The following is a 57671-nucleotide window of genomic DNA, read 5'->3' as shown; positions in this document are numbered from 1 at the left end:
GCAGGGTGACCGCCGCCGCGATGCAGGCCAGAGGGACCGCCGGCAGAACATAGCGGTAGTCGAACTCCGCCGTCGCGGCGGGCGCGAGCAGCAGGCCGAACGCGCCGAGCCAGGGCAGGATCACCGGGCCGCCGAACTTGCGCCAGCGGACCACCGTGCCGTACAGGCCGATCAGCATCACGCCGCCCAGCACGATGCCGGGCAGGTAGACCACCTGCTGGTAGCCGCTCATGATCTGCGCCCATGGCGCGACGATCCTCGTCTCCGGCGGGCCCTGCTCGTATGTGTAGGCGTCGGTGTCGGTCCTGCCCTGGAAGGAGGGCCACTGGGGCAGGCGCTTGGGATTGCCGCTGTCATCGAGCTCGTAGAACGGGATGAAGCGATACATGTTGTACGTCTTCTCATCAGGGAAGCGCGGCCTGCCCCAGTTGAAGGCGCGGAAGAAGTCGCGCGCGACCACCTTCAGATAGTCGCCGGGCTGCGAGACGATCGCCCGTGTGGCGAACGCGCTGGCGGCCTCGTTGGTGATGTCGGTGAACTTCTTGCCCGCGCCCCAGCGGTGCAGCACCTCGCCGGTGCCCTGGCCGTCACCGTTGCCCTGGCCCCACAGGTACCACTGCGCGTAGTCCTTGCGCTGATTGACCGGATCGTTGATGCACAGCAGGAGCATCTGGAGCTCCCGGTATTTGTCGATGTGCATCTTGTTGCAGTCGGCGAAGATCGCCGTGCGCATGTAGAGGATGAGCCCGTCGCTGTTGGTCATCGCGAATTTGCCGAAGTTTGTGGAGAACCAACCCATGTAGGCCAGGACCGGAACCGCGCAGGCCATGATCACGGACACGATCGCCTTCCACCCGGTCCGCTTGATCAGCAGGTAGGCGACGACCAGGACGAGGATCGGCAGGCCGATCGAGCGGGTCAGCGCGGTCAGCGCGAGCAGCAGCCCGACGACCACGCCCAGCTTCCACGACATCCGCCGGTTCCACAGGACCATCGTGACCACGCCCACGACCAGCAGTGTGAACAGCGTGTCGGACATGACGAGCTGTTCGAGCTGGATCTGGTAGGCGTCGAACAGCACCGGGACGGCCGCGAGCGTCGCCCCCCATTTCGGCAGGCCGAATTTCCGGCGCAGCAACGCGTAGATGAGCGCGCCCGTGGCCAGGCCCATCAGGTGCTGGGACAGGGTCACCAAGGAGAAGCTGTGGAACGGCTTGAGCAGCAGCAGCCAGAACCCGTAACCGTCGGGCCGGATGGGGTGTGGCCTGGGGTGCAGCGCGACGGAGACGTACTCGTAGGAGTCGTTGAACCACATCGCCGGGCCGTACCCGAGCATGGTGACGAGCCGCAGCACCCCGCCCAAGGCGAATGCGGCGGCGAACACCCGATGACGGCCCAGGAACGCCAGCGCGCGCGCCGGCCGGCCAGGAGCGGAGGGGTCCACAGGGGTAATCTCCGCAGCGCTCACCATGCTGTAAAGAATGCCAGTCGTTTTTAGGACTTGACCCGACCACCCTGGGGCACAGGGCATGATGGTGGGCTGGAAGAGCCTTAACTGAAGGGTTGAGACGTGGAACTGACGGTGGTCATGCCCTGCCTCAACGAGGCGGAGACCGTGGAAGTCTGTGTACGCAAGGCACTGGCGTGCATGGAAGAGCACGGCATCGAGGGCGAAGTCCTGATCGCCGACAACGGCAGCACGGACGGCTCGCAGCAGCTCGCCCGTGACGCCGGTGCTCGCGTCGTCCACGTCGATGAGAAGGGTTACGGCAACGCGCTCATGGGCGGCATCCGTGCCGCACGTGGCAAATACGTCATCATGGGCGATGCCGACGACTCCTACGACTTCACCTCGTTGCTCCCGTTCGTCGAGCAACTGCGCGACGGTGCCGATCTCGTGATGGGCAACCGGTTCAAGGGGGGCATCGCGCCTGGCGCCATGCCGCCGCTCCACCGCTACCTGGGCAACCCGGTGCTGTCGTTCATCGGCCGGCTGTTCTTCCCGTCGGCCATCGGCGACTTCCACTGCGGCCTGCGCGGCTTCCGGCGCGACTCGATCCTGCGGCTCCAGCTGCAGACGGGCGGCATGGAGTTCGCCTCCGAGATGGTGGTCCGCTCCACGCTGTCGGGCCTCGACGTGCGCGAGGTGCCCACGACGCTGTCACCCGACGGCCGCTCCCGGCCGCCGCACCTGCGCTCCTGGCGTGACGGCTGGCGCCACCTGCGCTTCCTCATGCTGTACAGCCCCAAGTGGCTGTTCTTCTACCCCGGCCTGCTGCTGATGGTGCTCGGGCTGGTCGCGGGCACGGCGCTGACGTTCGGCCCCGTCGAGATCGGCGAGCTGGCCTTCGACGTCGACACCCTGGTCGGGGCGTCGGCGGCGGTGGTGATCGGCTTCCAGGCCGCGCTGTTCGCGCTGTTCACCAAGGTCTACGCGGCCGAGGAGGGCTTCCTGCCCGAGTCGCAACGCGTGCGCAAGCTCATCGACATCGTCACGCTGGAGAAGGGCCTGGTGGTCGGCGGGTTGCTGGCCCTGGCCGGTCTCGTCGGCCTGGTGATGTCGCTGGTGCACTGGCAGGTCCGCAGCTTCGGCTCGCTCGACCCGCGTGAGTCGCTGCGCATCGTCGTGCCGTCGGCCACGGCGCTCATCATGAGTTTCCAGACCATTTTCGCGGCGCTGTTCATCAGCATCCTGGGCATCCGCCGCACCCGCGAGAGCTCGATAGACGTCGCCGCCAAGGTGGCCGAGGAGGCGGCCGAGGCCGTGTCCCGCGAGGAGTCCACGACGCGTTGATCATTCGCCTCGTGCCGGGATTCGGTACGAGGCGACCGCGGTCGCACCGTAGGCTTGGCCTATGTCCCAGCACATCTTGACCGCCGTAGCGTGGCCGTACGCTAACGGCCCTCGCCACATCGGGCACGTATCCGGATTCGGCGTGCCGTCCGACGTCTTCAGCCGCTACCAGCGGATGGCGGGCAACAAGGTGCTGATGGTGTCCGGCACCGACGAGCACGGCACGCCCATCCAGGTGCAGGCCGACAAGGAGGGCGTGACCGCCCGCGAGCTCGCCGACCGCTACAACCGGGTGATCGCCGAAGACCTGACCGGCCTGGGGCTGTCCTACGACCTGTTCACCCGCACGACGACGAAGAACCACTACGCCGTCGCGCAGGCGATCTTCAAGGGCCTCTACGACAACGGCTACATCTTCCCCAAGACCACGATGGGCGCGATCTCCCCGTCCACCGGACGCACCCTGCCCGACCGTTACGTCGAGGGCACCTGCCCCATCTGCGGCTACGACGGTGCCCGCGGCGACCAGTGCGACAACTGCGGCAACCAGCTCGACCCGATCCAGCTCATCAACCCCAAGAGCCGCATCAACGGCGAGACGCCGATCTTCGTCGAGACCGAGCACTTCATGCTCGACCTGCCCGCCTTCGCCGAGGTGCTCGGCTCCTACCTGCAGTCCAAGCAGGGCGAGTGGCGGCCCAACGTGCTCAAGTTCGCCCTCAACCTGCTCGGCGACCTGCAGCCGCGGGCGATCAGCCGCGACCTCGACTGGGGCGTGCCGATCCCGCTCGACGGCTGGCGCGACCAGCCCAACAAGCGGCTCTACGTCTGGTTCGACGCCGTCATCGGCTACCTGTCCGCCTCCATCGAGTGGGCCAAGCGCTCCGGCGACCCCGACGCGTGGCGCCAGTGGTGGCAGAACCCCGACGCCCGTGGCTACTACTTCATGGGCAAGGACAACATCGTCTTCCACGCCGAGATCTGGCCCGCGATGCTGTTCGGCTACAACGGTCAGGGCGCCAGGGGCGGCTCCCCGGGGTCGCTGGGCGCGCTCAACGTGCCGTCCGAGGTGGTCTCCAGCGAGTTTTTGACCATGGAGGGCAAGAAGTTCTCCTCCTCCCGGCAGGTCGTCATCTACGTCCGCGACTTCCTGGCCCGCTACGACGCCGACGCGCTGCGCTACTACATCTCCGTGGCCGGTCCGGAAAACCAGGACACCGACTTCACCTGGCAGGAGTTCGTCAACCGCAACAACGGCGAGCTCGTCGCGGCCTGGGGCAACCTGGTCAACCGGTCGATCTCCATGGCGGCCAAGAACTTCGGCGCGATTCCCGAGGCCGGTGAGCTGACCGACGCCGACCGGGCGCTGCTTGAGCGCTCGCGCAACGCCTTCGGACCGGTGGGCGCCGAGCTCAACCGTTCACGGTTCAAGAACGCCATCACCGAGGCGTTCGACGTGGTCCGCGACGCCAACCGCTACCTGGCCGAGCAGGAGCCGTGGAAGCTCAAGGACGACGCGGAGCGGCAGAAGTCGATCCTGCACGTCGCCCTCCAGGTGGTCGACGACGCCAAGACGATGCTCACGCCGTTCCTGCCCGGCTCGTCCAACAAGGTCCACGCGATGCTCGGCGGCGAGGGCGTCTGGTCCGGCATGCCGGAGATGCACGACGTCGACGAGGACGGTGGCACCCCCTACCCGGTGATCACCGGCGACTACCAGGGCGCGGCCCAGTGGGAGCACCGGCAGATCAAGCCCGGCACCCCGCTCGCGCCGCCGGTGCCGCTGTTCAAGAAGCTCGACCCGAAGGTCGTGGACGAGGAGCTGGCCCGGCTGGCCGACTGATCTCGTAGTCCTTGAGCCTGATGGCGGCGGCCGTCTTCCGCGCGGACCGCGCCATCAGGCCCTTCCACGGCAGGTACGGCATCAGCTTGTAGTTCTGGTTCATGAACCAGAGCATGAACCTGTTCTCCGGCACCATGAACTTACTGACGCCCTCGCCCATCTTCTGGCAGGCGAGCACGTAGTCGCGCATGGCCGCCTCGTACCCGGCGAAGGCGGTCCGGTGGTCGCCGGTTGCCGCCAGCTCGCCCGCCAGCACGTACGCGCCCACCATGGCGAGCCCGGTGCCCATGCCCGACAGCGGCGAGGGGCACCAGGCGGCGTCGCCGAGCAGCACGACCCGGCCGCGTGACCAGCGGTCCATCCGCACCTGGGCGATGGCGTCGAAGTAGAAGTCGCCGGCCCGCCGCATGTCGCGCAGCAGCCGGGGAGCCTCCCAGCCGACGCCCGCCATCGCCTGCTCCAGCAGGTCCTGCTGCCGGCGGGTGTCGCGGCGGTCATAGGTCAGCTCCGGCGAGCCGAACCAGAACATGGCCTTGGCCTCGGTGTTCTGCCTGGCGCTGTAGAGGGCGACCATCCTGCCCGGTGTGCCGTAGGCCTGGCCGCTGTAGTCGAGGCCGAGGTAGTTCTCCGTCGTGAAGATCGCGCAGTACAGGCCCAGGTACGACAGGAACTGCCGTTCGGGACCGAAGGCCAGCTCACGCACTTTCGAGTGCAGGCCGTCGGCGCCGACCACCAGGTCGAAGCGCCTGCTCGGCCCCCGCTCGAACGTGACCGTGACCCCGTCGGTGTCCTCGTCGAGCGCGGCGACGGAGTCGTCGAAGATGTACTCGGTGCGGTCCTTGGTGAGGTCGTAGAGGATCTCGGCGAGGTCGCCGCGCAGGATCTCGACGTCGCCGGCGAACAGGTCGGCCGGCAGGGCGCTCAGCTTCTTGCCTGCCTCGTTGACGTTCCACATGGCACCCATGTGGGTCTGCCGTCGCTGAATTTCCTGGAATATGCCCATCTTGCGGAGCACAGTGAGGTGGACGTCGCCGCGGAAGTCGACCGAGTAGCCGCCGTCACGCAGGGCGGGCGCCCGTTCGACGATCGTGGTGGAGTGTCCGGAGCGGTTGAGCCAGTAGGCCAGGGCGGGACCGGCGACGCTGGCGCCGGAGAGCAGAATGTCCATGCGGCCGAGCATCGCGGGGCGCGCTCACCGCGGTCTCACCCCGAGCTCACCGGGCAGGGTGGCGATCAGGCGCAGTGGTGAGGAGTCGATCGCCGCATCGGACACACCCGCCAGGAGGGCCGCCTGGAAGTGGGTGAGTGCCGCGCCTTCGGTCCAGGCCCGCTCGTACGCCTCGTCGCCCAGGACGGCCCGCACCCGGGCGGAGACGTCCGCGCTTACCGGCGTGTCGAGCCGGATCCCGCTGAGCACCGCGGTGGCGGCCCCCAGCAACTTGGCGGCCGGCCGAGCACCGCCGTCTTCGAGGAGCGCGAGCCGGGCGAGTGACGCGAACGCCCGGGCGCTCTCCGGCATCGCGCCCGTCGCGAGCGCGGCCTCGATCGCCCGCCGGTGCCAGGCCCCGGCCGCGTGCGGGTCTCCGTCAGCCTCCGCGAGGCGTCCCAGACCGACCAGGAGCCGGATCCTGCTGCCCGCACTCCTGAGCCACCGGGGATCCGACCGCCGCAGCGCCTCCTCGTACAGCTCCCGCGCCCTGACCAGGTCGCCCTCCTCCAGGGCCACGTCGCCGAGCCCGCGCAGCGCCGACGCCACGTTCGTCGGCACGCCCACGCGCCGGGCCAGTTCGGCGGCGCGCTCGTAGTCGGCCCTGGCGGCGGCGGGGTCGGCGTGCAGGTGGTGATCGCCCCGGTTGCACAGCAGATCGGCCAGGTCCTCGGTCGCGTCCAGCTCCTCGGCCAGCACGATCGCCTCGTCAGTGCGGGCCAGCGCGGTGTCCCGGTCGCCGTGGATGCCCGCCAGCCAGGCCAGTGCGTCGAGCGAGATCATCGACCCCCACCGGTCGCCGAGCGCGCGCAGGGCGTCGAGCGCCGAGATCAGGTCGGCCTGTGCCTGGGCGTACTCGCCGCGAGCCATCAGCGAATAGGCCCACATCATCCGGGCCATGGCGCGCTCCCACGGGTCGGGACTCGTCGTGGCCCTGGCCAGCACCGCGAGAGTCGGCTCGGGGGCGTGCATGGCCGCCGTGATCATCGGCCACAGGAACGTGAGAACCGGGTAGTCCCGCGTCCCCTCTCCAGCCGACACGATCGCGTCGGCCACGGCGGAGTGGCGGGCCCACAGCTCCCCGGCCCCCTCGCCGCCGGCCACGGTCAGCAGGCAGAGCACGTACGCGTCGCCGAGCTCCGGATCCGGCGCCGGCCCGGCCGCCTCCAGCAGGGCGACGGCCGAGGCTCTGGCGGTGCCGCGCATCCCGCGCATCCACAGGTAGGCGGACTGCGCCGCCAGCAGCCGCATGCCGAGCCGCACCTCGCCCGCCTCGGCCGCCCAGCGCAGGGCCGTACGAAGGTTGTCGTGCTCGGCGGACAGCGACTCCAGCCAGTCGAGCTGCTCGGCCGCGCGCAGGTGCGGGTCGGCCCGCTGCGCCAGGCCGAAGAAGTACGTCGCATGCGCCCGCTGTACGGATGCCTTGTCGGCGAGCTGCTCGGCGCAGAAGGCGCGGATGGTCTCCAGCATGCGGTAGCGGCCGGCGGCCACGTTCACCAGCGACTTGTCGGCCAGCGAGTCGAGCAGTTCCTCGGCGTCGGGCAGGCCGCACACCTCGGCGGCGGCCGTCGCGGTGGCGCCGCCGGAGAAGACCGTGAGGCGGGCCGCCATCGCGCGTTCGGGCTCGGTCAGCAGCTCCCAGCTCCACGCGACGACCGCGCGGAGCGTCTGATGTCGCGCGTCGGCGGTACGGCTGCCGCGTGACAGCAGCCGGAAGCGGTCGGTGCCGGCGAGGCGTTCGGCCAGCTCGGGGGCCTCGTGCGTACGCATGCGGGCAGCGGCCAGCTCGATCGCCAGCGGCAGGCCGTCCAGTGCGGAACAGATCCGCTCGACCGTCTCGTCCGGCGTGAACCCCGGGCGGACCGCCGCCGCCCGGTCGGTGAAGAGGCGGACGGCGTCGGCGGGGGCGAGCGGGCGTACCGGCCAGAGGTGCTCGGCCGTGATGCCGAGCGGCTCGCGGCTGGTCGCCAGGATGCGCAACTGAGGGCAGGCGGCCAGTAACCGCTCCGCGAAGGCGGCGACGTCCTCGATCAGGTGCTCGCAGTTGTCGAGCACGAGCAGCAGCGGGCGCTCGGCGAGGGCGGCGATCAACCGCGACAGGGCCGCGGACTCAGCCGTGCCCGCGCCAGCGCCAGCGCCAGCGCCCGTGCCAGCGCCCGCGCCCGTGCCTGCGGGCCGACCGGGCAAGGGCTCGGCCGAGCCGCTCAGCAGGCCGCCCTCACGCACGCCCAGCGCGTCGAGCACCGCCTGTGGCAGGCCGGTGCCCTCTGTCAGGGAGGCCAGCTCGGCGAGGCAGGCGTCGGGACGCCGCCCGGCGACCTCGACCGCCAGCCGCGTCTTGCCCGCGCCGCCCGGTCCCAGCAGCGTCACCAGCCGGGCCGAGTCGATGAGCGCGCCGACCGCGGCCAGATCGTAAGCCCGGCCAACCAGGCTAGTGAGCCGAGTCGGCATCCGCGACCGCCCGGAATCACCGGATGCGACCACGATCTGTCCGGTCGGTCCGGCGGTGGCCGGGGCGGGGGTGGGCTGTGGTGTCAGGCGAGCCAGTTCGCCGCGTAGCAGGTTCTGGTGCAGGACGGTCAGTTCGGGTGAGGGGTCGGCGCCCAGCTCGTCGGCCAGTAGCCGCCTTACCTGCTCGTAGACGACCAGCGCCTCGGCCTGGCGGCCGTCCGCGCTCAGGGCCCGCATGAGCTGGCCGCGCAGCCGCTCGCGCAGCGGGTGACGTTCGATCAGCTCGCCGAGCTCCGGGATCGCCGCCCGGTACGCTCCTCGCCGCAGGTCGGCCTCGATCCGGTCCTCCTGGGCGGCCACACGCCGCTCTTCGAGGGGCACGGCATGCGCCGGGTCGAGATCGGCGAGCGCGGTGCCGCGCCACAGGGACAGCGCCTCGCCCAGCAACGCGGCGGCCCGGTCCGGGTCGGCGTCGAGAGCCTGCCGCCCGGCCTCGGCCAGCCGCAGGAACCGGTGCGCGTCGACGTCGCCGGGATCGACGGCCAGCCGGTAACCCGTGGCCGCCCGCTCGACCATGATGCCGTCGCCGCGCAGCCTCGACACCTGGGAGTGCAGGGCGTGCTGGGCGTTCTTGGGCGGCTGCTCGCCGTACAGGACATCGATGAGCCGGTCGTAGGTGACGACCTCGCCGGGCCGGATGAGCAGGAGCGCCAGCAGGGCCCGCCGGGCCCGGCCGCCGAGTGGCACCTCGCCGCCGTCCGCGCGCCAGGCACGGGTGCTGCCGAGGATGCCGAAGCGCATGGAGGTTACTTTAGAGGGCGTGAGCAAGATTCCCAGCCCGCCGGAGCCGCTGTCCGCGCCGGTGTTCGACAGCCATTGCCATCTGGACATCATGGTCGGAAACCGGCAGGCGTCCTCGGGCGATCCGGTGGCGCAGGCGGCACAGGCGGCGTCGGCGAGCGTACGGAGCATCCTCGACGACTCGCGCGCCGTTGGTGTGACCCGGCTTGTCACGATCGGCTACGACCTGCCGTCCTCCCGGTGGAACGCTGAGGCGGCGGCGGAGCACGAGGGGATCTACGCTGGCGTCGCGATCCATCCCAACGAGGCTCACGCGGCCACGCCCGAGACGCTGGCCGAGATCGAGGCGCTGGCCGGGCGCGACGAGGTGCGGGCGGTGGGGGAGACGGGGCTGGACTACTACCGTGACTGGGCGGCCAAGGACGACCAGCACGCGAGCTTCCGGGCGCACATCGAGATCGCCAAGCGCACCGGCAAGGCGCTGGTCATCCACGACCGCGACGCGCACGACGACGTGCTGAAGGTGCTGGCCGCCGAGGGCGCGCCGCCGGTGGTGGTGTTCCACAGCTTCTCGGGCGATGCTGAAATGGCGAAAAAGTGCACCGAAGCCGGATATTTCATGTCTTTTTCTGGGCCGGTGACCTACAAGAACGCCTCCTACCTCCGGGAGGCGGCCCAGGTCGCGCCGATGGAGCTCATGCTGGTCGAGACCGACGCTCCTTACCTGCCGCCCGTGCCGTACCGGGGCAAGCCCAACGCGCCCTACCTCATCCCGCTCACCCTGCGCTGCCTGGCGGAGGTCAAGGGAGTCCATCCGGATGAGCTGTGCGAGGCCATCAGCGTCAACGGAGTCACGGTCTTCGGAGAGTGGTGACCATCTTTCCGTGAACCGGTGGAGGCGACGGCGCGGGCGCCACTAACGTCGAGCCGCCCGAAGCCGCTACCGGAGGTCGACCGTGCGAGGAAAGAGGCGCGCCCCACGCCCTCGGATTGCCTGGCGCTCGCCGTGGACACCGGTGTTCTGCCTGCTCGCGGTCGTGGCCGTGGGCGGGATCGTGACCGTCGCGACCCTGGTCAAGAGCGTGGTTCTGGTCGTCGACGGCGAACAGATCGCGCTGCGCAGCTTCGCCGGCTCGGTGCGGGAGGTCCTCGGCGAGGCCGGGGTGCCGGTGGGCTCCGGCGACTCCGTACGACCGGCCGGGCAGGAGAAGCTCGTCGACGGCACGTGGATCGAGGTGCGCCACGCCCGTCCCATCACCCTGACCGTCGACGGGCGCACCACCCAGCACCTGGTGACCGCCACGAACGTCGGCGACGCGCTGGCCGAGCTCGACATCAGCCCCGCCGGCGGCAGACTGTCGGTCCCGCCGGGCCGGAACGTGCCGCTGTCCGGCCTCTCGCTCTCGATGTACACGCGGCGTGAGGTGTACGTCGAGACGGGCGGCGTCCGGACGGCGACCACGACCACCGGCCGTACCGTCCGCGAGGTGCTCAGGCAGCGCCACGTCCCGCTGCACCGCGGCTACCGGGTACGGCCGCCGCTCGACAGCTTCCCGGCGCAGGGGACCGTCATCAGGGTCAGCCCGCCCCCGCCGCCGCACACCGTGATCGTGCCGGCGACCGTGGCGGGGCTCGACTGGGCGGCGCTGGCCCAGTGCATGTCGAACGGCGACCCGCTGGCGGTCAACCCCGCCGGGCCCTATTACGGGATGTACGGATTCAGCCTGCCCATGTGGGCGGCCGTCGGCGGCACCGGGCTGCCGCATACCTGGCCGGCGGAGGAGCAGACCTATCGGGCACAGCTCCTCTACCAGCTGGTCGGCGGCCGGTGGCAGGGCCAGTGGCGGGAGTGTGGATCACGGCTTTTCGGCTAGCCGCTTGCCAGCCTGCAACAGGCTCACAACAAGGTGTCGGCCCCTCACGCCTGATGCCCCAACAGCCTCATGAGACGGAATAAGCTCATCCGAGAGGACGGGCTGGCGCCGAGGTAAGGGGAACGGGTGAGCGAGTCTTTCGTGCATCTGCACGTGCACACCGAGTACAGCATGCTTGACGGAGCGGCCAAGATGAAGCCGCTGTTCAAGGAAGCCGAGCGGCTCCAGATGCCCGCCATCGCGATGTCCGACCACGGCAACATGTTCGGTGCGTACGAGTTCCAGAAGGTGGCGAAGGGCAGCCCGGTCAAGCCGATCGTCGGCATCGAGGCCTATGTGGCCCCCGAGAACCGGTTCGTGAAGAAGCCGGTCTTCTGGGGGCAGCGCGCCGAGACCGGCGTGGCCGACGGTGAGGGCGGCAAGGACGTCTCCGGCGGCGGCCGGTTCACCCATATGACCATGTGGGCCAAGAACGCGGACGGGTTGCGCAACCTGTTCCGGCTGTCCTCCTTGGCGTCGTTCGAGGGCTACTACTCCAAGCCCCGCATGGACCAGGACCTGATCTCCAAGCACGCGAACGGGATCATCGCCACCACCGGCTGCCCGTCCGGCGCGGTGCAGACCCGGATCCGGCTCGGCCAGTACGACGAGGCGGTCAGAGTCGCCGGCGAATACCAAGAGATCTTCGGCAAGGACAGCTACTTCCTGGAGCTGATGGACCACGGCATCAGCATCGAGCGGGAGGTCCGCGCCGACCTGCTCCGCCTGGCCAAGCAGCTCAACATCCCGCTCCTGGTCACCAACGACTCCCACTACGTGACGGAGGACCAGGCCGACGCGCACGACAGCCTCCTGTGCGTCGGCGTGGGCAAGAACAAGGACGACCCCAACCGTTTCCGGTTCAACGGGTCGGGCTACTACCTCAAGTCCGCCGACGAGATGCGCAAGCTGTTCGCCGAAATGCCGGAAGCGTGTGACAACACGCTGCTCGTGGCCGAGATGGTGGGCGACTACGGCGACGTGTTCCAGCACGTCGACCGGATGCCGCAGTTCCCCGACGTGCCCGAGGGGGAGACGCAGGAATCCTGGCTGCGCCAGGAAGTGGAGCGCGGCCTGGAGCTGCGCTACGGCACACCCATCCCCGCCGAGGTGATGGAGCGGTATGAGACCGAGATGAAGGTCATCGGTCCCATGGGGTTCTCCTCCTACTTCCTCGTGGTCGCCGACATCTGCAAGTACGCCCGCGACAACGGCATCGCCGTGGGTCCGGGCCGAGGCAGCGCCACCGGCTCGATCGTCGCCTACGCCACCCGCATCACCGAGCTCGACCCGCTGGAGCACGGTCTGCTGTTCGAGCGCTTCCTGAACCCCGAGCGCATCAACCCGCCGGACGTCGACCTCGACTTCGACGACCGCCAGCGGGACCGGATGGTCCAGTATGTGACGCAGAAGTACGGCAGCGAAGCGACCGCCCAGGTCAACACGTTCGGCACGATCAAGGCCAAGGCCGCCGTCAAGGACGCGAGCCGGATTCTCGGCTACCCGTTCGCCATGGGCGACAAGATCACCAAGGCGATGCCGCCGGACGTCATGGGCAAGGGCGTCCCGCTCGCCGACATCTTCAACGAGGACCACCCCCGCTACAACGAGGGCGGTGAGCTCCGCGCCCTGTACGAGAACGACTCGGACGTACGCAAGGTCATCGACACCGGCCGCGGCATCGAGGGCCTGATCCGCGGCACCGGCGTGCACGCGGCCGCGGTCATCCTGTCCTCGGAGCCCCTGCTGGACCTGATCCCCATGCACATGCGGGACAAGGACGGCGTGATCATCACCGGGTTCGACTACCCGTCCTGTGAAGACATGGGCCTGGTCAAGATGGACTTCCTGGGGCTACGAAACCTGGGCATCATCGACCACGCCATCAAGATCATCGAGCAGAACCGGGGCGTCAAACTCGACACCCTGACCCTTCCCCTCGACGACGTGCCCACGTACAAGCTGCTGGCCCGCGGCGACACCCTGGGCGTGTTCCAGCTTGACGGCGGCCCGATGCGGCAGCTCCTGAAGCTGATGGAACCGAGCCGATTCGAGGACATCGCCGCCGTGCTCGCTCTATACCGGCCGGGCCCGATGGCGGCCAACGCGCACACCAACTACGCGCACCGCAAGAACGGCCGTCAGGACATCGACCCCATCCACCCCGAGCTGAAGGAAGCGCTCGAACCGATCCTCGGGCCGACCTTCCACCTGCTCGTCTACCAAGAGCAGATCATGGCCGTCGCCCGCGAGCTGGCCGGCTACACCCTGGGCGGCGCCGACCTGCTGCGTCGCGCCATGGGCAAGAAGAAGAAAGAGATCCTGGACGCCGAGTTCGCCAACTTCCAGGCCGGCATGCACGGCAACGGCTACACCGCCGAGGCCACCCAGGCGCTGTGGGACGTCATGCTGCCGTTCTCCGGATACGCCTTCAACAAGTCCCACACCGCCGGCTACGGCCTCGTCGCCTACTGGACCGCCTACCTCAAGGCCAACTACCCCGCCGAGTACATGGCCGCCCTGCTGACCTCCGTGGGGGACGACAAGGACAAGGCCGCCGTTTATCTGGCCGAGTGCCGCAAGATGGGCATCCAGGTGCTCGCCCCGGACGTGAACGACTCCCAGCTCGACTTCGTCGCGGTCGGCGACGACAAGGTCAGGTTCGGCCTGGGCGCGGTCCGCAACGTCGGTGAGAACGTCGTCGAAGGCATCGTGAAGGCCCGCGCCGAGAAGGGCAGTTACGAGAACTTCAACGACTTCCTCGGCAAGGTGCCGTTGACGGTCTGCAACAAGCGGGTCATCGAATCGCTGATCAAGGCGGGCGCGTTCGACTCGCTCGACCACCAGCGCAAGGCGCTGCTCATGGTGCACGAGCCGGCGGTCGATTCGGTCATCGACATCAAGAAGAACGAGGCCCACGGCCAGGACTCGCTGTTCGGCGGCCCGAGCGACGACGCGGGCACGGCGGCGTTCTCCGTACAGATTCCCGACATGGAGTGGGACAAGAAGACGCGACTGGACTTCGAGCGGGAGATGCTCGGCCTGTACGTGTCGGATCACCCCTTGGCGGGCACGGAGCGGCTCCTGGCCCGCCACCGGGACACCACGATCGCCGAACTGCTCGAAAGCGGCCGTGACGACCGCGGGGACGTCCGGGTGTGCGGCCTGATCACCAAGGTCGACAAGCGGGTCAACAAGGCCGGCAACGTGTGGGCGATCGTCACCGTCGAGGACATGGACGCGGCCATCGAGTGCCTGTTCTTCCCCAGGAGCTACGAGCTGTACGCGCCGGAGCTGCGCGGAGATGCCGTGGTGTCGGTCGGCGGCAAGGTCAACAACCGTGACGGCGCCATCAGCATCTTCGCGGAAGACCTCACCCCACTCGACGTGTCCGGCATCACCAGCGATTCCGGGCATCCCATCACCATCCAGGTGCGCGAGGAACGCCTCACGCAGGAAGCCGTGGAAGAACTCCGTAACGTGCTGAAGCTGCACCAGGGCAACGTGCCGCTGCGGATCAATGTGCAGCGGCTGACCGGGAAGATCATGGTGTGTGCTCTGCCGGAGTTCTCCGTCAATGCCGAACCCAGCTTCGCCGCGGACGTCAAGCAGCTGTTCGGCCCGGAGGCGATCATGATGTAAGTCCGCGGCCGGCTGGGTCAACCGGCGATCGAGCTACCGAAGTCGGCGCCGGCGGGTGGTTGGAGCGGCCGCAGCTCATCGGAGTTGCGGGCCAGCACCAGGACCTTGCCGGCCGGCACGGCGTCGGGCTGGCCGATGTAGAGCTTGTTGCCGCTGTAGGTCAGCGACCACCCGAACAGGCCGTCCGACGCCGGGAGCCTCTTGTCCTCGGCCGCGTTCTTGAACGACAGCACCCGTACGCCTCCCTCATAGGGCGCGCCGACGGCCACCTTGCCGTCGGCCGAGGCGGCCATCGAGAACCCGAACCCCGCCCCCTGCCCCACCCGCCTCGTCGGGCGCATGGCCGGGTCGTAGAGCTGGACATAGCCGTGGCCCGGCGCGGTCACCGCGAACCCGGCCCCCTCGGCGTACGCCACCGCGTAGCCGTACCTGTCTCCGGCGGCCTTGGTGGGCGAGTCGAGCTTGACCCCCGCGAGCGTCGGCGCCAGCACGTTGTCGATGCGGACCGCGGCCCCCGAGTCGGACTTGCCCGCGTCGACCTGGCGGCCGGCGCCGTCGTCGTTCTCGTACGGGACGCCGACGAGCAGGCTGTTGCCCGGCCCGACGGCCAGTGACCAGCCGAACTGGTCGCCGACCTCGCCGTTGCCCGGCACCTCCGCCGAGTCCTGATTTATCCTGATCAGCCGACCGGTGCCCTCGCGCACGTAGACGGAGCCCGCGTCGGCGATCTGGGCCTGGTCCTCGTACGGCGCGCCGATCGCCACCAGGCTGCCCCGGGACGCCAGGGACCAGCCGAAGTGGGCATCGCGCTGCGGCTCGGGCGCCACCAGTTGTTGCGGTGCCGGGCTGCCCCCGCCGTACACGACATAGACCGCACCCGCGTCCTTGACGCCGTCGACGTCCGTGTACGGCGCCCCCACCACCAGGTCGGCGCAGGGGTTGCCGGGATCGACCTTGGCCAGCGTCACCGACCAGCCGAGCGCGTCACCCTGCTGGAGGCCGGGCACCGAAATCGGGATCACCTTGTCCCCGGAGAGGATGTGCACGGCGCCCTTGCCGCCGTCGGCGAACGGGTCGCCGACCGCCACGTCCTCCAGGCCGTCGCCGTCGAAGTCACTCGTACCCGAGCAGGCGGCCTGCTTGGTGGTGCTCGTGGCGGCTGTCGCGGGGGTGCCGGTGGCGAGCGTGCCGCCCACGGCGAGCGCGAGCGCCAGGAGCGCCGCACCGATCGTCTTCACAGCCGGACCTCGATCTGGTTGCCGTTCTTGAGTCTGGTGGCGGACAGCTCTACGGGTTTGCGGTAAAGCGGCATGTCGAACACGAACGCGTTGTCGATCCGGCTGCCCGCGGTGATCACCGCCGGGAACGTGGCCTCCACCGGGTCGTGGCGCCCGCCTCTGTCGTCGAGCAGCGAGACGATCGGGTCGCCGATCTCCTGGCGTTCGCCTCCGGGGTTCAGCATCGTCCAGCGAACCACGCACAGCTGGCCCTGGGTCTGCGTCTTGCCCTCGAACTCCTTCAGGCCGCACTGCGGGGCCGCGACGACGATGAGCTGCGGGTCGTCGAAGGACTTGCCGAGCGCGAACCGGTGACCGACGTCGTTGGGCCGCGCCGAGGAGGTCGCCGACTGGGTCTGCGTCCGGGCGGGCGGGGTGATGTTGCGGCTGGAGGTGACGATGAGGACGCCGACGGTGACGGCGATGGCCGCCACGGCCGCGGCGGCCGCGATGAGCCAGCGGGTGCTGAGGGAGCGGCCGGGGAGGGGGGTCTGGGTGTCGTCCGTGGACAGTTCCTCGGCCTGGCGTCCCGGGTCCGTGTTTCGGGCCTGCACGCTCAGCTCGTCGTCGGGCTGAGGGGCCTGCTCGGCTAAGCGCTCCTTTTTGGGCTTCTTGGGCTTCTTCGGAGTCGGCTGCTCGGGGGCCGGAACCTCCCAACGCGCCAGCTCCTCGCGGGCCGCCTGCTCCTCCCGGCGGGCCAGCTCCTGCAGATCGGCCTGCTTCGACTCCTGTGGGGGTACGTCGGTGGCCACGGCCGGCCCCTTGGCCGTCGTGTCACTGGGCGGCGGCGTGGCGAACGTGGCCGTGATGTCAGGTTCGTTCACCACGTTCTGCGGCGGCTCCCAGTCGTTGAGCAGCCCGGGCGCCACCAGGGTCGGCGGATTGTCCACCGTCGCCGCCGCAGGCTTGGGCGCGCTGCCGCCGACCAGGGCGATCAGCAGGTCCTGGGCCGTGGGCCGCTGGGCGGGCTCCATGTCGGTCGCCCGCCGTACCAACTCGTCGAGAGGCGCGGGCAGCGCGCCCAGGTCGGGCGGCGTGTTCAGGACGCGCGTCGCGAGCGTGATGGGGTCGCCGCGTCCGAACGGGTGGCGCCCATTACCGGCGTACGCGATCAGGCAGCCCCAGGCGAAGATGTCGGCGGCGGGAGTGACCGTCTCCCCCCGCACCTGCTCGGGCGCCCACCAGCCCGGACTGCCCAGCAGCTCACCGGACATCGTGAACCCGGTCTCCCTGTCGAGCGCCCTGGCGATGCCGAAGTCGATCACTCGCGGCCCGGACAGCGACAAGATGACATTGGCCGGCTTGAGATCCCGGTGCACCAGCCCGGCGACGTGGATCGCCGCCAGCGCCGCCGCGACTCCCAGCGCGACGCCGTGCAGCGGCCCCGGGTCCAGCGCGCCGTACTTGGCGATCTGGTCCGACAGCGGGGTGCCGCCGATGTACTCGGTCACCATGTACGGCCGGCCGTCGCCGGTGTTGCCGTTGTCGAGCACCTGTGCCGTGCAGAACGACGCCACCCGCCGCGCGTTCTCCACCTCGGAGTGAAAGCGGTCGGCGAACCCCTGCTGGTTGGCGAACTCCGCCTTCACCACTTTGACCGCGACGAACCGCCCCGTCGGTGCCCTGGCCAGGAACACCGTACCCATTCCACCCTCGCCGAGCCGGCCGAGCAGTCGGTATGGCCCGATTTCTCGCAGATCCGTCGGGCGGAGCGGCGCGGCGCCCGTTGGCTCCATCAAGGACGTCCCTTCCTGTTCCACGGCCATCCTCCCCTGTGGTGCCCCCATCCGCCATCGCAGGTTCTTCGATGCGGGAGACTGGTTGGATGATGAGCCTGTTGGGCCCTACAGAAATACGTATTTTGGCGGATAAGCTAAATCTTCGTCCGACGAAAAAGCTAGGCCAAAACTTCGTGATCGACGCGGGAACCGTGCGGCGCATCGTCAGAGTCGCCGCACTCGCCCCAGAAGACGTGGTCATAGAGGTCGGGCCCGGCCTCGGCTCGCTCACCCTCGCGCTGCTCCCCGCGGCCCAGCACGTGGTGGCCGTCGAGATCGACCCCGTACTGGCCGCCCAGCTCCCGGTAACCGTCGCGGACCGCGGCCTCGGCGACAAGCTCACGGTCGTGGAGGCCGACGCCATGCGCATCACCTCCGCCGACCTGCTGGGCCACACCCCCACCGCCCTGGTCGCGAACCTCCCCTACAACGTCGCGGTCCCGGTGGTCCTGCACCTGCTGCAGGCGCTGCCGTCACTGCACAAGGGCCTCGTGATGGTCCAGTCGGAGGTGGCCGACCGCCTCGCGGCGGGGCCCGGCTCCAAGGTGTACGGGGTGCCGTCGGTGAAGGCCGCCTGGTACGCGGACGTACGACGGGCCGGGCCGGTGGGACGGACGGTGTTCTGGCCCGCCCCTAACGTGGACTCCGGCCTCGTCTCCATGGTCCGGCGGGACCCGCCTGAGACGTCCGCGTCGCGGGAGGAGGTGTTCGCGGTGATCGACGCCGCGTTCGCGCAGCGGCGTAAGACGTTGCGGGCCGCGCTGGCCTCGTGGGCCGGAAGCCCCGCCCAGGCCGAGGCCGCGCTGCGGGCCGCCGGGGTGGACCCCTCGGAGAGGGGAGAGCAGTTGGACGTGACGGCTTTCGCCCGGATCGCCGAAGTCAAACCCTAGATCGCCCCGCTATCCACTGAAACCTGCCTTACCTGGCCCCCACGACCTCCAAAGAGCCGCTTCGCCCGGCGCGCCCGCTATCCACCGAGTCCTGCGCTGTCTGGCACCCCTGGATATCCACAGAGACCTGCGTTGTCCGGCGCGCCCGCTATCCACCGAGTCCTGCGTTGTCCGGCACCCCTGGATATCCACAGAGCCTGCCCCCGTATCCCCGGCTATCCACAGAACCCCGTTCGGCTCCCCGCCGCCCTGACCAATCGCAAGATCCTGGGGCCTCCATTCCGCACGTCGCAGGAGGCCCACCATGACCCCCCGCCCCGCCCTGACCCCTCACCCCGACCCGACTCCCAGCCCCGCTCTGGACACCCGCTCCTACCTGACCCCCAGTCCTGCTCTGGACACCCGCCCTGTCCCGGACACAGCCCCCGTCCCGGACACAGCCCCCGTCCCGGACACAGCCCCCGTCCCGGACACAGCCCCCGTCCTGGACATCCATCCCGCCCCGGCCACTCGCTCTGCCCTGACCACTCGCTCTGCCCTGACCACTTGCTCTGCTCTTACCTGGCTCGCGATCGGCGGCGGCACCCTCGCGGCCCTCATCGCATCCCCCAGCGCGGTGGCCGCCGCGACCACCACCTCACCCGAACCGCCGACCACCCCGTGCTTCCGCCTGATCGCCCTCCCCACCAACCCACCCGCAGCCAACGACCGCGAGACGAAGCACCCTCAGGACATCCCCGTTCCACCAGAGCCGTTCTTCGCCCTACCTCCTGATGCGCTGGCACACAACAACCAGCCCATCTACGTCCTCATCCCCCTGCCCCCAGAGTCCTGCCCCGCCCCCAACCCCCCGGCCCAGGCCCCCCGAAATACTCCTACCAAGCCGAGACCCACCAAGCCCCTGACCAAGGGCGACATAGCAACAGCAGCCGCCATCGACCAGCTGGGCACCCCATTCTCATGGGGCGGCGGCGCACCATCCGGCGCCACCACAGGCATAGGCAGAGGAGCCCACACCAAGGGCTTCGACTGCAGCGGTCTCACCCTCTACGCCTGGTCCAAAGCTGGCATAAGGCTCGGCCACTACACAGGCACCCAGTTCCGCCAGGGCCGCAGAGTCACGCTCGACGACCTACGCAAGGGCGACCTGGTCTTCTTCGGCGGCGGCACCGGTGACCCCACCCACGTCGGCCTCAACCTGGGCGGAGGCGTAATGATCCACGCCCCCAAAACCGGCGACGTAGTCAGAAGAACCCCGTTCCTGACCTCCACCTACTATCGCCCCCTCTACCGAGGCGCCGTACGCCCAGGCTGACCCACAGCCCGTAGCAGGGCTCCGCACACTCGGACCGCACCCGATCCCCCATTTCGCCGGGTGCGGTCCGGCTACTCAAGTACGGGCGCAAATTCTGACCAGCCTGTCGACCAGCGGCGCAAGCAGCTCCTGATCCTCCTGCCTGGCCGGCTCATACTCCACGATCCCCAGCCCGGCCACCTCAAACCGCTCCGCCAGCGCACCGACCAACTCAAGCAGCTGATCAGGACGCAACCCACCCGGCGCCGGCGTCCCGACGCTCCCGAACATCTCCGGATCCAACACATCAAGATCGATATGAAGGTAAACGACCTTCTCCTCGATCCCGCCCCCCTGCCTACGGCTGGACTTCTCCACCCCAATCGCCGATCCACGACTGGACTCTTCAGCCCCAAGCCCCAACCCACGACTGGACTCTTCAGTCCGAAGCCCCGACCCACGACTGGACCCTTCAGTCCGAAGCCCCGACCCACGACCGGAGTCATCAGTCCCAAGCCCCGACCCACGACCGGAGTCATCAGTCCCAAGCCCCAGCCCATGGTCCGGGTTCTCCGAGCGACCACCCTGTCCCCGATCGAGGCCAGCCGAAGCAACAGCGTCGACCAGCGCCACGGAGTCCGTCACACCCAGATGGCGCACCCCGCTCGCCTCAACGAACGCGACCTCGGCCTGATCGAGATCCCGCACCCCGGCAAGCACGATCTGCCACGGACGGATCGGCTCCTCAGGCACCAACCCCTCCGGCCCTTCACCGGTGAGAGCCCGCAGCACCATGCCGTGAAACGCCCCAGAAGGTGAACTGGCCTGCGTGTTGAGATCCCCATGAGCATCGAACCAGAGGACCACCAGCCGATCCCCGTACTTCCGCCGAGCCGTCGCCACCGGCTCCAACTCAACTCCGCAATCACCCCCGGCAGTGACCACGAGCCCATCGCCCAACTGCGACATCACCGCCCGCACCCGAGAAGCCGTGACGATCAGATCATCATCATCCACATCAACCCGCAGCCGCCGCTCCGCAGGCACCATCTCGGCCACCAGCCGAGCCCCCTCCCGCAGCCGCTCCGCCGTCCTGGACCCCGACCCCCGCCACTGCGGCACCTCAACAACCGTCACTTCCAACAAAACACTCTCTTCCTCTCAAAAGCCCATATTTCCCCTACTGCAGCGACCTACCCACGTCCAGCCACCAGCCACCAGCCACCAGGCTCTGGGCACTCCGGCACTCCGGGCAGTACCGTCCGCCCCGCAGCCCCGCAGCCCCGCAGCCCCGCAGCCCCGCAGCCCCGCAGCCCCGCAGCCCCGCAGCCCCGCAGGGTTCGTGGCCCTCAGTGCTCTGGGGCCGCAGCGCCGGTGGATCAGGGACCCGCAGTTCCAGTGAGTGAGACGATTCGGTTGTACCGGCCGTCCGGTCGTTTGGTCCGTCAAGCGCCTTAACCTCTGTGTATGTCACCGGCCTCCAGGGGTACGCGCGTTGGCTCGGGTCCCATACAGGGCTTCACCACTTCTGCCGAGAATCACGTGACCAGGAAGCGAGCCACTATAAGCTCATGAGTCCTCGACCCCGCCAAGCGACGAAAGTGACAGAAGATCGATGAGTTCGGTTACCGTACGGGTGCCCGCGAAGGTCAACGTGCAGCTATCCGTCGGACCGCTCCGCGAAGACGGCTATCACGACCTGGTCAACGTTTTCCACGCGGTATCGATCTTCGACGAAGTGGTCGCCAAGGAGTCCGAGTCGATCACCGTCACGGTGGGGGGAAACTGGGCGGACCGTGTCCCGCTCGATGACGAGAACCTCGCGATTCAGGCCGCGAGAGCCCTGGCCAAGCACGCGGGCCGCACTTATGGTGTGGCGCTGATCATCAATAAGGCCATTCCCGTGGCCGGTGGCATGGCCGGGGGGAGCGCCGACGCGGCGGGGGCCCTGGTGGCGTGCAACGAGCTGTGGGGGCTTGGCCTGCCGTTCGAAGATCTCATGGAGATCGCCGGTGATCTAGGTAGTGACGTGCCCTTCTCGATGCTCGGGGGCACGGCAGTGGGGATCGGCCGGGGCGAACAGCTCAGCGAGTTGCCGACCGGTGGCCAGTTTCACTGGGTGTTCGCGGTGGCGGAGGGTGGGCTGTCCACCGCCGCTGTCTACGCCGAATGCGATCGGCTCCGCGCCGCGACCAGTGCCGAAATCCCCTGGCCGCAGTTGAGCGACCCCCTGCTGGAGGCGCTCGGCGCCGGAGACGCCCGCAAACTGGGCGCGTACCTGACGAACGACCTCCAGCCCGCCGCCCTGACACTCCGTCCTCAACTGGCCCGCACCCTCGAAGCCGGCCGTGAGTACGGCGCACTCGGCGCGATCGTCTCCGGTTCCGGTCCCACCTGCGCCTTCCTCGCGACCGACGCCGCCCACGCCGACCAACTGGCCACCGCCCTCTCCACCACCAACATCACCCGCACCGCCATCCCCGCCCACGGCCCTGTCCCGGGCGCGATAGTGGTCTAAGGCCGTCAGCGCCGTACGCCCCCTCTGCCGTACGCCCCCTCTGCCGTACGCCCCCTCTGTCGTACGCCCCCTCTAGGGTGCGATGCGACTGTTCAGAGGAGGATGGAAGCGCTGCCAGACGGGGGGAGCGGGCAGCGCGGGGCCGCTTGGATGGCCCCCCGCCCGTTCGCCTGTTCGGCCGCTTGTCACGTCTCTTTCCCCGTTCGTCTGTCCGGCCGCTTGTCACGTCCTCCTTCCCCGTCCGCCTGTTTGTCCATCTGGCCGCTCGCCCGCCCGGTTGCTCGCCCGCTCGCCGATTGGGGGACACCCCCGGTGCGGTGGCGGCTTGGCGTCGTCACCACAGCGTCGCGCGGGCCGATACCCTGGTAAGGCCATGAATCTGGTAAATCTCGAGTCTGTTTCCCATGCCTACGGGCCCAAGCCGCTGCTCAGCGACGTCTCCCTCGGCGTCGAGGTCGGAGAGCGCATAGGTGTCGTCGGACGTAACGGCGGCGGTAAGACCACACTTCTGTCGGTGATCGCGGCGGATGTCCGGCCGGACAGCGGCCGGGTTACCCATACCCGGGGGCTGCGGGTGGGCATGCTGACGCAGCATGACGCGCTCGACCCGGCGATGCCCATCCGGGAGATCGTGCTGGGTGAGAAGGCCGAGCACGAATGGGCGGGGGATCAGGGCGTCCGCGAGATTCTCAGTAATCTCATCGGCGATCTCGATCTTGAGGCCAAGGCGGGGGATCTGTCTGGTGGTGAGCGGCGGCGCACCGCGCTGGCCCAGTTGCTCATCGAAGAGCACGACCTGATCATGCTCGACGAGCCCACGAACCATCTCGACATTGAAGCCATCGCCTGGCTCGCCGGTCATCTGGCCGGACGTAAGAGCGCGTTGGTGGTCGTGACACACGACCGGTGGTTCCTCGACGCGGTCTCCACCAGGACGTGGGAGGTCGTGGACGGGCGAGTCGAGCGGTATGAGGGCGGTTACGCCGCGTACGTGCTCGCGAAGGCGGAGCGGGCGCGCATCGCCCAGGCCGCCGAAGAACGCCGCCAGAACCTCATGCGCAAGGAGATCGCCTGGCTGCGGCGCGGCCCGCCCGCGCGTACGTCGAAGCCCAAGTTCCGGGTGGAGGCCGCCCAGGCGCTGATCGCCGACGAGCCGCCGGCTCGCGAGAGCGTGGAACTACTGCGGTTCGCGGCGGTCCGGCTCGGCAAGACCGTGTACGACCTCGAAGACGTCACCCTGCACGCCGGTGGCCCGGGCAGCGGCCCGCTGGTGCTCGACGACTGCACCTGGCAGTTCGGGCCGGGCGACCGCGTCGGGCTGATCGGCGTCAACGGTTCCGGCAAGTCGTCCGTGCTCCGGTTGCTCGCCGACACGGTCCAGCCCGACTCGGGCCGGATGGCCAGGGGCAAGACGGTACGGCTGGCGCACCTGTCCCAGGAACTGGCCGAACTCGACCCCACCCGCCGGGTGCTGGAGACGGTCGAGGAGATCCGCAAGTACATCCAGGTCGGCAAGAAGGAGTGGTCCGCATCCCAGCTGCTCGAACGCCTGGGCTTCAAGGGCGAGGCGCAGTGGAAGGTCGTCGGTGACCTGTCGGGTGGTGAGCGGCGGCGGCTGCAACTGCTCAGGCTGCTCATGGACGACCCCAACGTGCTGCTGCTCGACGAGCCGACCAACGATCTCGACATCGAGACGCTGAACGAGCTCGAAGACCTCCTCGACGGCTGGCCCGGCACGCTCATCCTGGTGAGCCACGACCGCTACTTCCTGGAGCGCGTCACAGACAAGTGCGTAGCCCTCCTGGGCAACGGCAAGCTCTCGTTCCTTCCGGGGGGCGTGGACGAATACCTGGCCCGCCGAGCCCAGGGCACCGCCCTGACAGCGCGAACGACCTCACCCCAGCCCATTCCCGCCCAGACCCAGCCCGCAGCCCTCCAAGAGGGCATGTCGGCCAAGGAGGAACGAGAGCTCCGCAAGGAGCTGAACCGCCTCGAACGCCAACTCGACCGACTGGGCGACCAGGAGGCCAAGCTCCACGCCGCGATGGCGGACGCGGCCAGCGACTACGCCAAACTAGGCTCCCTGGATGCCCAGCTCAGAGACATCCTCGACCAGAAGGACACAGTCGAAGCCGAGTGGCTCGAACTCGCCGACCGACTGAGCGACTGACTCGGAAGCAGGGGCCCAAGTACGCGCCGTAGCGGTAAGCGGTTGGCATGCATGCGGGCGTCTGGCTTCTGAAGCAGACGCCCGACGAACGAGCGGTGACGGGCTTCCGAAGAAGGCGGCCAAGAACGAGTCGTTACGGCGAGCACCCCGTGAGCCTTCACGACCGGCGCCTGACGGTCGCGCGCCAACGACGGCGGCGCGGGCAACCCATGCGAAGCCGTACAGAAAACAAGCGTCTCAAATCTTGAGACCGACCGTGGAATTGCGCCGTTCGCCGTCTGCGGAACGCGAGCGGCTAGGAGTCGAACGGCGCGAGCATGGTGCGGAGCAGAGCGGACAGGGTGCGTTGGTCGTTGGGGGCCAGGGCGGCGAGTAGGGCGTGTTCGCGTCGCAGCAGGTCCGCGAACGCGGCATCCACCCGCGCCACCCCGCTCTCGGTAAGCGACACCAGCACCCCCCGCCGATCCTCCGGATCCGGCCGTCGCCGGACCAGGGACGCCTGGGCGAGGCGGTCGATGCGGTTCGTCATCGTGCCCGACGTGACCAACGTGGCCCGGATCAGCGCCCCCGGGCTCAGCTCGTAGGGCTTGCCCGCCCGCCGCAGCGCCGTCAGCACATCGAACTCCCACGGCTCGAGATCGTGCTCGGCGAACGCGGCCCGCCTGGCCCGGTCGAGATGCTTGGCCAGGCGCGAAACCCGCGACAGCACCTGAAGCGGCTCGACGTCGAGGTCCGGGCGCTCCGTCCGCCAGGCCGCCACCAGCCGGTCGACCTCGTCCTGCGGCTCCTCGTTCACGACACCGCCTTGCTATGAGATCGCCAGATCGGGAAGAGCGCGTCCTGCGGCTCCTCGTTCGCGACACCAGATCGCCAGATCGGGGGGAGCGCGTCCTGTGTCATGGTCAGATTGTACTGTCTTGACATCGAGATACATATCTCGATATCAATAATCTCTATGTCGAGAGATATCTGGGATCCCACAACGTACGCCAGGTACACCGACGAGCGAGCACGCCCGTTCTTCGAGCTGACCGCCAGAATCGGCGCCGACAGCCCCGATTATGTCGTGGACGCCGGCTGTGGCACCGGCGAACTCACCGTCGAACTCGCCCGCCGCTGGCCCCAGGCTACCGTGGACGGCTTCGACGCCTCCCCAGCCATGATCACCGAGGCCCGCCGGCACCAGCAGATCAGGTCCACGGTCGCCGATGTCACCACGTGGCGCCCCGACCGGCCGGTGGACGTGCTGGTCTCCAACGCCGTCCTGCAATGGGTGCCCTCGCACCGCGACGTGCTGGAGCACTGGATCGACTCGCTGAGCCCGGACGGCTGGCTGGCCTTCCAGGTGCCGGGCAACTTCGACGCCCCCAGCCACGTGGCGATCCGCGAGCTCTGCGCCACGCCCGCGTGGTCCGATCGGCTCGGCGACTTCGACCGGGGCAGCCCGGTCGACGACGCCGCCGGCTACGTCGACTTCCTGAGCGGCTGCCGGGTCGACGCCTGGGAGACGACGTACGTCCACCTACTGGAGGGCGACAACGCGGTGCTGAACTGGATCTCCGGCACCGCCCTGCGCCCGATCTTCGACCGGCTGGAGGCCGACGAGCAGAAGAAGTTCACGGCCGAGCTGGCGCAGCGGCTCGACGAGGTCTATCCGGCCAAGCCGTACGGCACGCCGTTCCCGTTCCGGCGCATCTTCGTGGTGGCGCAGAAACGTCAGCAGCAGTGATCAAGGGCCTGCACCATGTCCAGCTCGCCGCGCCCGCGGGGAGCGAGCCGATGCTGAGGGAGTTCTACGGAGGAGTCCTCGGGCTCCAGGAGGTCCCCAAACCGCCTGATCTGGCCAAACGCGGTGGCGTCTGGTTCCGTGGCGAGGGCGTCGAGGTGCATCTCGGCATCGAGGACGACTTCCGGCCCGCCAGCAAGGCGCACCCGGCGTTCCTGGTGGACGACCTCAACGCGTTCAGCACCGAACCCCCCGACGACCTGCTCCCGGGCTACCGCCGGATCTACCTCACGGACCCGGTGGGGAACAGAATCGAGCTATTGCAAGAAGTGTGAAGTTCATCCAGTGGTGGCATGATTGTCCAAATCGGCCAAGGCTGTGAGGTGCTGTGGGCATCGAAATCGAGGACAAGTTCGACGTTCCCCCCGACTACGCGGTACCCGACCTGAGCAAGCTTGGGGAGATCTCGGGCCCGAAGAGCTATCAGCTCGTGGCGCTCTACTACGACACGCCCGATCTGCGGCTGGCGACCCGGGGCATCACCCTCCGCCGAAGACGCGGCGGTGACGACGCGGGCTGGCATCTGAAGCTGCCCAAGGCCAAGGGCGTCCGTCAGGAGATCACCCACCCGCTCACCCGGAGCACCAAGGTCGTGCCCCCCGAACTGGCCGAACTCGTCCGCGCCTACACCCGCGGCGCCGAACTCCAGGTGGTGGCCGAGCTCGACACCCGCAGGACCGTCTCACTGCTGCACGACGGCCCGACCCCGCTGGTCGAGATCGCCGACGACCGGGTCAAGGGCACGGTCTACACCAAGAAGCCAGACGAGCCGGTCGCGTCAGAAAAAACGGACGTCGTGCGGTGGCGCGAGGTCGAGGCGGAGCTGCTCGAAGGTGACCAGGCCCTGCTCGCCAAGATCGGCAAGCGGCTCATGAAGGCCGGCGCCACCCCGGCAGTGGCGGCCAGCAAGCTCGCCAGACTCCTCGAACCCCCACCCCCCGCCCAGGCCCTGACAAAAGACGGCACGGCAGGCCAAGTCATCGTGAACTACCTGGCAAGCCAGGTAACAGCCCTCCTCTCACAAGATCCCCGAGTACGCAGAGCGGAAGAGGACGCCGTCCACCAGATGCGCGTCGCCGCCCGCAGGCTGCGGAGCGCGCTCAAGGCGTTCGACACCGTCATCACCGGCACGAAGCGAGTCCAGGACGAGCTGCGCTGGCTGGGCGCCGTGCTCGGCGAGGCCCGGGACCTGGAGGTGATCAGAGCCAGGTTCGCCCGCGAGCTGGCGGTGCTGGCCCCCGAACTGGTCACCGGCCCCATCGTGGCCAGGCTCGGCGAGGACCTGCTCGCGCGCGAGCACGAGGCGTACGAGCGCATCAAGGAGACCCTCAGCGGCGAGCGCTACTACGCGCTGCTCGACGCCCTCGACACGATGACGGCCACGCCGAGGCTGACCAAGGCCGCGGCGAAACCGGCACAGGACAAGCTCAGTGACGTGGCCGCCGGCAACTGGGACCGGGTGACCAAGGCCTACGACACCGCCCAGGCGATCTCCGACCTCGAGCGCCGCGAGATCGCCATGCACGACGTACGCAAGGCGGCCAAACGCGCCCGCTACACCGCCGAGGCCCTCCAGCCCACGCTCGGCAAGAGCATGGCCAAGCTGGCCAAGCACGCCGCGGCCGTGCAGGAGGTGCTCGGAGCGCACCAGGACGGTGTGGTGGCGCAGGAGACGCTGGCCAAGGAGGCGGAGACCGCGCGGCAGGCAGGCGAGGACACCTTCACCTACGGCCTGCTCATCGGCCTCGAACGCGGCACGGCGGAGCGAGCACACGCGGACTTCCCCAGAGTCTGGGCCGAAACAGTGCAAGCCATCGGGAAACTACTATGAGTGACTTACCAGTCATACCTTTCGACCGACATGACGCGCTCGAGGTCCCCGCGGCCTATCGGGAGCTGCGGGCCGAGAAGGGCATCACCCGGGTACGGACCCGGGTGGGCGGTGAGGTCTGGCTCGTCAGCGGCTACGAGGACGCCCGCAAGCTGTTCGCCGACTCCCGGCTCGGGCGCTCGCACCCCGAACCGGAGAAGGCCGCCCGCGTCTCCGGCTCCGCGCTGCTCGGCGGCCCCCAGGGCGAGAGCGCGACCGAGAAGGCCGACAACGAGCGGATGCGCAAGCTGTTCATGCCCTCGTTCTCCGCCCGCCGGATGAAGGCGCTCGGCGACCACGTGGGCGCCCTGGTCGACGAGCGGCTGGAGCACCTGGCCGGCCTGACGCCGCCCGCCGACCTGCACGCCGAGCTGTCCTTCCCGCTCCCCGTACTGGTCATCTGCCAGCTGCTCGGCGTCCCCTTCGAGGACCGGGACTACTTCAGCGGCGTCTCCGCCCGCATGGGTGACGTCACGGACGAGGCCAAGGGCATAGCGGCGCGCGAGGAGCTGAGCGCGTACATGGCCGGGCTCATCGAGCGCAAGCGGCACGATCCCGGCGAGGACGTCCTGTCCGACCTGGCCGACGTGCTGGACGACGACGGCAGGATCGCCCAGCTGGCCGGCGGGCTGCTGTTCGCCGGACATGAGACCACGGTGAACCGCATCGACTACGGCGTGCTGTTCCTAGAGGCCAATCCCGACCAGCTCGCGCTGCTCAAGGCCGACCCCGGGCGGGCGCCCGCCGCCGTCGAGGAGATCCTCCGCATGGCCTCGCCCAGCCTGCACGGCCTGCCCCGCTACGCCCACGACGACATCGAGATCGGCGGCGTCACGATCCACAGGGGCGAGGCCGTGCTGATCATGCCCGGCGCGGCCAACAGGGACGAGCGGATCTACCCCGACCCCGACACCTTCGACGTGGGCAGGACGTCCAGTGACCCGCACCTGAGCTTCGGGTACGGCCCGCGCTACTGCATCGGCGCCAGCCTGGCCAGGGTCGAGCTGGAGGCGGTGTTCAGCCGGCTCTACCGGCGCTTCCCCGACCTGCGGGTGGCCGTGCCGTTCGACGAGCTGCGGCGCAACGAGGGCCGGATCACCGAAGGGGTCGCCGAACTGCCCGTCACCTGGTGACCGGTCACGTCGGGTAGCGCTCCACGCTGACGACCCGCTCGCCCAGCCGGTGCAGGACGGCGAACGCCCCCTTGCGCAGGTTCACGTCCTTGCCGCTGAGCGACTGGATCAGGTCGGGCAGCACCTTGCCGTGGCTGCACACGGCCGCCGCCGTCCTGAGCTCCTCGACCAGCGCGGTCGTCTTGTCCGGGTCGTGGTGCTCCTCGCTGAGCAGCGGCTCGGTCCTGATGTCCGCGCTGTACGGCTGGAGCGTCTGAACGCACCTGAGGCTGGGCGAGCTCACCAGGACCTCGGGACGGTAGGCGGGCAGCACTCGGGCGATGGTCTCGGCCTGCGCCCTGCCGTCCGTGTCGAGGGGGCGCAGCGCGTCATCGCCCTTCCACGCCTGCCTGGAGCCCGCGGAGCCATGACGTATCAGGACGAGCGGGACGGTCTCCAGCGGCGCCGCCTCCAGCGAGTGGAGCAGGCCCGCGTCCCACTCCCAGGTCAGGAGCTCGCGGGCGCGGTCGAGCGACAGCCAGCGCAACTCGTCCACCTCGTCGCCGGGGGTGAACGCCACGCTCTCGGGCGTGGCCTGGGCCGCCCAGTAGTCGACCCGCTTGAGCCGGTCCGTGATCAGGTAATGGACCGGCGGCAGGGCGCGGCCGAGCGCCGTGACCAGGCCCGTCTCCTCGCGTACCTCGCGCAGCGCGGCGGTGATCACGTGCTCGCCGTGTTTCAGCTTGCCCTTGGGGAAGGTCCAGTCGTCGTAGGCCGGGCGGTGGATGACGGCCACCTCGGGGCGGCGCTCGTCACCACGCCACACCACGGCTCCGGCGGCACGGAGCGGGTCAGTCATCAACGGTCCTCCAGCGGCGGGTGCCGATCAGATGGCTCTGCAGGTCCTCGCCCGGATGTCGCACCCAGGTTCCGTCGGAGTTCAGCTGCCACGCGCTCGTCGTGTCAGCGGTGGCGAAGTCCATCAGCTCGATGAGGTACGCCCTGTGCTGCTGGCTGGTCACCTTGACCAGGGACTCGACCCGGCGTTCGAGGTTGCGGCGCATCAGGTCGGCGCTGCCGATCCACACCTCGGGCCGCCGGCCCAGGCCGAACTCGTAGATCCGGGAGTGCTCCAGGAAACGGCCGAGTATCGACCGTACGCGGATGTTCTCCGACAGATCCGGAATGCCTGGGCGGAGGGTGCAGATGCCCCGCACCCACAGGTCCACCTGCACGCCAGCCCGCGACGCCCGGTAGAGGGCGTCGATGAGCGGCTCGTCCACCAGAGAGTTCGTCTTGATCCTGATGCGCGCGGGACGGCCCGCCTCCTGGTGGGCGATCTCCCGCTCGATCCTGGCCATCAGGCCGCCGCGCAGCGAGTGCGGGGCGACGAGCAGCCTGCGGTAGGCCGAGTGGTTGGAGTAGCCGGTCAGGTGGATGAACAGGTCCGTGACGTCCTCGCCGACCAGCGGGTCCGCGGTGAGCAGGCCGAGATCCTCGTACTGCCTGGCCGTCTTGGGGTTGTAGTTGCCCGTTCCGATGTGGCAGTAGCGGCGCAGCTCGCCGGACGGCTCCTGCCGTACGACCAGGGCCAGCTTGCAGTGCGTCTTCAGCCCGACCACGCCGTAGACCACGTGGCAGCCGGCCTTCTCCAGCTTGCGCGCCCATTCGATGTTGGCGTGCTCGTCGAAGCGGGCCTTGATCTCCACCACCACGACGACCTGCTTGCCCGACTCGGCCGCCTCGATCAGCGCGTCGACGATGGGGGACTCGCCGCTGGTCCGGTAGAGGGTCTGCTTGATCGCCAGGACGTTCGGGTCCTCGGCCGCCGCCTCGATGAAGCGCTGCACGCTGGTGGCGAACGAGTCGTAGGGGTGGTGCAGGAGCACGTCCCGCTCGCGCAGCGCCGCGAAGATGTCGTCATCCGCCAGCACGGCCTCCCTTGGGACGAACGGCCGGTAGCTCAGCTCGGCCCGGTCCAGATCGGCGAGGGCGTGCAGCCCGGTCAGGTCGAGCGGACCGGCCAGCCGGTAGATCTCGTGCGGCGCGACTTCGAGCTCCTCGACCAGCAGATCGAGCACCTCGGGCGTGATGGTGTCCTCGACCTCCAGCCGTACGGCCGGGCCGAAGCGGCGGTTCTTCAGCTCCCGCTCCAACGCCTGCATGAGGTTCTCGGTGATGTCCTCGTCCACGTCGAGGTCCTCGTTGCGGGTCACCCTGAAGGCGTGGTGCTGGACGATCTCCATGCCCTTGAAGAGCTGCCCCAGATGTGCCGCGATGACGTCCTCCATCGGCACGAACCTGTCCTTGGACGCGGTGACGAACCTGGGCAGCTGCGAAGGAACCTTGACCCGCGCGAACACGGTGTGATCGTTCGCCGGATTCCTCACCAGGACCGCCAGATTCAGGCTGAGTCCCGAAATATACGGAAATGGGTGTGCGGGGTCGACGGCCAGCGGCGTCAGCACCGGCCGGATCCGCTCCCTGAACAGTTTGCGCAGCTCCGTACGCTCCTCGCGGCCCAGGTCGTCCCACCTGACGATCTCGATGCCCTCGGCGGCCAGCTGCGGGCAGACCTGCTGGTGGAAGACCGCCGCGTGCCGCTTGGCCAGCTCGTCGGAGATCGCCGAGATCCGGGCCAGCTCCTCGCGCGGTTTCAGCCCACTCTTCGTCCTGAGCAGCAGCCCGGTGGCCATCCGCCGCTTCAGCCCGGCCACCCGTACCCGGAAGAACTCATCCAGGTTGCTGGCGAAGATCGCCAGGAAGCGGACGCGTTCAAGTAGGGGCAGGGCCGAGTCTTCAGCCAGTTCCAGCACCCGCTCGTTGAACTGCAGCCAGCTCTCCTCGCGGTTGAGGAACCTCTCTTGTGGCAGGGGGAGATCGCTCTCAGGACGAAGTGGTTCCGCGGACATATGAGAAATATGCCCCATTTGGTTGAACAGAACGTGAACGACCCGGCAACGGCTTATTCTGCCTGGTCAATCTGCTCCAGCCTGGCGGCGCGTTCGGCCAGGCGAGCCTCCCGCTGGCGCAGCTTCTCCTCGCGCTCGCGGGCCTTCTCGGCGTCCTTCAGCAGCTTCTCGCGCTCCTTCAGCTCGCGGACCCGGATCTTCTCGGCCTCCTTGAGCTCCCGCTGGCGGGCCTTCTCGGCCTCCTTGAGCTCCTTGTCGCGGGCCTTCTCCAGCTCGCGCAGCTCCTTCTCGCTGGTGCGCGGCACGGCGACGGGCGGGTGGGCGCGCCCGGTCGCGGTGATGGCCGGCTGCGGGTTCAGCCCGGTCAGGCCGTTCCAGGCCAGGTTGACCACATGGGCGGCGACCTCCTCGCGGCCCGGCTTGCGCACGTCGAGCCACCACTGGCCGGTCAGCGCCACCATGCCGACGAGCATCTGCGCGTACATCGGCGCCAGCTTGGGGTCGTAGTTGCGAGAGACGAACTCGTCGGCCAGAACGTCCTCGACCTGGCTGGCGATCTCGCTGATCAGGCTCGCGAACGTGCCCGTGCCCGAGGCGGCGTGCGAGTCGCGCACCAGGATGCGGAAACCCTCGCTGCTCTCCTCTATGTAGTGGAGCAGGGCCAGGGCGGCCCGCTCCAGCTTGATCAGCGAGTGGGAGGCGGACAGCGCCTCGGTGATCATGCTGAGCAGCTTCTGCATCTCCCGGTCGACCACGACCGCGTAGACGCCTTCCTTGCCGCCGAAGTGTTCGTACACCACCGGCTTCGAGACCTGGGCCGTTGCCGCTATCTCCTCGATGGAGGTCCCGTCGAACCCCTTCTCGGCGAAGAGCGTACGGCTGATCTGGATCAGCTGCTCTCTTCGTTCCCTGCCAGTCATGCGCCTGCGAGATCGGGGTTCGGTCACGGTTTCCATAATGGCGGTGCTCGATGATTGACCGGTCATCAAAGGGCCGGTCATCAAGGAGCCGGGGTCATCCAATGCGCTTCGCCGCCAGGCGTTCGGGGGTCGGCCAACGTACGTCGTACACCCAGCCGAGCCGTTCGAAGATCCGGATGACTTCGGCGCTGAGGTCGATCTGGCCCTTCAACGCGCCGTGCCTGGCGCAGGTGGGGTCGGAGTGGTGCAGGTTGTGCCACGACTCGCCGAACGAGGGGATGGCCAGCCACCACACGTTGCGCGACTTGTCGCGGACCTGGAAGTCCTCCTCGCCGAACACGTGGCAGATCGAGTTGATCGACCAGGTCACGTGGTGCAGCAGGCCGATGCGGATCAGCGAGCCCCAGAACAGCGCGGTCAGCGCGCCCTGCCAGGACCAGGTGAGCAGGCCGCCGAGGATGCCGGGCAGCAACAGTGAGGTGAGGGCCAGCGGGCCGAACCACTTGTGCAGCTTGACGACGTCGTCGTCCTTGACCAGGTCGGGGGCGTACTTCTCGCGGTTGGTCCGGTCGGCGTCGAACATCCAGCCCATGTGCGCGTACAGCAGACCCTTGGACAGCGACTTGAAGCCGGGGCCGAAGCGCCACGGCGAGTGCGGGTCGCCCTCCTTGTCGGAGAACTTGTGGTGCTTGCGGTGGGTGGCCACCCAGTCGAGCACGGACATCTCCAGCGAGAGGCTGCCCGCGATGCCCAGCGCGATCTTCAGGGGGCGCTTGGCCTTGAACGAGCCGTGCGTGAAGTATCGGTGCAGACCGACGGTGACGCCGAGGCCGGTCACGACATAGAAGACGAAGGCGATGACGATGTCGGTCCAGCCGAGCCCCCAACCCCACGCGAACGGCACCGCGGCCACGATCGCGATGAGGGGGAGCCCCACGACGAGGGCGAAGGTGACGAGCTCGGCTTTGGTCCGGGGTTCGGGTTCGACGTCGGGCTTCGGTCCGGGGGACGTGCGCTCGGCGATAACGGTCATGGGCTACCTCTCACGACATATATGAGAACGAATGTCCTGGCTACGCCACCGTAACCTACGCCATCGTAAGTTAGTAAGACCTAAGCCGCGAGTGTGGCGAAGGCGACTCTCTGCCCGGAAGAGGAGTAGGTTCTTTACCTTGCGGCTTTTCGGGTGGTCTGTTATGTGGCGCGCGCGTGGGCCAAGGATCGGTATCGTAGGAGTGCGTCGGGCACTGCGGTGCCCGATTTAGTCCCGGATCGTCTAATCGGCAGGACAAGTGGTTTTGGTCCACTTTGTAGGGGTTCGAGTCCTCTTCCGGGAGCTTGGAGGCTCTCCCGCCGAGTAAGCGTGAGTGTCCGTTGGGTATCCTCACGGTGTCGGGAGGGTGGCGGTGCGAGAGCCGCGACCCTGAACCGCCCAGCCACAGGGAGCCCCAGTCCGTGAGTGTGCCGCGCCCGGCCGCAGTCATCGTCCTCGCCGCAGGCGAGGGCACCCGGATGAAGAGCCGAACCCCCAAAGTCCTGCATGAGATGTGCGGCCGTGCCTTGGTCGATCACATGCTCACCGCCGCTCGCGACCTAGGTCCCGAACGGCTCATCGTCGTCATCGGCCACGCCTCCGAACGGGTCGGCGCGCACCTGGCCGAGTCGAGCCCCGACGCGCGCGCCGTCGTCCAGCGGGAGCAGCGCGGCACCGGCCACGCCGTCCGCACCGTGCTCGAAGAGCTCGGCACGATCGCCGGCACCGTCCTCGTCACCTACGGAGACGTGCCGCTGCTCCGTACGCAGACCCTCGCCGGGCTGCTCGAACGCCATACTGGTGACGGCAACGCGGTCACCGTGCTGACGGCCGAGGTGCCCGACCCGACCGGATACGGGCGCATCATCCGCGACCCCGGCGGCGCCGTGCTGGAGATCGTCGAGGAGAAGGACGCCACGCCCGAGCAGCGCGTCATCAAAGAGATGAACTCCGGCATCTACGCCTTCGACGGGCTGCTGCTCGCCGATGCGGTCAAACGGGTCTCCACCGACAACGCCCAGGGCGAGGAATACCTCACCGACGTGCTGTCCATCCTGCGGGAGGAGGGCCACCGGGTCGGCGCGCACATCGCCGCCGACTTCGTCGAGGTCGAGGGTGTCAACGACCGCGTACAACTCGCCTCCGCCCGCAAGGTGCTCAACCAGCGGCTGCTCGACGGCCACATGCGGGCCGGAGTCACGATCATCGACCCGGCCAGCACCTGGATCGACGTCGGCGTCGAGATCGAGCCCGACGTGGTCGTCCACCCCGGCACGCAGCTGCACGGTCACACCGTCATCGAAGCCGGAGCGGAGGTCGGGCCGGCCACCACGCTGACCGACACCAAGGTCGGCGCGGGCGCGGTCGTACGCAACGCGGTCTGCGACCACGCCGAGATCGGCCCGGAGGCGAGCGTCGGTCCCTATGCCTACCTGCGCCCCGGCACTGTGCTCGGCCACAAGTCCAAGGCGGGCACGTTCGTCGAGATGAAGAACACGCAGGTCGGCGAGCGGTCGAAGGTGCCACACCTGTCGTACGCGGGCGACGCCACGATCGGCGACGACGTCAACATCGGCGCAGCCGTGATCTTCGTCAACTACGACGGCGTCAACAAACACCGCAGCACGGTGCGCGACGGCGCGTTCGTCGGCTGCGACTCCATGCTCGTCGCCCCCGTGACCGTGGGCGACGGCGCTTACACCGCGGCCGGTTCGGTCATCGACGGCGACGTCCCCCCGGGGGCGATCGGCGTGGCCAGGGCGCGACAGCGCAACATCGAGAAATGGGTCTTGCGCCGGCGCGCGGGTACGAAATCGGCGGCGGCGGCGGAAAAGGCGCTGGCCAAGCAAGAACAGCAGGAGAGTGGCAAATGACCGAGCTTGTCGAGGTCATCAGTAACAACCGCACCGTGGTCATGGGACCGACGAAGGAGATCTCATGACCAGCATCAAGCAGCCCGGCGAGAAGAACCTCATGCTCTTCTCCGGCCGCGCCTACCCCGAGCTCGCCGAGGAGGTCGCCGAGCACGTCGGCGTCTCACTCACGCCCACCAAGCTGATCGACTTCGCCAACGGCGAGATCTACGCCCGCTACCTCGAATCCGTCCGCGGCTGCGATGCCTTCGTGATCCAGAGCCACACCTGGCCCATCAACCAGTGGATCATGGAGCAGCTCATCATGGTCGACGCGCTGAAGCGGGCCTCCGCCAAGCGCATCACCGTGGTCATGCCGTTCTTCGGCTACGCCAGACAGGACAAGAAGAGCCGCGGCCGCGAGCCGATCACGGCCAGGCTGATGGCCGACATGTTCAAGACCGCGGGCGCCGACCGGCTCATGTCGATAGACCTGCACACCTCGCAGATCCAGGGCTTCTTCGACGGCCCGGTCGACCACCTGTTCGCCATGCCGGTGCTCGAGAGCTACCTGAAGAACCGGCTCGACCTGGCGACCACCACGATCGTCTCGCCCGACACCGGCCGGGTCCGGCTGTCGGAGCGCTGGGCCGACACGCTCGGCACGCCGCTGGCCTTCATCCACAAGCGCCGCGACCTCGACGTGGCCAACTCGGTGAAGGTCAGCGAGGTCGTCGGCAAGGTACGCGGACGCACCTGCGTGCTGATCGACGACATGATCGACACCGCGGGCACCATCTGCAAGGCCGCCGACGCCCTCTACGAGCAGGGCGCCACCAACGTGATCACCGCCGCCACCCACGCGGTGTTCTCCGATCCCGCGGTCGACCGGCTGAAGAACTCCCGGATCTCCGAGGTCATCGTCACCAACACCCTGCCGTTGTCGCAGGCCAACAGGTTCGACAAGCTCACCGTCCTGTCGATAGCGCCGCTGATCGCCCGCGCGATCACCGAGGTGTTCACCGACGGCTCGGTGACCAGCTTGTTCGAGGGTGACACCTGAGCCGGTAGACTTGGAGGGTTGCGTTCGTAACGCCTTCCGCTAGGGCGGGTGAGGGGGAGCGCAAAATCCTGAACTGCATCCCTAGGAGATGTCGTGTCTGAAGTACGTATCGCCGCCGAGCCGCGCACCGTGTTCGGCAAGGGCGCCGCTCGCAAGATCCGCCGTGACAACAAGGTGCCGGCCGTCCTCTACGGCCACGGCACCGACACCAAGCACCTGACGCTGCCCGGCCACGAGGTGCTGCTCGCGCTCCGCACCGCCAACGTGCTGATCCACCTCAAGGGCGACGGCGTCGACGAGCTCGCGCTGCCCAAGGGCGTTCAGCGCGACCCGATCAAGGGCTTCGTCGAGCACGTCGACCTGCTCCTGGTCCGGCGGGGCGAGAAGGTCACGGTCGACATCCCGGTCACCACGGTCGGCGACGTCAACTCCGAGGGCCTGCTCGACCAGCAGCTCGTCTCCGTCTCGGTCGAGGCCGAGGCCACCCACATCCCGACCGGCGTCGAGGTCGACGTCGAGGGCCTGACGATCGGCACGGTGATCACCGCCGCCGACCTCAAGCTGGCCAAGGGCACCACGCTGATCGCCGAGCCCGAGACCGTCATCCTCCAGGTCATCTCCAAGCCGGTCGAGGAGCCCACCGCGGCCGAGGCCGAGGAGGCCGCCGCGGCCGCCACGCTCAGCGACGAAGCCGCCGAGTAACACGCCGCTGTTCGGCGACGGGGCAGCCGATGGCTGCCCCGTTTCGCGTGAGGGAGACACATGGACCGCTGGTTGATCGTCGGGCTGGGCAATCCAGGTTCCGAGTACGCCGGCAACAGGCACAACGCGGGCTTCATGGTGCTCGACGAGCTGGCCGCCAGGGCCGGCGGGCGGTTCAAGGCGCACCGGAGCCGGTCCGAGGTGCTGGAGTCCAGCCGCGCGGTGCTGGCCAAGCCGCTGACGTACATGAACCTTTCGGGCGGGCCGGTCAAAGCACTGTCCGACTTCTACAAGCTCGCCCCCGACCGGCTGATCGTGGTCCACGACGAGCTCGACGTCCCGTACGGCGCGCTGCGCGCCAAGCTCGGCGGCGGCGACAACGGCCACAACGGGCTGAAGTCGATCACCAAGGTGCTCGGCACCCGCGACTACCTGCGAGTACGCTTCGGCATCGGGCGCCCGCCCGGCCGGATGGATCCCGCAGCCTACGTTCTGAAGGACTTCGCCACGGCTGAGCGCAAGGACCTGGCCTTCCTGGTCGACCGGGCGGCCGACGTGGTGGAGTCGCTGATGGAGCGCGGCCTCGAAGTCACGCAGAACGAGTTCCACCGCGCTGATCTGCACATTTCCGGCCCTCCTCGCTGACCATCGCATTGGGTCGTTCGTAGGTTCCCATGCCTCCACCGACGCTACGATCTGGTGACTGTCTGTAGATCACCGGTCACGTGGAGGATTCGTGCGCGACGGCGAGGGGCTGATGACCCTAGTCCGGTCCGGCCACGCCAGGTCCAGGAGGGTCAGCCCCTACCTGCCTACCTGGATACGCGCCTATCGCATCCGTGCCATGTTCAGCGACTTCCTGTGCGCGGGCATGGCGTCCGGCTCCGCGTTCTACGTCAGGTTCGGCGGCTTCACCGCCTACTCCGCGCCATACTTCGCGGTCAGCGTGGCGCTGCCGCTGCTGTGGATCTGCACGGTCGCGTTCAACCGGGCCTACGAGCCGCGCATGATCGGCATCGGCTCCGAGGAGTTCCGCCGCGTCGTGCAGTGCGGCGTCGCGCTGACCGCCGCGACGGCCATCGGCTCCTACGTGACCAAGACGGACATCGCCCGCGGCTACGTGGTCCTCGCCCTGCCGCTCGTCACACTCTTCACCCTTTTCTGCAGGTATGGCCTGCGCCGCTCGCTGCACCGGCGCCGGGCGGCGGGCGCGTGCATGCGCAAGGTGGTGGCCGTCGGGCACGCCTCGGCGATCGCCGAGCTGGTCCAGCTGTTCCGCAGGGAGCCCTACCACGGCATGGAGGTCGTGGCCGCCTGCCTGCCCGACGACGCGCCCGAAGAGCGGATCGCGGACGTGCCCGTCGCGGGCGGTTTCAGCGACGTGTCGATCGTGGTCGACCAGTCCGGCGCCGACACCGTGGCCGTGCTGGCCTGCCCCGAGATGGACGGCCAGGCGCTGCGCCGGCTGGCCTGGCGGCTGGAGCGCACCCGGACCGACCTGGTGGTCGCCCCGGCGCTGATGGACGTGGCCGGGCCGCGCACGATGATCCGGCCGGCCGCCGGACTGCCGCTGCTGCACGTCGAGCACCCCGAGCTGGCGGGGGCCAGGCAACTGGTCAAGAACGGCTTCGACCGGGTGGTGGCCGCCCTGCTGCTGGTGTGCCTGGCGCCGCTGCTGGGCGGGCTGGCGCTGGCCGTACGCGTGACCAGTCCCGGGGCGGCGCTGTTCCGGCAGATCCGGGTCGGCAAGGACGGCAAGCTGTTCATGATTGTGAAGTTCCGCACGATGCGGCGCGGCGCCGAGCAGCAGAAGATCACTCTCGTCAGCGATGGCGACGGCGTGCTGTTCAAGGTCCGCAACGATCCCCGGGTGACGCCGCTCGGCACGCTGATGCGGCGCCACTCGCTCGACGAGCTGCCGCAGCTCATCAACGTGGTGCTCGGGCACATGTCGCTGGTCGGACCGCGCCCGCCGCTGCCGGAAGAGGTCGCCCGCTATGGCGACGACGTGCGCAGAAGACTGCTGGTCCGGCCCGGACTGACCGGGCTGTGGCAGGTTAGTGGGCGATCCGACCTATCGTGGGAGGAATCCGTCCGTCTCGACCTGCGTTACGTGGAGAACTGGTCTCTCATGTTGGATCTTCAGATCCTCTGGAAGACCTGGTCGGCCGTCGCCCGCGGGCAAGGAGCTTATTGATGACGATTCGGGACGACCATGCCCTCGCCGCCGATCTGGCGACGGAGGCGGGCGAGCGGTTGCTGGAGACTCGGCGACGCACCGGCTTCGGTGACGCGGCCGCGCTGCGGGCCGAGGGCGACCGCAGCGCGCACGTCTTCCTGATGGAGTCGCTGGCCCGGCTGCGGCCGAGCGACTGCGTGCTCTCCGAGGAGGCCACCCGCGAGGAACGGCTGGACCCGCGCAGGCAGAGCGCCTCACGGGTGTGGATCGTCGACCCCCTCGACGGCACCCGCGAGTTCTCCGAGGAGGGCCGGGCCGACTGGGCCGTCCACGTGGCCCTCTGGGACCGGGGCGCGCTGGCCGCCGGCGCGGTGGCGCTGCCCGCGCAGGGCCGCACGCTCACCACCGCCGAGCCGCCCACGCTGCCCGCCTTCGACCCCGCCGCCAACAATGGCCGGTTTCGCATCGCGGTGAGCCGCACGAGGCCGCCTGAGTTCGTGCAGAAGCTGGCCTACCTGGTCGGCGCCGACCTCGTGCCGATCGGGTCGGCCGGGGCGAAGATCTCCGCCGTGCTCACCGGCGAGGTCGAGGCGTACGTGCACGCCGGAGGCCAGTTCGAGTGGGACTCAGCCGCGCCCGTCGCCGTCGCGCAGGCGGCCGGGGCCCACGCCAGTCGCATCGACGGCTCGCCGCTGACCTACAACCAGGTTGACCCCTCACTACCGGATATCCTTGTTTCCCTACCTGACTTGGCGTCTGCTCTGCTCGCCGGGATTCGGGATCTGCACCGCTGAAGGCCGGAGGAAGTCCCCATGCTCCAGCGCGACTATACGACGTCGCAGCTCGACGTACTCGAAGCCGAGGCCATTCACATCATGCGTGAAGTGGCGGCGGAGTTCGAGCGTCCCTGTCTGCTCTTCTCGGGCGGCAAGGACTCCATCGTCATGCTGCGGATCGCCGAGAAGGCGTTCTGGCCGGCCCCGATCCCCTTTCCGCTGATGCATGTCGACACGGGCCACAACTTCGAGGAGGTCATCGAGTTCCGTGACCGCCGTTCCGAGGAACTGGCCGCCCGCCTGATCGTGGCCAGCGTGCAGGACTCGATCGACGCCGGGCGCGTGGTCGAGGAGACGGGGCGGCGCGCCTCGCGCAACCGCCTGCAGACCACCACGCTGCTCGACGCGATCGAGGAGCAGGAGTTCGACGCCGTCTTCGGCGGTGCCCGCCGCGATGAGGAGAAGGCCCGCGCCAAGGAGCGGGTGTTCTCCTTCCGCGACGACTTCGGCCAGTGGGACCCGAAGAACCAGCGCCCCGAGCTGTGGAACCTCTACAACGCGCGGATCCGCAAGGGCGAGCACATCCGGGTGTTCCCGCTGTCCAACTGGACCGAGCTCGACGTCTGGGACTACATCCGGCGCGAGGGCATCGAGATCCCGTCCATCTACTTCTCCCACACCCGCAAGGTCTTCGAGCGCGACGGCATGCTGCTGCCCGACTCCGAGGTCGTCAAGCGGGGCGACGATGAGCCGCTGTTCGAGGCGGTGGTGCGCTATCGCACGGTGGGTGACATGACCTGCACCGGGGCCGTGCAGTCCACGGCCGCCACGGTGGAGGAGATCATCGAGGAGATCGCGGTCACCCGGATCACCGAGCGCGGGGCCACCAGGGCCGACGACCGCGCCTCGGAGGCCGCCATGGAGGATCGCAAGCGGGAAGGCTACTTCTAAACCTATGGACATCCTGCGTTTCGCCACGGCCGGAAGCGTCGATGACGGCAAGTCCACCCTGATCGGCCGCCTGCTCTTCGACTCCAAGGCGATCTTCGAAGACCAGCTGGAGGCGGTCGAGCGCACCTCGCGCGACCGCGGCACCGAATACACCGACCTGTCGCTGCTCACCGACGGCCTGCGGGCCGAGCGGGAGCAGGGCATCACGATCGACGTGGCCTACCGCTACTTCGCGACGCCGCGCCGCAAGTTCATCATCGCCGACACGCCCGGGCACATCCAATACACCCGCAACATGGTCACCGGCGCCTCCACCGCCGACCTGGCGATCATCCTCATCGACGCGCGCAAGGGCGTCCTGGAGCAGTCGAGGCGGCACGCCTTCCTGACCACGCTCCTGCGGGTGCCCCACCTGGTCCTGGCCGTGAACAAGATGGACCTGGTCGACTACTCCGAGGAGCGCTTCGAGGAGATCCGCGAGGAGTTCACCGCCTTCGCCTCGAAGCTGAACGTGGCCGACCTGACGTTCATCCCCATCTCGGCGCTCAACGGCGACAACGTGGTCTCCAGGTCCGAGAACATGCCCTGGTACCACGGCTCGTCGCTGCTGCACCACCTGGAGAACGTCCACATCGCCTCCGACCGCAACCTGGTCGACGTGCGCTTCCCCGTCCAATACGTGATCCGCCCGCAGCGGGCCACCGACCACGCCTTCCACGACTACCGCGGCTACGCGGGCCAGGTGGCGGGCGGCGTGCTCAAGCCCGGCGACGAGGTCGTCCACCTTCCCTCGGGCCTGGTCACCCGGATCGCCTCGATCGACACCTTCGACGGGCCGGTGGAGGAGGCGTTCCCGCCGATGTCGGTGACGCTCCGCTTCGAGGACGACATCGACATCTCGCGCGGTGACCTGATCGCCCGGCCCAACAACCAGCCGCAGGTGGCGCAGGAGATCGAGGCCATGGTCTGCTGGATGGCCGACACCACCAAACTGGCGCCGCGCTCCAAGCTCATGATCAAGCACACGACGCGCACTGCCCGGGCGCTCGTCCGCGACCTGCACTATCGGCTCGACGTCAACACACTGCACCGGGACGAGACGGCGACCTCGCTGTCGCTCAACGAGATCGGGCGGGTGTCGTTGCGGATCACCCAGCCGTTGTTCGTGGACGACTACTCGCGTAACCGGCTGACCGGTGGGTTCATCCTGGTGGACGAGGCCACGAACGGGACGGTGGGGGCCGGCATGATCATGGACGTGCGGTAGTCACGTCGTTCGAGGCGGGCGTCCGGTGGGCCGGGCGCCCGCTTTTGCGTGTTCTGTGTGGCTTGGCGGCAGGTGGCGCTGACCAGGGATCGCGGTGGGACTTAGGTAGATCCTTTACCGTTTCACGGATGGAATGATTACTCTCCGCGCTAGCCTCTCCACGTTCCGTATTCTTCGCGCGAAAGCCGTTCCCCCGTGACTCACCGTTCGACCGCTTCCAGAGTGATCTACCTGGGCGGCCTCGGCCGTAGCGGCACCACGCTGCTCGAAAGACTGCTCGGCGAGATCCCGGGCGTTACGCCCCTGGGCGAGGTCGTCCACCTCTGGGCCAGAGGTGTGCTGGCCGGCGAGCCGTGCGGATGTGGCGCCCCCTTCCCGGCCTGCCCGTTCTGGCGCGAAGTCGGCGAGACCGCGTTCGGCGGATGGACACCGGCTCTGGCCGAACGCGTCCTCGCCCTGCGGCACCGCGTCGACCGCACGCGCAGGATCCCGCACATCACCCACCCGGATCTGGCGGAGTACGCCGCCACCTACCAGCGCCTCTACGACGCCGCGGCCGTCACCGCCGGCGCGACGGCCGTCGTCGACTCCGGCAAACACGCCTCCCTGGCCTTCTGCCTGGCGGCGGCCGGGGTGGACGTGCACGTGGTCCACGTGGTCAGAGACCCGCGGGCCGTCGCCCACTCCTGGCGCAAGACCGTCGAACGCCCCGAGGACGGCCGCCCGATGACCCGCTGGGGCCCCGCCCGCACAGCGGCCCACTGGACGGCCCAGAACCTCGCCCTGGACCTCCTCTCCGCTCGCGGTGTCCAGGTGACGAGGCTCCGCTACGAGGACCTCCTGGCCGACCCAGCGGCCGCCCTGGCGACATTGGCCGACACCCTGGGCCTGACCACGGCGCTGCCGTTCCTCACCGGCACGACCGCCCGGTTGACCACCGCCCACACCGCCTCGGGCAACCCCATGCGCTTCACCGTCGGCCCGGTCCACCTTCGACGGGACGACTCATGGAGATCCGGCCTGTCGCGCCACCACCGGCGGCTGGTCGCCGCCCTCACCTGGCCGCTCCGGCTGAGGTACGGCTACGGGGAGGCGATGGCATGAACGCGCCTCGGACCTGCGATACCGGACCGCGAGCCGTACCTCATGGACCGGCTGCCGATACCGGGGCGCGAGTCGTGCCTCGTGGGTCGGTTGCCGACGCCGGGGTGCGAGCTGTGCCTTGTGGATCGGTTGCCGACGTCGTGGCGTGGGCCGTACCTCTCGAAGTGGGGGCCGCATGAGCCCGTCCGTCGGTGTGGTGATCCCGACCCGGGGAGACCGGCCCGAACAACTGCGGACGGCCACCCGAGCCGTCCTGACGCAGGACTACCCCGGGCGGATCTCGCTGGCCATCGTCGTCGACGGTGGTGATCCCGCCGCCGTCGCCGAGCAGGTGGCCGACGTGGCCGCGCAGCGGAACGGCACGGGCGTCCACCATCGTGTGCTCGTCCTGCCCAACGTCCTCAGCGCCGGTCTGCCGGGCGCGCGCAACACCGGGATCGCCGCCTGCCACACCGAGCTGATCGCGTTCTGCGACGACGACGACGTATGGCTGCCGGGCAAGCTCGCCGCGCAGGCGCGGGCCATCGAGGGCGGCGCCGAGTTCGTGAGCTGCGGCATCGAGGTCGAGTACGGCCGGCGCCGGGTGCCGAGGCTCGCGGGCACCGACACGGTCACGGTGGCCGACCTGGTGCGTTCGCGCATGGTGATGGTGCACTCGTCGACGTTCCTGTTCAGGCGTGGCGCCGTGTGGGTGGACGAGAGCGCTCCGGCCGGGCAGAACGAGGACTGGGATCTGGCCCTGCGCGCCGCCAAGCGGCATCCGATCGCGAACGTCGATCGCCCACTTGTACGTATCCGTTGGGGCAATTCCCACTATGTCGCCGGCTGGGCCGACCGCATCGCCGGGCTGGAATGGATGCTCGCCCGTCACCCCGAACTGGCCGTGGATCCGCGAGGCGCAGCGCGGGTCTACGGCCAACTCGCCTTCCACCACGCCGCGTTGGGCCGGCGCCGTGAGGCCGGACGCTGGGCCCTCCGTACATTCGCCTCCCGCATCGGCGAACCTCGCGCGCCGATCGCCCTCGCCGTCGCCGCCGGCCTCATCTCGGCACGGGCAGTGCTCGCCCTGCTCCACGATCGGGGGCACGGCATTTGACCTACCCCAGACCTCCTTCCCACGGCCATACCGAGCAGCCGGAGCCAGCGGTGTCGCCCCCTCGTGGCCCGGCCGAGCGCCCCGACCCGGCCGTGTCGCCGTCCCGCCGTCAGAGCGAGCAGGCGGGAAGGGCAATGCCGTGGTCTCGCGTCCGGCCTGAGCGGGCGGATCGAGGTATGGCGCTCTTCCGTACTCCGGCGGGACCGTCACATCCTGCCCCCGTCGCGAGGAGTCCTGATCCGGGGAGCGACATGAGAGGGGCTCATGGGGGCGTCGGGAGAGGGGCGGGGGATGGCTGGGGAGAAGGAGAGGCCGGGGCGGGTGGTGGTCGGGGGCGTGGCCGTCGATCCGCTGACCGAGCGGCAGGTCGTCGAGCACGTGGACGGGGAGCTGGAGGCCGGGCGGGGCGGCCGGATCGTGACGCCGAACGTCGACATCTGCCGGGCCGTCGAGAAGGACGACAAACTACGTCACCTCGTCAACTCCGCGGACCTGGTCGTGGCCGATGGGATGCCGCTGGTGTGGGCGGCGCGGCTGCTCGGCACGCCGATACCCGAGCGGGTCACCGGGGCCGACCTGATCTGGTCGTTGAGCAAGCTGGCCGCGCGCCGAGGGTGGCCGATCTATCTCCTGGGCGGCCCGCCGGGTGCGGCCGTGTCAGCCGCTCGTGAGCTCACCGCCTGTTATCCCAGGCTGCAGGTCTGCGGCGTGGACGCGCCGCCGTTCCGGTTCGAGAACGGGGATGGAGGGCGTGAACGGGTGCGGCGGAGGGTCGTGGGAGCGGGGCCGAGACTGGTGTTCGTCGGGCTCGGGTTTCCGCGGCAGGACCGGCTGATCGCGCGCCTGAGCCAGGATCTGCCGGGGTCGTGGTTCGTGGGGTGCGGGTCGGCGATCGCGTTCGCCGCCGGGACGGTCCCCAGGGCGCCCGGCTGGATGCAGGGGGCGGGGCTGGAGTGGGCGTTCCGGTTGGCGACCGAGCCCGGACGGCTGGCCAGGCGCTATCTGATCGACGACCTGCCGTTCGCGGCCCGGCTGCTGGGTGGCTGCCTGCGCAAAAGGGCCTCTTCAGGAAGCATCAGGTCCACTCGGGAATAGGCCTTCTGCCGCCGGTTCGCGGGCCCATAGGGTGTCGCAGTGAAATTACCCACCCGGGCCCGGTTCGTCGGCCTGCTGATGCTCGTCTACTGCGTTCTGCTGGTTCTGCTGGCCGTCCTCGTGATGGTGAGCCCGGCCGCGAGTACGTTCGCGAGGCTGCTCTCGATCATCGCGTTCCCGGCCAGCCTGGTGATGTTCCTGCTGCCCGATCTCCGTTTCGAAGACCTGGTGACGGTCGCCCTGTTTACCGGGCTCGGGCTGGTGCAGGCGGTGCCGTTGTGGTGGTTCAGCAGGGGCAGACCCCGTGCCGCCGGCGGTAACGCGTGGGCCAGAGACGAGACGATCACCGAGTTCACCGGCCGGTATTCGCGCGGCCGCCTGGCCTTCTGGGTGACCACGGGCTATGGCGTGTTCTGCATGGGGGCCATCGCGGCGGGGGTGTTCGACATGGCCGGAGACATGACAGGCGTGGTGAGCCCGGTGCTGATCTACGCGCTGCTGCCGCTGTCGGTCCCCGCCCTGCTCGTGGGGAACCTCTTTCTCTACATCTACGCGTTCGTGATCGCGGCGATCGTGCAGACCAGGCTGGTGTGGGTCCTGCTGCGTGGCCGCGGGGTGGCCGTGGACCTGCCCATGCACCTCAGGCCGGGAAATCTGCGGAAGTGAGCGCCCGTACGCGAGACGCTTCCGCGGAGGTCAGGCCGCGGGTGGCCGTTTCGAGGGCGCGGCGCGAGTTCATGGGGCGGAAGGCCGTGCGGGACAGGGTCAGGCCCGACCAGGCGAACGCGCTGCCACTGCCGGCGGGGGCCGTGCAGGCTCTGGTGATGCGGCGTTCTGCGGTGGGTGACCAGGCGAGGCCCGCGTAGGCGTACAACTCACGGAAGCCCTGGACCGGTGCGGCGGCCAAGGCGTCGTAGGAGGTCAGCAGGATGTCCGGAGTACGGGCGAGGATCGACCGGGTGACCCGCCACAGGGCCGCCGCCTTGGCGATGCGGTCCTGGGAGCCGACGAGGGCGCGTAGTGCCAGGAGTTCGGGGTGGTCGCGGATGAGCAGGGGCTGTTCGAGGAGTTCGTGGAAGTAGACGGTCCAGCCGAGGCGCTGCCAGCTGGCTACGAACGCCACCGGGTCGCGGGTCAGCGCGATCACCTTGCAGCCCAGGCGCGCGGCGAACCAGCCCGCCGACAGCACCGCGAACGGGTCGTCGAGCAGTGCGCGCCGGCCCAGCAGGCGGCCCAGTGTGAAGGCCGTGCCGTAGCGCGCCATGCGGGCGAGATCGTACGGCGAGCGGTTGGCGCGGAGTTCGGCCAGGTAGCGGTAGCGCAGCGCCACCGTGTCGCGGAAGGCGGGCAGCCAGTCGGCGGCGTTGTCATCGCAGATGTACTGGAAGCGGTGGGTGACGTGCGCCCGCAGGACACCGGGACAGCGGCCGGGCGGATGCTGGGGGTTCAGCGGCTCGTTGACGTAGACGAGGTCGCCCCCGGCCGCCAGCATCTTGCCCGTCCAGCTCGTGCCGCTCCTGGGCAGGCCCGTCACCAGGATGGGAGCGGTCATGCGGTGGCCCAGGAGCGGACGCGGAGTGCCGGGAGGCTGTGGCGGCCGAAGGGGTGGAGGCCGTAGCGGTGGTGCAGTTGCCAGAGGGGGAGCAGGTTCTTCACGACCATCCCGCCCGACCAGCCGAGCACCGCGCCGAAGGCGCCGTGGGCCGGGATGAGCGCCACGTCCAGCACGACCGTGCAGGCGATCGCGGCCACCAGGTTGAGCAGGCTGGCCGTGGTGTGCCCGGCGGCGGTCAGGACGACGTCGACCATGCCGCACGCCGTCGCCAGCATCATCGTGCCCGCCAGGACCAGCGCCACCGGCACGGCGGCGTCGTACCCCGCACCGAACAGCCGCAGCAGCCACGGCGCCAGCGCGGCGTACCCGAGCCAGACCGGCCAGGTGAGCAGCACCAGCCAGACCGTCGCCGCCTGGTACAGCTCCCGCGCCCGCGCCAGTTCGCCGTCGGCCATCGCCCTGACCAGCCTCGGTTGTACGGCCTGCGCCAGGCCCTGGTTGGCGAGCTGGCCGACGACCTTGAACCGGGTGGCGGCGGTGTAGACGGCCGCCTGGACCGGGCCGCCGAGCACCGCGACGATCACGATGTCGAGTCGCTGGAACACCGCCTGGATGGCGCCCGCCATCGAGCGCGGCGCCGTGTAGCGCCACAGGTCGCGGCCGGTTCCCGGCAGGTACGGCGTACGCGGCAGGCGTCCGCGTAGCTGGATCGCGGCGAGCAGCGCCACCGGCAGGTACGGCAGCGCCCACGCCAACGGCAGCCACTGCGGCCTGACGGCGACGGCCGCGGCGGCGACCAGCAGGAACTGGAGCGCGGGCAGCGCCATCCCGTCGAGCAGCACCGTGGGACGCATGGCGCCGAAGCCGCGGGTGGCGGCGAGCAGGACGTCGGCGACGACCATCACCGGCAGAGCCACGGCCAGGAGACCGAGCCGCGGGTAGAGGACCGCTCCGAAGGCGGTGGCGACCAGGACCGCCGGGACGAGAGCTGCCCGGATATATCCGGAAATGCCGTGGTAGTCGTAGGTCTTGGCGCGGGCGATGAAGTAGATGAGGCCGTTGCCCGCGTCGAGCTTGGCCACTCCGGCGATCATGAGGGCCAGGGCGGTGGCGGTGAAGAAGGTGCCCGCCTGGTGCGCGCTGAAGGCCCTGGTGACGACCACCACCAGCAGGAACTGCGCCGCCGCGCTGATGGCGGCCCCGGTGATGCCCGCGATGCCACCCTTGGCCACCTGCCCGAGCGGGCCCGCCAGGCGTGCGGTCAGCGGCGCCACGACGGGTCACCCCCCAGCCAGCGGGTGAGCCGCGTGTCGTACACCTCGAAGTGGTCCCTGAGTGCTCGCCTGACCGAGTCGGGCAGCGGCCGGGGCAGTGGCCGCCCGTTGTGCCGCTCGAACGCCGGGTAGCCCAGATGCGGCAGGCCGAGGAAGTCCAGCACCCGGTCGTACATGCGTTCGGGCTCGGTGAAGAAGCGGTGGCTGTCGAGCACCAGGATGCGTTCGCGGCCGAACAGCGGCTCCAGCCGGTCGAGCTGCTCGGCGTATCGCCCGCGCGCCAGGTAGGCGTGGTGGCGGTGCGAGTGGTGGACGGAGTAGGGGCGGGCCCGCAGGCTCTGCTCGGCGCCGGCCAGCCGTGGCACCTCCAGCTCCACGGCCCGCTCGAAGCCGGACTCGGTCTCGTACCCCCTGGCGAGCTCGTGGGCGTGCGCCGAGCACGCCCGCTCGACCGGGTCGCGGACCAGCACGATGAGCTTGACCTCGGGCAGGTCGGCGGCGATGCGCTCGCCGGCCAGCGGATGGAACAGGTAGTAGGGCGACGACTCGAACGCCAGCGGGTGCGTGCCGTGGCGGCGGGCGAGCCGCGCGGCGGCCGCCCGGAGCGGGAAATGCCCCTGATACCAGGACAGACCTCGCCCGTAGCTGGCGTCGAAGTAGTGGACGCCTTTGTGCAGCACCGGTTTGAGCAGCAGCGGGTGCCGGGCCAGCGCCCGGTAGAGCGACGTGGTGCCGCACCGCTGCGCCCCGGCGATCAGGAACGACGGCAGCATCCGCACGCTCGACGTGAACTTCCCGGTGGTCCGGGAGACGGACAGCACCGACTGCTTCATGGTGTTCACGTGACTGACTCCTGCTGATCGATGAGGGGGTTGAGCCAGGTGTCCGGCGGCCCGAGGGGTTCGTGGTCGTCGGCGGCGTGCCGGTCGGCCAGCGCGATGAGGTAGTGCAGGGCCGTCCGCCTGGCCTGCGGGGCCGACAGCCCGAGCGGTGCGAGCACCGGCAGAGCCTGCGCCAGGCAGGCCCGCGCTGCCGTGGGCGGGTTCATCCGCCGCAGGGCGCGCTGGAAGAAGTGGTGCACGGCGTCGAACCCGTAGGGCACGCCGACCGCGTAGCGCTCCCAGTCCCACACGAGCAGCCGCCCGTCGCCGGACGGTGCGATGTTCCAGGGCGACAGGTCGCCGTGCCAGGCGGCTCCCTCAGGGCCGCCGGTGTCCGCGATCTCCCTGACGGCGTCGGTGAGCAGCGCGGCGGGGACCCGGCCGCGCCGGACCGGCAGCGGCGACAGGGCCAGAACCGAGAACTCCCCCCATTGCCCGTGGTGGAGCACGGCCGGCACGACGACCGTCTTCAGCGCCAGCTCGCCCATTTTCCTGAGCGCGGCGGCCTCGCCGTCGACCAGCTCGCGGGTGCGCGCGGTGTCGCCGACCTTCACGAACGCCAGCAGAGAGCCCTCGCGGCGCGCCTCCAGAACGGGCTTGCGATTGGCCCGCCTGGCCGGGCGTACGTGGAGGGCGGTCTCGACGGGGACGCCGAGGACGTCGCTCAGATGGGTCTCGATCGACTCCTCGATGTGCACCATGACCCGGCGCCCCAGCAGCGCGTGCCATCGGCGCCGGGGGGCCAGGCGGCGTGGCACCAGCCGGTGCGGCAGCACGCTGTAGGGGCGCGGTGAGCCGGGGCCGGGGTAGAGCGACCGCAGCGTCTGATCGAGATAGCGCAGCCGCCGGTTCGCGTCGTTCACGAGGCCTCCTTGGCGTTGCGCCACAGGAGGGCGAACGAGATGAGATAGAGGCTGAGCGGCGTGACCAGGCCGTCGTACACGAACATGTAGAGCAGCACGAGGATCATGACGAGCACGCCCGCGAGCCCGATCGGGCTGCGGTCGGGCCAGTGGCGCCGGATCGCGCCCAGGAAGAACGCCACGTAGAGCGCCGCCCCCACGAAGCCCTGGGTGATGATCAGCAGCCAGAGCTGCCCGTCGCTGCCCAGCGGCGGATGGCCGCAGCCGCCGCACCACTCGGTCTTGCCGGTGGTGATCGTGCGGTGGTTGCCCATGGCGTTGCGGGTGTTGCCGTAGCCGATGATCGGGGAGTGGGCGGCCGCCGCGATGGTCGCCGACACGGTGAAGGCCCTGATGTCGTTGGAGTGCGGGTTGTCCAGGCGCTGGCCGACCAGCGAGGCGAGCGGGCTGAGCGCGAACGCCAGCGTCGCCGCCACCGCCGTGGCGCACAGGGCCAGCCTGGTGCGTCCGCCGACCCGGACGATCAGGTAGAGCCCGGCCAGCCCCAGGCCGATCCAGAGGCCGCGGTTGAGCGAGTAGACGATCGGGATGGCGGCCACGGCCGTCAAGGCGATGGCCGCCGCCTTGCGCCCGCCTCCGCCGTACACCCACCAGCCGACCACGAACCAGATCAGCAGCACCGACACGTTGCTGCCCCACGCGTTGGCCCACTCGAACGGCGCCTCGGGGCGGGGTGAGGCGTAGCCCAGCACCTTCTGGGTCTGGGCGGCGGTGGGGTGGATGAGGTTCTGGACGAAGGCGTTGTCGCTGATCCAGCCCGGCAGCACCCGCTCCACCGGCGAGGTGAACTCCAGCCTGGGGAAGAACACCCCGAGCAGCCCGCCCACCACGGTCGTGACGAACAGCACGCCGAGCATCCGGACGAGTCTGAGCTGCGGCAGCTCCCGCTCGGTCAGGTTGCCCAGGTAGAGAACCATGATCAACAGTGCCGTGTAGAGCGCGAACCGCATGAGGTAGCCGATCACCCGCCCGGCGTTGAAGCCGCCGTAGGTGTCGGGCGGCATGTCGGCCAGCATCAGCGCGCTCACCGTGTATCCGGCCAGGAGCAGCAGCCACAGGCCGAACCCGCGTGGCACCCGGATCGGCCGGCGCCGCCAGAGGATGACGGCCATGGGCGCCGCCAGGACGATCACCGACAGGCCCCCGAAGCCGAGCGCCCACCACACGGGATAGCCGAGCAGGAGCGCGCCGATCGGCCACGCGGGGCCTCTCATGGCGAGGTGCCCGGTGGCTGGGGGAACGCCGTCATGGGATCCGTCTCAGGGGACAGGCCGGGCTCCAGCTCGCCGCTGGCGACCAGCTTGCCGAGCGAGGCGCCGGCCCGCGAACCGTGCCTGGGGGCCGGGTCCGCCGTCGTCACCACACCGATGATCGGTACGTTGTGCCTGCCCAGATGGCGTACGGCGGCGTCCGCCTGCACCGAGGTGGCCCGGCCGACCCCGACCAGCAGCAAGGCCGCGTCGGCCCGGGCCAGGTCGCCCACGTCGGAGCCGGTCAGCAGCGACAGCGGCGCGGTGCGGGCCAGCGGCCCGAGCACTGATTTCGCGCCGAGCTCGGACGGGATCGCCCTGATCAGCAGCCGCTTGCCGGGGCAGGCGGCGACCACGGCGGCGGCCAGGTCATTCGGCACGCCCCGGGCCGGCGGGTCCGACAGGTCGCCGAGGACGGGCAGCCCGGTCAGCCGCTCGACGTCGGCGGCGGTGCGCAGCCGGGTGTCGAGCCGGTCGCGGACGTAGGCGGCGGCCGTGCCGAGGAGCAGGCCGATCATGAGCCCGGTGCCGAGGTAGAGCGGCAGGCTGGGCGAGCTCGGCACGGTCGGCGGCGTGGCCTGGCTGATGATCGAGCCGGGAGTGACGGCGACGGTCTTCAGCGCGTCGTACTTGAGCGTGAGGCTGTAGGCCTGCCGGTTGAGCACGCTCTGCCGGTGCGCGGCGATCGTGTGCTCGATGGTGCCCTTGCCCAGCCGGGCGAGCTCCTTGATCACGGTGTCGAGCGCGGTGTTGACCTGCCGGAGTTTGACCAGCATTGCCCGCTGCTGCGCGGTCATCGTCGCCTGCGCGCTCTCGGTGCGGTTGGTCAGGTACGCCTGCGCGTACGCCTGCGACTGGGCCGCCGCGACGGCGGGGTCGGCGGCGGTGACGGAGATCCACAGCACGGCCGAGTTGGGCGGCACCGAGACCTCGACGGGCTCGGGCGTGCTGGTCTTGAGCTCCTTCGCGGCCTTGGCCGCCACCACGGACGACTGCGCGATCTGCGCCTCGGTGTCGAGGTTGAGTGGTTCGCGCTGCCGGTTGGTCACCTGGTTGCTCTGGTCCTGGATGCCCACGGGCGCGACCAGGACCTGGGTGGTGGCGGTGTAGGCGGGCGGGGTGACCCGCAGCAGCGCCAGCCCCGCCGTGCCGCCGGCCAGCAGGAGCCCCAGGAACGGCAGCCAGCGTCTGCGCAACAGCGAGAGGTGCTCCGCCAGGTCGGTGCCGGGGCGGCGGCCCAGGTAGTCCGGCGACAGGCTCATTGGGGCGGATCTCCCTTGGAGTATGTGCGCGGAGTCGCCGATCGGCGACTGTGCGTCACGAGTCGCGGGCATCCGCCCACTATAGGTGGAACCGCTTTTGCCCAGGACGAATCTTGGGAGATTTCTCTGGAGCGGCCAGTAATTCACCCTCCAATAACCCGAAATAATGCGAAATTGGGGACGGGCTGGATGGTCGATGACCTGGCGATACACCAGCTCCTGCTGAAGTTCTGGGAATGGCATGGCATGGTTCAGGTTTGATAGGACGGGGGTCCTTGGGCGAGGGGGTTGAACGGCCTTGAACCGGCGAGGAATTTCTCGTATAGCGGTAAATATCGGCATCAAAGGTGTCGCGCTGTTGGTCGTCGCCGTGCTCGCGGGCTGCTCGGGGCAGCCGGAGGGCCTGGAGAGGCCGGCGCGGGAGCCGAGCGTCAGGCCGAACGCGGAGAGCTCGCCGTCCTGTGCGGTCACCGCCCGGCTCATCCCGTCATGCGGTGCCTGGTGGGGGATCGCCCCAGAGGTCTTCACCGGCACGGGCGTCGAAAGGTCGCTCCAGAGCGCCGAGACCCGCATCGGCGGCACCGCCGACGTGCTGCACGTCTATCACCGGGGCAAGGAGGAATTCCCCACCGAGGAGGAGGTCGGGCTGGCCCGTGACCCGGTCCGGCCCAGGCTGCTGCTCATCAACTGGAAGCCGTCGCTGGACCGCACCTGGGCGCAGATCGCCGACGGAGCCATCGACCGAAGGATCGACCGGCTGGCCGACTACATCAGGCGCACCTTCCCCGAGCGGTTCTTCCTCACCCTGCACCACGAGCCGGAGAACGATGTCGACGCCACCCCCGGCTCGGGCATGCAGGCCACCGACTACGCCGCCATGTACCGCCACGTCGTGCTCAGGCTGCGCGACAAGGGCGTCAAGAACGCGGTCACGGTCATGACCTACATGGGTGCCCCGAACTGGGCGGCCAAGCCCTGGTTCGAGCAGCTCTACCCGGGTGACGACGTGGTCGACTGGGTGGCCCTCGACCCCTATGCCGATCACCGGGTCGACGACTTCGACGGCCTGGTCAACAAGACCCGGCCCGACTTCGGCCAGTGGCCGGGGTTCTACCGCTGGATGCAGTGGCGCTTTCCCGGCAAGCCGGTCATGGTCGCGGAGTGGGGCGTGTTCGAGCGGTCCGGCGACCGTACGGCCAAGCGCTCGTTCTTCGAGTCGGTGCGCACGCAGATCCAGCACTACCCGCAGATCAAGGCACTGATCTACTTCGACTCACCGCACGCGCCGCGCGGCGACACCAGCTTCGACTCCGACCCCGCCGCCGGGCGGGCGTTCAGCGAACTCGCGCGAGATCCGTACTTTCACTCGACGCCCGTGCCGCGGCCCTGACGCGCCAGCGCCAGCCCGCGACGGTCACGACCACGGCGCCCGCGAGCACCCACACGGTCAGGGTGTTGCTCGCGTCGAGCAGCTTGAGCGCGGAGGCGAGCAGGACGATCCCGAGCATCGCCCTGATGAGCCCGCCCGGCGCCCTGGAGGAGATCCGGGCACCGAGGTAGACACCCGGGATGGAGCCGATGAGCAGCGAGAGCGTCAGCTGGAGCTGGAAGTCGCCGAAGAGCAGGTGGCCGAGCGCGGCCGAGGCGACGAGCGGCACCGCCTGCACCAGGTCGGTGCCGACGAGCTGGTTGGCCTTGAGCGCCGGATAGAGGGCGAGCAGGGCCACGATGATCAGGGAACCCGAGCCGACCGAGGAGATCCCGACCACGAGACCGCCTACCGTACCGACCAGTACGGTCGGGATTGGGCGCACGACAATATCGTGGGCGCTCGACGAACCGCCCTTCCCGCCCAGCCACGTCTTGGCGACCAGGCCCGCGACGGCGAGCAGCAGCGCCACGCCGAGCGCGTACTTCACCCCGTCGCCGACCGCGAACGCCCGCGCCACGAACACCCCGCAGAACGCCGCCGGCACCGACCCCACGCAGAGCCAGCCCACCAGGCGCAGGTTGACCGTGCCCCTGCGCAGGTGGACCGCGCTGCCGACCGGTTTCATCACGGCCGAGGCGACCAGGTCGCTGGAGACCGCCGCCAGCGGCGAGACGTGGAAGAACAGCATCATCATCGGCGTCATGAGCGCGCCGCCGCCCATGCCGGTGAGCCCGACGACGATGGCCACCACAAAGGAACCGAAGATCAGGGGGAAGTCGATCAACGAACCCAGCCTCCGCTGCGCAGCGCCCCCAGCACCTGGGAGACGGCCGCCTCGATGGAAATGTGTGTCGTGTCGATGACCAGATCGGCGTCGTCCGGCTCCTCGTAAGGGTCGGAGACGCCGGTGAACTCGGGGATGAGCCCGGCGCGGGCCTTGGCGTACAGGCCCTTGCGGTCGCGGCGCTCGCATTCCTCCAGCGGGGTGGCCACGTGCACGAGCAGGAAGTCGGCCCCGACCGACTCGACCATCTCGCGCACCTCCTCGCGGGTGTCCGCGTAGGGGGCGATGGGGGCGCAGATCGCCAGCCCGCCGTGGCGCGCGGCCTCGGCGGCGACGAAGCCGATGCGCCGGATGTTGAGGTCGCGATCGTCCTTGGAGAACGTCAGGCCCTTGGACAGCAGGTGGCGGACCACGTCGCCGTCGAGGTAGGTGACCGTGCGGCTGCCCAGCTCCAGCAGCGAGTCGCGCAGGCCGCGGGCGATCGTGGACTTGCCGGAGCCGGACAGGCCGGTGAAGAAGACCACGAGCCCGCGCCGGTGCGGCGGTCCGGGGATGCGCACCGGCTCGGGGCCGGCCAGGTGCTCGGTGGCTCCGTAGGCGGTGGCGACGTGCTCGCGCAGCTCCAGGTCGATCTCGGGCTCCGCGCGCGGCGCCAGGGGCACCGAGACCACCAGCGTGCCCTCGGGCAGCTGCTCCTTGGCGCGCAGCGCGGCTCGTACGACGGCCGGGCCCGTCTCGCCGTAGGAGAGGGGGAGCAGCAGGATCACCGCGTCGAGCTCTTTGGCGGTGGCGACGATCTCGGTGAGGTCGTCGAGCGGTCCCCGCATGGTGACGGCGAGGGCTTCCCGCCCGTCGAGCTCGTCGCGTACCTGTGCCGGAGTACGGCGGAGCCGGGCGAACGGGCCGTGCTCCGGGGCGCCCAAGCCCTTCACCGGGCCGGAGGTCAGGCCGTCGGGCTCGCGCTCGGCGACGGTGAGCACGGCCAGCGGCACGCCCTCGGGGTCGAGCAGCGTGACCTCGTCACCGGGGGCGGCCGCTTCGGGCAGGTGGAGCGTGATGGGCGCGGGCCACGGGGTGCCGTCGGCGAGCGTGCCGCGCTCGTGCACCGCGTGCAGGTCGTCGTGGCCGAGGTACCCGTTCAACGGCTGGAACGCGCCCGAGAGCAGCAGCTCCAGATCGGCCAGCTCGTACACGCCGGGGGTCCACTCCACGTTCTGCCATCCCAACTATTCCGATTGAATTGGTAGGAAAGGAGTCTATCCTTTGCTACAAGTGTGTCGCTAGATGAGGCGTGCGAAGTGGTTCTGTGGCTTTCTGATGACCATGGCGATCTCGTCGTGTGAGGACGGGAAGCGGTCACGGGTCAGTTTGGCCGTCAGTGTGACGGCCGCGCGCCCGATGCGGCCCATGGCCGGGCCGCTGGTCGCCTCCTGGTCATCGGTGATCATGAGGCCGCGCGTCAGGCAGAAGGCGTGTATCCCGTCGCGCGAGGTCACCGGCCCGTAGACGGCCGGCAGCGGGCCCGGCGTGCTGGCGGCCACCAGGTGCCGCCAGAGCAGCCGCCGCAGCCAGGACGGGGTGATCCGGTCGAGCAGGCCGTAGGCGGACTTCCGGTCGCGCATGCGCAGCAGGATCAGCCCGCCGGGGCGCAGCGCCTGGAGCAGCCGGTCGAAGACCAGCTCGGCGTGCTGGATGCGCTCCAGCAGGAATGAGAGCTGGATCACGTCCACGGACCTCGGGGGCAGGGGCACGCAGCGCAGATCGCCCAGCGACCACCTGACGAGATCGGCTCGCTCGGCGACCGCCGTCCTGATCGGGGGCAGGTCCTCGTCGACACCGGTGATCCTGGTGTCGATCCGGTCCAGGACCAGTGGCTCGTCGTGCGCGCATCCGGCGACGAGCACGTCGAGCCGCCTGCCGAGCTGTCCGGCCCACTGTTCGCGGATCCGCTGACCAAAGAGATCGCCCCTCGGGGCTACCGACCGCACCTCAGACATGTCACCCAGAGTAATC

The 57671-nt window shown here is 69.3% G+C and carries 46 protein-coding genes and 1 tRNA gene (1 of these 47 only partly in view); 27 read left to right on the top strand and 20 right to left on the bottom strand.

Features of this window, described 5'->3' with window-relative positions; translation table 11 throughout:
* Window positions 1-1471: the 5' portion of a hypothetical protein gene (locus ACGFNP_RS33140; RefSeq protein ID WP_393325379.1), read on the bottom strand. Its footprint begins 74 nt before the window's first position; the window shows 1471 of its 1545 coding nt (coding positions 1-1471); its start codon is at window positions 1469-1471; its stop codon lies beyond the left edge, outside the window.
* 99 nt (window positions 1472-1570) lie between these two features.
* Between ACGFNP_RS33140 and ACGFNP_RS33135 the strand changes: the two genes are divergently transcribed.
* On the top strand, window positions 1571-2794 hold the full coding sequence (locus ACGFNP_RS33135) for a glycosyltransferase family 2 protein (RefSeq protein ID WP_358328207.1): 1224 nt from the start codon (window positions 1571-1573) through the stop codon (window positions 2792-2794).
* Between the two features lie 61 nt (window positions 2795-2855).
* A complete protein-coding gene (metG, locus tag ACGFNP_RS33130) occupies window positions 2856-4637 on the top strand; it encodes a methionine--tRNA ligase (RefSeq protein ID WP_358328210.1) in 1782 nt (593 codons plus the stop codon).
* Here metG and ACGFNP_RS33125 read toward each other — a convergent pair.
* Window positions 4582-5805, bottom strand: coding sequence for an FAD-dependent monooxygenase (locus ACGFNP_RS33125; protein ID WP_393325376.1), 1224 nt, complete (start codon window positions 5803-5805; stop codon window positions 4582-4584). The genes metG and ACGFNP_RS33125 overlap by 56 nt on opposite strands.
* A gap of 24 nt (window positions 5806-5829) precedes the next feature.
* A complete protein-coding gene (locus ACGFNP_RS33120) occupies window positions 5830-9096 on the bottom strand; it encodes a BTAD domain-containing putative transcriptional regulator (RefSeq protein ID WP_393325374.1) in 3267 nt (1088 codons plus the stop codon).
* Window positions 9097-9115: 19 nt separating this feature from the next.
* Here ACGFNP_RS33120 and ACGFNP_RS33115 point away from each other — a divergent pair, with 19 nt between their 5' ends.
* The 3 genes from ACGFNP_RS33115 (at window position 9116) to dnaE (ending at window position 14651) form a co-directional block, all read left to right on the top strand.
* Complete coding sequence (locus ACGFNP_RS33115; protein WP_393325372.1) at window positions 9116-9970, top strand: TatD family hydrolase; 855 nt, start codon at window positions 9116-9118, stop codon at window positions 9968-9970.
* An 82-nt stretch (window positions 9971-10052) separates the two neighbouring features.
* On the top strand, window positions 10053-10970 hold the full coding sequence (locus tag ACGFNP_RS33110; protein WP_393325370.1) for a ubiquitin-like domain-containing protein: 918 nt from the start codon (window positions 10053-10055) through the stop codon (window positions 10968-10970).
* Between the two features lie 126 nt (window positions 10971-11096).
* Window positions 11097-14651 carry a DNA polymerase III subunit alpha gene (gene dnaE / locus ACGFNP_RS33105; RefSeq protein ID WP_358328225.1) on the top strand — a complete coding sequence of 1185 codons (3555 nt, stop codon included), beginning with the start codon at window positions 11097-11099 and terminating at the stop codon, window positions 14649-14651.
* A 17-nt stretch (window positions 14652-14668) separates the two neighbouring features.
* Here the strand turns inward: dnaE and ACGFNP_RS33100 are convergent, their stop codons facing one another.
* Together ACGFNP_RS33100 and ACGFNP_RS33095 are read right to left on the bottom strand one after the other, a co-directional pair.
* Window positions 14669-15889 (bottom strand): hypothetical protein, encoded by a 1221-nt coding sequence (locus ACGFNP_RS33100; protein ID WP_393325368.1) that lies wholly within the window; start codon window positions 15887-15889, stop codon window positions 14669-14671.
* Entirely contained in the window at window positions 15886-17664 is a 1779-nt protein-coding gene (locus tag ACGFNP_RS33095) for a protein kinase (protein ID WP_393325366.1), read from the bottom strand. Before ACGFNP_RS33095 ends, ACGFNP_RS33100 begins: the two co-directional genes overlap by 4 nt.
* 92 nt (window positions 17665-17756) lie before the next feature.
* Between ACGFNP_RS33095 and rsmA the strand changes: the two genes are divergently transcribed.
* Window positions 17757-18596, top strand: a complete 840-nt coding sequence (gene rsmA, locus ACGFNP_RS33090; protein WP_393326246.1) for a 16S rRNA (adenine(1518)-N(6)/adenine(1519)-N(6))-dimethyltransferase RsmA — start codon at window positions 17757-17759, stop codon at window positions 18594-18596.
* Between the two features lie 304 nt (window positions 18597-18900).
* Window positions 18901-19911 (top strand): NlpC/P60 family protein, encoded by a 1011-nt coding sequence (locus ACGFNP_RS33085; protein ID WP_393325364.1) that lies wholly within the window; start codon window positions 18901-18903, stop codon window positions 19909-19911.
* 75 nt (window positions 19912-19986) lie between these two features.
* Here ACGFNP_RS33085 and ACGFNP_RS33080 read toward each other — a convergent pair whose 3' ends face one another.
* On the bottom strand, window positions 19987-20940 hold the full coding sequence (locus ACGFNP_RS33080; protein WP_393326243.1) for an arginase family protein: 954 nt from the start codon (window positions 20938-20940) through the stop codon (window positions 19987-19989).
* A 565-nt stretch (window positions 20941-21505) separates the two neighbouring features.
* Between ACGFNP_RS33080 and ACGFNP_RS33075 the strand changes: the two genes are divergently transcribed.
* Entirely contained in the window at window positions 21506-22408 is a 903-nt protein-coding gene (locus ACGFNP_RS33075; RefSeq protein ID WP_358328240.1) for a 4-(cytidine 5'-diphospho)-2-C-methyl-D-erythritol kinase, read from the top strand.
* Window positions 22409-22781: 373 nt separating this feature from the next.
* Window positions 22782-24578: an ABC-F family ATP-binding cassette domain-containing protein gene (locus ACGFNP_RS33070; protein WP_393325361.1), complete on the top strand. Its 1797-nt coding sequence runs from the start codon at window positions 22782-22784 to the stop codon at window positions 24576-24578.
* A gap of 295 nt (window positions 24579-24873) precedes the next feature.
* Here the strand turns inward: ACGFNP_RS33070 and ACGFNP_RS33065 are convergent, their stop codons facing one another.
* Window positions 24874-25374 (bottom strand): MarR family winged helix-turn-helix transcriptional regulator, encoded by a 501-nt coding sequence (locus tag ACGFNP_RS33065; RefSeq protein ID WP_393325359.1) that lies wholly within the window; start codon window positions 25372-25374, stop codon window positions 24874-24876.
* A gap of 159 nt (window positions 25375-25533) precedes the next feature.
* Here ACGFNP_RS33065 and ACGFNP_RS33060 point away from each other — a divergent pair, with 159 nt between their 5' ends.
* Genes ACGFNP_RS33060 through ACGFNP_RS33045 form a run of 4 tightly spaced genes read left to right on the top strand, consistent with a single transcriptional unit; the run spans window position 25534 to window position 29367 of the window.
* Window positions 25534-26307, top strand: coding sequence for a trans-aconitate 2-methyltransferase (locus ACGFNP_RS33060; protein ID WP_393325357.1), 774 nt, complete (start codon window positions 25534-25536; stop codon window positions 26305-26307).
* Window positions 26304-26639 carry a glyoxalase gene (locus tag ACGFNP_RS33055; protein ID WP_393325355.1) on the top strand — a complete coding sequence of 112 codons (336 nt, stop codon included), beginning with the start codon at window positions 26304-26306 and terminating at the stop codon, window positions 26637-26639. Before ACGFNP_RS33060 ends, ACGFNP_RS33055 begins: the two co-directional genes overlap by 4 nt.
* 53 nt (window positions 26640-26692) lie before the next feature.
* The gene (locus tag ACGFNP_RS33050; protein ID WP_393325353.1) at window positions 26693-28195 is read left to right on the top strand and encodes a CHAD domain-containing protein; all 1503 of its coding nucleotides are present in this window, start codon (window positions 26693-26695) and stop codon (window positions 28193-28195) included.
* Window positions 28192-29367, top strand: a complete 1176-nt coding sequence (locus ACGFNP_RS33045; RefSeq protein ID WP_393325351.1) for a cytochrome P450 — start codon at window positions 28192-28194, stop codon at window positions 29365-29367. The genes ACGFNP_RS33050 and ACGFNP_RS33045 overlap by 4 nt, the downstream gene beginning before the upstream one ends.
* A gap of 4 nt (window positions 29368-29371) precedes the next feature.
* Here the strand turns inward: ACGFNP_RS33045 and ACGFNP_RS33040 are convergent, their stop codons facing one another.
* From ACGFNP_RS33040 to ACGFNP_RS33025, 4 genes are read right to left on the bottom strand one after another with little or no spacing between them, the layout of a single operon-like run.
* The gene (locus tag ACGFNP_RS33040; protein ID WP_393325349.1) at window positions 29372-30205 is read right to left on the bottom strand and encodes an NUDIX domain-containing protein; all 834 of its coding nucleotides are present in this window, start codon (window positions 30203-30205) and stop codon (window positions 29372-29374) included.
* Window positions 30198-32258 carry an RNA degradosome polyphosphate kinase gene (locus ACGFNP_RS33035; protein ID WP_358328262.1) on the bottom strand — a complete coding sequence of 687 codons (2061 nt, stop codon included), beginning with the start codon at window positions 32256-32258 and terminating at the stop codon, window positions 30198-30200. Before ACGFNP_RS33035 ends, ACGFNP_RS33040 begins: the two co-directional genes overlap by 8 nt.
* Before the next feature lie 53 nt (window positions 32259-32311).
* Window positions 32312-33214: a TetR family transcriptional regulator gene (locus tag ACGFNP_RS33030; RefSeq protein WP_393325347.1), complete on the bottom strand. Its 903-nt coding sequence runs from the start codon at window positions 33212-33214 to the stop codon at window positions 32312-32314.
* Between the two features lie 58 nt (window positions 33215-33272).
* Window positions 33273-34211: an acyl-CoA desaturase gene (locus ACGFNP_RS33025; protein ID WP_393325345.1), complete on the bottom strand. Its 939-nt coding sequence runs from the start codon at window positions 34209-34211 to the stop codon at window positions 33273-33275.
* 232 nt (window positions 34212-34443) lie between these two features.
* Here ACGFNP_RS33025 and ACGFNP_RS33020 point away from each other — a divergent pair.
* The 13 genes from ACGFNP_RS33020 (at window position 34444) to ACGFNP_RS32960 (ending at window position 46963) form a co-directional block, all read left to right on the top strand.
* Window positions 34444-34515 (top strand) — tRNA-Gln (locus ACGFNP_RS33020).
* 118 nt (window positions 34516-34633) lie between these two features.
* Window positions 34634-36085: a bifunctional UDP-N-acetylglucosamine diphosphorylase/glucosamine-1-phosphate N-acetyltransferase GlmU gene (glmU, locus tag ACGFNP_RS33015; RefSeq protein ID WP_358328268.1), complete on the top strand. Its 1452-nt coding sequence runs from the start codon at window positions 34634-34636 to the stop codon at window positions 36083-36085.
* A 64-nt stretch (window positions 36086-36149) separates the two neighbouring features.
* Entirely contained in the window at window positions 36150-37127 is a 978-nt protein-coding gene (locus tag ACGFNP_RS33010) for a ribose-phosphate diphosphokinase (protein ID WP_219534033.1), read from the top strand.
* Window positions 37128-37220: 93 nt separating this feature from the next.
* Window positions 37221-37829, top strand: a complete 609-nt coding sequence (locus ACGFNP_RS33005) for a 50S ribosomal protein L25/general stress protein Ctc (protein ID WP_358328271.1) — start codon at window positions 37221-37223, stop codon at window positions 37827-37829.
* Between the two features lie 60 nt (window positions 37830-37889).
* Entirely contained in the window at window positions 37890-38474 is a 585-nt protein-coding gene (gene pth / locus ACGFNP_RS33000) for an aminoacyl-tRNA hydrolase (protein WP_358328274.1), read from the top strand.
* A 112-nt stretch (window positions 38475-38586) separates the two neighbouring features.
* Window positions 38587-40026: a sugar transferase gene (locus tag ACGFNP_RS32995; RefSeq protein WP_393326240.1), complete on the top strand. Its 1440-nt coding sequence runs from the start codon at window positions 38587-38589 to the stop codon at window positions 40024-40026.
* Window positions 40026-40802 carry an inositol monophosphatase family protein gene (locus tag ACGFNP_RS32990; RefSeq protein ID WP_393325341.1) on the top strand — a complete coding sequence of 259 codons (777 nt, stop codon included), beginning with the start codon at window positions 40026-40028 and terminating at the stop codon, window positions 40800-40802. The genes ACGFNP_RS32995 and ACGFNP_RS32990 overlap by 1 nt, the downstream gene beginning before the upstream one ends.
* 18 nt (window positions 40803-40820) lie before the next feature.
* Window positions 40821-41735, top strand: a complete 915-nt coding sequence (gene cysD / locus ACGFNP_RS32985; protein ID WP_358328281.1) for a sulfate adenylyltransferase subunit CysD — start codon at window positions 40821-40823, stop codon at window positions 41733-41735.
* Window positions 41736-41739: 4 nt separating this feature from the next.
* The gene (gene cysN / locus ACGFNP_RS32980; RefSeq protein WP_358328284.1) at window positions 41740-43002 is read left to right on the top strand and encodes a sulfate adenylyltransferase subunit CysN; all 1263 of its coding nucleotides are present in this window, start codon (window positions 41740-41742) and stop codon (window positions 43000-43002) included.
* 195 nt (window positions 43003-43197) lie between these two features.
* Window positions 43198-44106 carry a sulfotransferase gene (locus ACGFNP_RS32975; protein ID WP_393325338.1) on the top strand — a complete coding sequence of 303 codons (909 nt, stop codon included), beginning with the start codon at window positions 43198-43200 and terminating at the stop codon, window positions 44104-44106.
* Between the two features lie 175 nt (window positions 44107-44281).
* Window positions 44282-45202 carry a glycosyltransferase family 2 protein gene (locus ACGFNP_RS32970; protein ID WP_393325336.1) on the top strand — a complete coding sequence of 307 codons (921 nt, stop codon included), beginning with the start codon at window positions 44282-44284 and terminating at the stop codon, window positions 45200-45202.
* Window positions 45203-45493: 291 nt separating this feature from the next.
* Complete coding sequence (locus ACGFNP_RS32965; protein ID WP_358328293.1) at window positions 45494-46297, top strand: WecB/TagA/CpsF family glycosyltransferase; 804 nt, start codon at window positions 45494-45496, stop codon at window positions 46295-46297.
* Window positions 46298-46336: 39 nt separating this feature from the next.
* Entirely contained in the window at window positions 46337-46963 is a 627-nt protein-coding gene (locus ACGFNP_RS32960; RefSeq protein ID WP_393325334.1) for a hypothetical protein, read from the top strand.
* Here ACGFNP_RS32960 and ACGFNP_RS32955 read toward each other — a convergent pair.
* The 6 genes from ACGFNP_RS32955 to ACGFNP_RS32930 are packed head-to-tail and all read right to left on the bottom strand — an operon-like array spanning window position 46938 to window position 53442.
* A complete protein-coding gene (locus tag ACGFNP_RS32955; RefSeq protein ID WP_358328299.1) occupies window positions 46938-47849 on the bottom strand; it encodes a sulfotransferase in 912 nt (303 codons plus the stop codon). The genes ACGFNP_RS32960 and ACGFNP_RS32955 overlap by 26 nt on opposite strands.
* Window positions 47846-49126, bottom strand: coding sequence for a lipopolysaccharide biosynthesis protein (locus ACGFNP_RS32950; protein WP_393325332.1), 1281 nt, complete (start codon window positions 49124-49126; stop codon window positions 47846-47848). The genes ACGFNP_RS32955 and ACGFNP_RS32950 overlap by 4 nt, the downstream gene beginning before the upstream one ends.
* Window positions 49114-49959, bottom strand: a complete 846-nt coding sequence (locus tag ACGFNP_RS32945) for a sulfotransferase domain-containing protein (RefSeq protein ID WP_358328889.1) — start codon at window positions 49957-49959, stop codon at window positions 49114-49116. The genes ACGFNP_RS32950 and ACGFNP_RS32945 overlap by 13 nt, the downstream gene beginning before the upstream one ends.
* 5 nt (window positions 49960-49964) lie before the next feature.
* Window positions 49965-50870, bottom strand: a complete 906-nt coding sequence (locus ACGFNP_RS32940; RefSeq protein WP_393325330.1) for a hypothetical protein — start codon at window positions 50868-50870, stop codon at window positions 49965-49967.
* On the bottom strand, window positions 50867-52144 hold the full coding sequence (locus ACGFNP_RS32935) for a hypothetical protein (RefSeq protein ID WP_393325328.1): 1278 nt from the start codon (window positions 52142-52144) through the stop codon (window positions 50867-50869). Before ACGFNP_RS32935 ends, ACGFNP_RS32940 begins: the two co-directional genes overlap by 4 nt.
* A complete protein-coding gene (locus ACGFNP_RS32930; RefSeq protein ID WP_393325326.1) occupies window positions 52141-53442 on the bottom strand; it encodes a YveK family protein in 1302 nt (433 codons plus the stop codon). The genes ACGFNP_RS32935 and ACGFNP_RS32930 overlap by 4 nt, the downstream gene beginning before the upstream one ends.
* Before the next feature lie 358 nt (window positions 53443-53800).
* Here ACGFNP_RS32930 and ACGFNP_RS32925 point away from each other — a divergent pair, with 358 nt between their 5' ends.
* Window positions 53801-54832 (top strand): glycoside hydrolase family 26 protein, encoded by a 1032-nt coding sequence (locus ACGFNP_RS32925; protein WP_393325324.1) that lies wholly within the window; start codon window positions 53801-53803, stop codon window positions 54830-54832.
* On the opposite strand, the gene ACGFNP_RS32920 is transcribed toward ACGFNP_RS32925, so the two are convergent.
* The 3 genes from ACGFNP_RS32920 to ACGFNP_RS32910 form a co-directional block, all read right to left on the bottom strand.
* The gene (locus ACGFNP_RS32920; RefSeq protein ID WP_358328316.1) at window positions 54777-55658 is read right to left on the bottom strand and encodes a sulfite exporter TauE/SafE family protein; all 882 of its coding nucleotides are present in this window, start codon (window positions 55656-55658) and stop codon (window positions 54777-54779) included. The two genes, ACGFNP_RS32925 and ACGFNP_RS32920, sit on opposite strands and share 56 nt — an antisense overlap.
* Window positions 55655-56869: an adenylyl-sulfate kinase gene (gene cysC / locus ACGFNP_RS32915; protein WP_393325321.1), complete on the bottom strand. Its 1215-nt coding sequence runs from the start codon at window positions 56867-56869 to the stop codon at window positions 55655-55657. Before cysC ends, ACGFNP_RS32920 begins: the two co-directional genes overlap by 4 nt.
* 69 nt (window positions 56870-56938) lie before the next feature.
* Window positions 56939-57655, bottom strand: coding sequence for a class I SAM-dependent methyltransferase (locus ACGFNP_RS32910; RefSeq protein WP_393325320.1), 717 nt, complete (start codon window positions 57653-57655; stop codon window positions 56939-56941).
* Window positions 57656-57671: the final 16 nt, after the last annotated feature.

The organism is Nonomuraea sp. NPDC049269, from assembly GCF_043197155.1.
Taxonomy (GTDB): domain Bacteria; phylum Actinomycetota; class Actinomycetes; order Streptosporangiales; family Streptosporangiaceae; genus Nonomuraea.
The sequence above is the reverse complement of the archived record's forward strand: the minus strand, read 5'-3'. Positions and strand labels throughout refer to the sequence as shown.

Excerpts from the sequence above, each read along its gene's own strand:
- metG (WP_358328210.1), top strand. The coding sequence starts at position 2,856 with ATGTCCCAGCACATCTTGACCGCCGTAGCGTGGCCGTACGCTAACGGC.
- ACGFNP_RS33125 (WP_393325376.1), bottom strand. The coding sequence starts at position 5,805 with ATGGACATTCTGCTCTCCGGCGCCAGCGTCGCCGGTCCCGCCCTGGCC.
- ACGFNP_RS33120 (WP_393325374.1), bottom strand. The coding sequence starts at position 9,096 with ATGCGCTTCGGCATCCTCGGCAGCACCCGTGCCTGGCGCGCGGACGGC.
- ACGFNP_RS33095 (WP_393325366.1), bottom strand. The coding sequence starts at position 17,664 with ATGGAGCCAACGGGCGCCGCGCCGCTCCGCCCGACGGATCTGCGAGAA.
- rsmA (WP_393326246.1), top strand. The coding sequence starts at position 17,757 with ATGAGCCTGTTGGGCCCTACAGAAATACGTATTTTGGCGGATAAGCTA.
- ACGFNP_RS33085 (WP_393325364.1), top strand. The coding sequence starts at position 18,901 with ATGACCCCCCGCCCCGCCCTGACCCCTCACCCCGACCCGACTCCCAGC.
- ACGFNP_RS33080 (WP_393326243.1), bottom strand. The coding sequence starts at position 20,940 with ATGGTGCCTGCGGAGCGGCGGCTGCGGGTTGATGTGGATGATGATGAT.
- ACGFNP_RS33075 (WP_358328240.1), top strand. The coding sequence starts at position 21,506 with ATGAGTTCGGTTACCGTACGGGTGCCCGCGAAGGTCAACGTGCAGCTA.
- ACGFNP_RS33070 (WP_393325361.1), top strand. The coding sequence starts at position 22,782 with ATGAATCTGGTAAATCTCGAGTCTGTTTCCCATGCCTACGGGCCCAAG.
- ACGFNP_RS33060 (WP_393325357.1), top strand. The coding sequence starts at position 25,534 with ATGTCGAGAGATATCTGGGATCCCACAACGTACGCCAGGTACACCGAC.
- ACGFNP_RS33045 (WP_393325351.1), top strand. The coding sequence starts at position 28,192 with ATGAGTGACTTACCAGTCATACCTTTCGACCGACATGACGCGCTCGAG.
- ACGFNP_RS33040 (WP_393325349.1), bottom strand. The coding sequence starts at position 30,205 with ATGACTGACCCGCTCCGTGCCGCCGGAGCCGTGGTGTGGCGTGGTGAC.
- ACGFNP_RS33035 (WP_358328262.1), bottom strand. The coding sequence starts at position 32,258 with ATGTCCGCGGAACCACTTCGTCCTGAGAGCGATCTCCCCCTGCCACAA.
- ACGFNP_RS33030 (WP_393325347.1), bottom strand. The coding sequence starts at position 33,214 with ATGGAAACCGTGACCGAACCCCGATCTCGCAGGCGCATGACTGGCAGG.
- ACGFNP_RS33025 (WP_393325345.1), bottom strand. The coding sequence starts at position 34,211 with ATGACCGTTATCGCCGAGCGCACGTCCCCCGGACCGAAGCCCGACGTC.
- ACGFNP_RS33010 (WP_219534033.1), top strand. The coding sequence starts at position 36,150 with ATGACCAGCATCAAGCAGCCCGGCGAGAAGAACCTCATGCTCTTCTCC.
- pth (WP_358328274.1), top strand. The coding sequence starts at position 37,890 with ATGGACCGCTGGTTGATCGTCGGGCTGGGCAATCCAGGTTCCGAGTAC.
- ACGFNP_RS32995 (WP_393326240.1), top strand. The coding sequence starts at position 38,587 with ATGACCCTAGTCCGGTCCGGCCACGCCAGGTCCAGGAGGGTCAGCCCC.
- ACGFNP_RS32990 (WP_393325341.1), top strand. The coding sequence starts at position 40,026 with ATGACGATTCGGGACGACCATGCCCTCGCCGCCGATCTGGCGACGGAG.
- cysD (WP_358328281.1), top strand. The coding sequence starts at position 40,821 with ATGCTCCAGCGCGACTATACGACGTCGCAGCTCGACGTACTCGAAGCC.
- cysN (WP_358328284.1), top strand. The coding sequence starts at position 41,740 with ATGGACATCCTGCGTTTCGCCACGGCCGGAAGCGTCGATGACGGCAAG.
- ACGFNP_RS32970 (WP_393325336.1), top strand. The coding sequence starts at position 44,282 with ATGAGCCCGTCCGTCGGTGTGGTGATCCCGACCCGGGGAGACCGGCCC.
- ACGFNP_RS32965 (WP_358328293.1), top strand. The coding sequence starts at position 45,494 with ATGGCTGGGGAGAAGGAGAGGCCGGGGCGGGTGGTGGTCGGGGGCGTG.
- ACGFNP_RS32955 (WP_358328299.1), bottom strand. The coding sequence starts at position 47,849 with ATGACCGCTCCCATCCTGGTGACGGGCCTGCCCAGGAGCGGCACGAGC.
- ACGFNP_RS32945 (WP_358328889.1), bottom strand. The coding sequence starts at position 49,959 with ATGAAGCAGTCGGTGCTGTCCGTCTCCCGGACCACCGGGAAGTTCACG.
- ACGFNP_RS32935 (WP_393325328.1), bottom strand. The coding sequence starts at position 52,144 with ATGAGAGGCCCCGCGTGGCCGATCGGCGCGCTCCTGCTCGGCTATCCC.
- ACGFNP_RS32930 (WP_393325326.1), bottom strand. The coding sequence starts at position 53,442 with ATGAGCCTGTCGCCGGACTACCTGGGCCGCCGCCCCGGCACCGACCTG.
- ACGFNP_RS32910 (WP_393325320.1), bottom strand. The coding sequence starts at position 57,655 with ATGTCTGAGGTGCGGTCGGTAGCCCCGAGGGGCGATCTCTTTGGTCAG.